At 71.2% G+C, this 56,240-nt stretch carries 55 protein-coding genes and 2 pseudogenes (2 of these 57 only partly in view); 28 read left to right on the forward strand and 29 right to left on the reverse strand.

Annotated elements, in window-relative coordinates; genetic code table 11:
- From N538_RS0100545 to N538_RS27775, 3 genes are all read left to right on the forward strand, one after another.
- On the forward strand, nt 1–1,012 hold the end of the coding sequence (locus N538_RS0100545; RefSeq protein ID WP_028635668.1) for an NADP-dependent isocitrate dehydrogenase. The gene continues 1,181 nt to the left of window position 1, outside the view; 1,012 of the gene's 2,193 nt are visible here — the last part of the coding sequence; the start codon falls outside the window, past its left edge; it ends in the stop codon at nt 1,010–1,012.
- The gene (locus N538_RS0100550) at nt 1,005–1,523 is read left to right on the forward strand and encodes a hypothetical protein (protein ID WP_028635669.1); all 519 of its coding nucleotides are present in this window, start codon (nt 1,005–1,007) and stop codon (nt 1,521–1,523) included. The genes N538_RS0100545 and N538_RS0100550 overlap by 8 nt, the downstream gene beginning before the upstream one ends.
- A gap of 84 nt (nt 1,524–1,607) precedes the next feature.
- On the forward strand, nt 1,608–2,813 hold the full coding sequence (locus N538_RS27775; protein ID WP_028635670.1) for an MFS transporter: 1,206 nt from the start codon (nt 1,608–1,610) through the stop codon (nt 2,811–2,813).
- On the opposite strand, the gene N538_RS23165 is transcribed toward N538_RS27775, so the two are convergent.
- Nucleotides 2,720–3,862, reverse strand: a complete 1,143-nt coding sequence (locus N538_RS23165; RefSeq protein WP_051548525.1) for a GNAT family N-acetyltransferase — start codon at nt 3,860–3,862, stop codon at nt 2,720–2,722. The genes N538_RS27775 and N538_RS23165 overlap by 94 nt on opposite strands.
- A gap of 66 nt (nt 3,863–3,928) precedes the next feature.
- Between N538_RS23165 and trpS the strand changes: the two genes are divergently transcribed.
- Genes trpS through N538_RS23170 form a run of 3 tightly spaced genes read left to right on the forward strand, consistent with a single transcriptional unit; the run spans nt 3,929 to nt 6,594 of the window.
- Nucleotides 3,929–4,987 (forward strand): tryptophan--tRNA ligase, encoded by a 1,059-nt coding sequence (gene trpS / locus N538_RS0100565; protein ID WP_028635671.1) that lies wholly within the window; start codon nt 3,929–3,931, stop codon nt 4,985–4,987.
- A 9-nt stretch (nt 4,988–4,996) separates the two neighbouring features.
- Nucleotides 4,997–5,521, forward strand: coding sequence for a 2'-5' RNA ligase family protein (locus N538_RS0100570; protein WP_028635672.1), 525 nt, complete (start codon nt 4,997–4,999; stop codon nt 5,519–5,521).
- Nucleotides 5,521–6,594 carry a YihY/virulence factor BrkB family protein gene (locus N538_RS23170; protein WP_051548527.1) on the forward strand — a complete coding sequence of 358 codons (1,074 nt, stop codon included), beginning with the start codon at nt 5,521–5,523 and terminating at the stop codon, nt 6,592–6,594. Before N538_RS0100570 ends, N538_RS23170 begins: the two co-directional genes overlap by 1 nt.
- Here the strand turns inward: N538_RS23170 and N538_RS0100580 are convergent.
- From N538_RS0100580 to N538_RS0100590, 3 genes are read right to left on the reverse strand one after another with little or no spacing between them, the layout of a single operon-like run.
- On the reverse strand, nt 6,554–7,297 hold the full coding sequence (locus N538_RS0100580) for a succinate dehydrogenase/fumarate reductase iron-sulfur subunit (protein ID WP_028635673.1): 744 nt from the start codon (nt 7,295–7,297) through the stop codon (nt 6,554–6,556). The genes N538_RS23170 and N538_RS0100580 overlap by 41 nt on opposite strands.
- The gene (locus N538_RS0100585) at nt 7,294–9,312 is read right to left on the reverse strand and encodes a fumarate reductase/succinate dehydrogenase flavoprotein subunit (protein ID WP_028635674.1); all 2,019 of its coding nucleotides are present in this window, start codon (nt 9,310–9,312) and stop codon (nt 7,294–7,296) included. Before N538_RS0100585 ends, N538_RS0100580 begins: the two co-directional genes overlap by 4 nt.
- Before the next feature lie 20 nt (nt 9,313–9,332).
- Nucleotides 9,333–10,034: a succinate dehydrogenase cytochrome b subunit gene (locus N538_RS0100590; RefSeq protein WP_028635675.1), complete on the reverse strand. Its 702-nt coding sequence runs from the start codon at nt 10,032–10,034 to the stop codon at nt 9,333–9,335.
- A 273-nt stretch (nt 10,035–10,307) separates the two neighbouring features.
- Between N538_RS0100590 and N538_RS0100595 the strand changes: the two genes are divergently transcribed.
- The 3 genes from N538_RS0100595 to N538_RS0100605 are packed head-to-tail and all read left to right on the forward strand — an operon-like array spanning nt 10,308 to nt 13,785.
- A complete protein-coding gene (locus tag N538_RS0100595) occupies nt 10,308–11,135 on the forward strand; it encodes a hypothetical protein (protein WP_028635676.1) in 828 nt (275 codons plus the stop codon).
- Nucleotides 11,135–12,982 (forward strand): fumarate reductase/succinate dehydrogenase flavoprotein subunit, encoded by a 1,848-nt coding sequence (locus N538_RS0100600; RefSeq protein WP_231496095.1) that lies wholly within the window; start codon nt 11,135–11,137, stop codon nt 12,980–12,982. Before N538_RS0100595 ends, N538_RS0100600 begins: the two co-directional genes overlap by 1 nt.
- Nucleotides 12,983–13,008: 26 nt before the next feature.
- Nucleotides 13,009–13,785 carry a succinate dehydrogenase/fumarate reductase iron-sulfur subunit gene (locus tag N538_RS0100605; RefSeq protein ID WP_028635678.1) on the forward strand — a complete coding sequence of 259 codons (777 nt, stop codon included), beginning with the start codon at nt 13,009–13,011 and terminating at the stop codon, nt 13,783–13,785.
- Here N538_RS0100605 and N538_RS28220 read toward each other — a convergent pair.
- The gene (locus N538_RS28220; protein ID WP_155991894.1) at nt 13,782–13,952 is read right to left on the reverse strand and encodes a hypothetical protein; all 171 of its coding nucleotides are present in this window, start codon (nt 13,950–13,952) and stop codon (nt 13,782–13,784) included. The two genes, N538_RS0100605 and N538_RS28220, sit on opposite strands and share 4 nt — an antisense overlap.
- 217 nt (nt 13,953–14,169) lie before the next feature.
- On the opposite strand from N538_RS28220, the gene N538_RS0100615 reads away from it, so the two are divergent.
- From N538_RS0100615 to scpA, 3 genes are all read left to right on the forward strand, one after another.
- Nucleotides 14,170–14,406 (forward strand): hypothetical protein, encoded by a 237-nt coding sequence (locus tag N538_RS0100615; protein WP_155991895.1) that lies wholly within the window; start codon nt 14,170–14,172, stop codon nt 14,404–14,406.
- A 102-nt stretch (nt 14,407–14,508) separates the two neighbouring features.
- Complete coding sequence (locus N538_RS0100620) at nt 14,509–16,206, forward strand: methylmalonyl-CoA mutase family protein (RefSeq protein ID WP_051548529.1); 1,698 nt, start codon at nt 14,509–14,511, stop codon at nt 16,204–16,206.
- Entirely contained in the window at nt 16,203–18,317 is a 2,115-nt protein-coding gene (gene scpA, locus N538_RS23175) for a methylmalonyl-CoA mutase (RefSeq protein ID WP_155991896.1), read from the forward strand. The genes N538_RS0100620 and scpA overlap by 4 nt, the downstream gene beginning before the upstream one ends.
- Here scpA and N538_RS0100630 read toward each other — a convergent pair.
- Complete coding sequence (locus N538_RS0100630) at nt 18,314–19,639, reverse strand: permease prefix domain 1-containing protein (RefSeq protein ID WP_028635681.1); 1,326 nt, start codon at nt 19,637–19,639, stop codon at nt 18,314–18,316. The two genes, scpA and N538_RS0100630, sit on opposite strands and share 4 nt — an antisense overlap.
- Nucleotides 19,636–20,004, reverse strand: coding sequence for a PadR family transcriptional regulator (locus N538_RS0100635; RefSeq protein ID WP_028635682.1), 369 nt, complete (start codon nt 20,002–20,004; stop codon nt 19,636–19,638). The genes N538_RS0100630 and N538_RS0100635 overlap by 4 nt, the downstream gene beginning before the upstream one ends.
- A gap of 84 nt (nt 20,005–20,088) precedes the next feature.
- Here N538_RS0100635 and meaB point away from each other — a divergent pair, with 84 nt between their 5' ends.
- The 3 genes from meaB to N538_RS0100650 all read left to right on the forward strand — a co-directional run bounded on the left by meaB (nt 20,089) and on the right by N538_RS0100650 (nt 23,578).
- Nucleotides 20,089–21,054, forward strand: coding sequence for a methylmalonyl Co-A mutase-associated GTPase MeaB (meaB, locus tag N538_RS0100640; protein ID WP_028635683.1), 966 nt, complete (start codon nt 20,089–20,091; stop codon nt 21,052–21,054).
- Between the two features lie 153 nt (nt 21,055–21,207).
- Nucleotides 21,208–22,287 (forward strand): ScyD/ScyE family protein, encoded by a 1,080-nt coding sequence (locus N538_RS27040; protein ID WP_051548531.1) that lies wholly within the window; start codon nt 21,208–21,210, stop codon nt 22,285–22,287.
- A gap of 91 nt (nt 22,288–22,378) precedes the next feature.
- A complete protein-coding gene (locus N538_RS0100650; protein WP_028635684.1) occupies nt 22,379–23,578 on the forward strand; it encodes an amidohydrolase in 1,200 nt (399 codons plus the stop codon).
- Here N538_RS0100650 and N538_RS0100655 read toward each other — a convergent pair.
- The 4 genes from N538_RS0100655 to N538_RS0100670 all read right to left on the reverse strand — a co-directional run bounded on the left by N538_RS0100655 (nt 23,575) and on the right by N538_RS0100670 (nt 28,909).
- Entirely contained in the window at nt 23,575–24,867 is a 1,293-nt protein-coding gene (locus tag N538_RS0100655) for an ABC transporter permease (protein ID WP_081790190.1), read from the reverse strand. The genes N538_RS0100650 and N538_RS0100655 overlap by 4 nt on opposite strands.
- Nucleotides 24,864–26,087, reverse strand: coding sequence for an ABC transporter permease (locus tag N538_RS23185; protein WP_231496096.1), 1,224 nt, complete (start codon nt 26,085–26,087; stop codon nt 24,864–24,866). Before N538_RS23185 ends, N538_RS0100655 begins: the two co-directional genes overlap by 4 nt.
- Before the next feature lie 67 nt (nt 26,088–26,154).
- The gene (locus N538_RS0100665; protein ID WP_028635686.1) at nt 26,155–27,669 is read right to left on the reverse strand and encodes an ABC transporter ATP-binding protein; all 1,515 of its coding nucleotides are present in this window, start codon (nt 27,667–27,669) and stop codon (nt 26,155–26,157) included.
- Between the two features lie 112 nt (nt 27,670–27,781).
- A complete protein-coding gene (locus tag N538_RS0100670) occupies nt 27,782–28,909 on the reverse strand; it encodes a BMP family lipoprotein (protein WP_231496097.1) in 1,128 nt (375 codons plus the stop codon).
- 118 nt (nt 28,910–29,027) lie between these two features.
- On the opposite strand from N538_RS0100670, the gene N538_RS0100675 reads away from it, so the two are divergent.
- Nucleotides 29,028–29,423, forward strand: a complete 396-nt coding sequence (locus tag N538_RS0100675) for a cytidine deaminase (protein WP_028635688.1) — start codon at nt 29,028–29,030, stop codon at nt 29,421–29,423.
- Nucleotides 29,424–29,433: 10 nt separating this feature from the next.
- Nucleotides 29,434–30,723: a thymidine phosphorylase gene (locus N538_RS0100680; RefSeq protein WP_028635689.1), complete on the forward strand. Its 1,290-nt coding sequence runs from the start codon at nt 29,434–29,436 to the stop codon at nt 30,721–30,723.
- 44 nt (nt 30,724–30,767) lie between these two features.
- Here the strand turns inward: N538_RS0100680 and N538_RS0100685 are convergent, their stop codons facing one another.
- Nucleotides 30,768–31,220: a MaoC family dehydratase gene (locus N538_RS0100685; protein ID WP_028635690.1), complete on the reverse strand. Its 453-nt coding sequence runs from the start codon at nt 31,218–31,220 to the stop codon at nt 30,768–30,770.
- 37 nt (nt 31,221–31,257) lie between these two features.
- Here N538_RS0100685 and N538_RS0100690 point away from each other — a divergent pair, with 37 nt between their 5' ends.
- From N538_RS0100690 to N538_RS0100705, 4 genes and pseudogenes are all read left to right on the forward strand, one after another.
- The gene (locus N538_RS0100690) at nt 31,258–32,364 is read left to right on the forward strand and encodes an adenosine deaminase (RefSeq protein ID WP_028635691.1); all 1,107 of its coding nucleotides are present in this window, start codon (nt 31,258–31,260) and stop codon (nt 32,362–32,364) included.
- Complete coding sequence (locus N538_RS28825; RefSeq protein WP_028635692.1) at nt 32,361–32,837, forward strand: DUF3592 domain-containing protein; 477 nt, start codon at nt 32,361–32,363, stop codon at nt 32,835–32,837. The genes N538_RS0100690 and N538_RS28825 overlap by 4 nt, the downstream gene beginning before the upstream one ends.
- Nucleotides 32,838–32,944: 107 nt before the next feature.
- Nucleotides 32,945–33,733: pseudogene (locus tag N538_RS27780) on the forward strand (cation:proton antiporter); the annotation flags it as partial.
- Nucleotides 33,734–33,926: 193 nt separating this feature from the next.
- Complete coding sequence (locus tag N538_RS0100705) at nt 33,927–34,322, forward strand: SHOCT domain-containing protein (RefSeq protein WP_028635694.1); 396 nt, start codon at nt 33,927–33,929, stop codon at nt 34,320–34,322.
- Here N538_RS0100705 and gvpJ read toward each other — a convergent pair.
- The gene (gvpJ, locus tag N538_RS23190) at nt 34,319–34,816 is read right to left on the reverse strand and encodes a gas vesicle protein GvpJ (RefSeq protein WP_081790191.1); all 498 of its coding nucleotides are present in this window, start codon (nt 34,814–34,816) and stop codon (nt 34,319–34,321) included. The two genes, N538_RS0100705 and gvpJ, sit on opposite strands and share 4 nt — an antisense overlap.
- 276 nt (nt 34,817–35,092) lie before the next feature.
- Here gvpJ and N538_RS0100715 point away from each other — a divergent pair, with 276 nt between their 5' ends.
- From N538_RS0100715 to N538_RS0100725, 3 genes are all read left to right on the forward strand, one after another.
- Nucleotides 35,093–35,725 carry a uridine kinase gene (locus N538_RS0100715; protein WP_197025193.1) on the forward strand — a complete coding sequence of 211 codons (633 nt, stop codon included), beginning with the start codon at nt 35,093–35,095 and terminating at the stop codon, nt 35,723–35,725.
- A gap of 34 nt (nt 35,726–35,759) precedes the next feature.
- Nucleotides 35,760–37,163 (forward strand): metallophosphoesterase, encoded by a 1,404-nt coding sequence (locus N538_RS0100720; protein WP_028635696.1) that lies wholly within the window; start codon nt 35,760–35,762, stop codon nt 37,161–37,163.
- A 554-nt stretch (nt 37,164–37,717) separates the two neighbouring features.
- Entirely contained in the window at nt 37,718–39,259 is a 1,542-nt protein-coding gene (locus N538_RS0100725) for an outer membrane protein assembly factor BamB family protein (RefSeq protein ID WP_051548537.1), read from the forward strand.
- Between the two features lie 319 nt (nt 39,260–39,578).
- Here N538_RS0100725 and N538_RS0100730 read toward each other — a convergent pair whose 3' ends face one another.
- The 8 genes and pseudogenes from N538_RS0100730 to deoC form a co-directional block, all read right to left on the reverse strand.
- The gene (locus tag N538_RS0100730) at nt 39,579–40,928 is read right to left on the reverse strand and encodes an Ig-like domain-containing protein (protein ID WP_028635698.1); all 1,350 of its coding nucleotides are present in this window, start codon (nt 40,926–40,928) and stop codon (nt 39,579–39,581) included.
- Between the two features lie 271 nt (nt 40,929–41,199).
- Nucleotides 41,200–41,670 (reverse strand): HNH endonuclease signature motif containing protein, encoded by a 471-nt coding sequence (locus N538_RS0100735; RefSeq protein ID WP_051548538.1) that lies wholly within the window; start codon nt 41,668–41,670, stop codon nt 41,200–41,202.
- Nucleotides 41,671–41,767: 97 nt separating this feature from the next.
- Nucleotides 41,768–42,382 (reverse strand): annotated as a pseudogene (locus N538_RS29635) (DUF222 domain-containing protein); the annotation flags it as partial.
- A gap of 268 nt (nt 42,383–42,650) precedes the next feature.
- Nucleotides 42,651–43,199 carry a hypothetical protein gene (locus tag N538_RS0100750; protein ID WP_028635701.1) on the reverse strand — a complete coding sequence of 183 codons (549 nt, stop codon included), beginning with the start codon at nt 43,197–43,199 and terminating at the stop codon, nt 42,651–42,653.
- A complete protein-coding gene (locus N538_RS0100755) occupies nt 43,196–43,807 on the reverse strand; it encodes an ATP-binding protein (RefSeq protein WP_028635702.1) in 612 nt (203 codons plus the stop codon). The genes N538_RS0100750 and N538_RS0100755 overlap by 4 nt, the downstream gene beginning before the upstream one ends.
- Nucleotides 43,808–43,814: 7 nt before the next feature.
- Nucleotides 43,815–44,687, reverse strand: coding sequence for an aldehyde dehydrogenase family protein (locus N538_RS0100760; RefSeq protein ID WP_028635703.1), 873 nt, complete (start codon nt 44,685–44,687; stop codon nt 43,815–43,817).
- Nucleotides 44,684–46,123, reverse strand: a complete 1,440-nt coding sequence (locus tag N538_RS0100765) for an aldehyde dehydrogenase family protein (protein ID WP_028635704.1) — start codon at nt 46,121–46,123, stop codon at nt 44,684–44,686. The genes N538_RS0100760 and N538_RS0100765 overlap by 4 nt, the downstream gene beginning before the upstream one ends.
- Before the next feature lie 7 nt (nt 46,124–46,130).
- Nucleotides 46,131–47,105: a deoxyribose-phosphate aldolase gene (gene deoC / locus N538_RS0100770; protein ID WP_028635705.1), complete on the reverse strand. Its 975-nt coding sequence runs from the start codon at nt 47,103–47,105 to the stop codon at nt 46,131–46,133.
- Nucleotides 47,106–47,158: 53 nt separating this feature from the next.
- On the opposite strand from deoC, the gene N538_RS0100775 reads away from it, so the two are divergent.
- Entirely contained in the window at nt 47,159–47,749 is a 591-nt protein-coding gene (locus tag N538_RS0100775; protein ID WP_028635706.1) for a hypothetical protein, read from the forward strand.
- Here the strand turns inward: N538_RS0100775 and N538_RS0100780 are convergent.
- A complete protein-coding gene (locus N538_RS0100780; protein ID WP_036568985.1) occupies nt 47,746–49,389 on the reverse strand; it encodes a phospho-sugar mutase in 1,644 nt (547 codons plus the stop codon). The genes N538_RS0100775 and N538_RS0100780 overlap by 4 nt on opposite strands.
- 18 nt (nt 49,390–49,407) lie before the next feature.
- On the opposite strand from N538_RS0100780, the gene N538_RS0100785 reads away from it, so the two are divergent.
- Nucleotides 49,408–49,854, forward strand: a complete 447-nt coding sequence (locus tag N538_RS0100785) for an SRPBCC family protein (RefSeq protein WP_028635758.1) — start codon at nt 49,408–49,410, stop codon at nt 49,852–49,854.
- Here N538_RS0100785 and N538_RS0100790 read toward each other — a convergent pair.
- Genes N538_RS0100790 through N538_RS0100815 form a run of 6 tightly spaced genes read right to left on the reverse strand, consistent with a single transcriptional unit; the run spans nt 49,824 to nt 54,172 of the window.
- Complete coding sequence (locus tag N538_RS0100790) at nt 49,824–50,828, reverse strand: aldo/keto reductase (RefSeq protein ID WP_028635708.1); 1,005 nt, start codon at nt 50,826–50,828, stop codon at nt 49,824–49,826. The genes N538_RS0100785 and N538_RS0100790 overlap by 31 nt on opposite strands.
- A 9-nt stretch (nt 50,829–50,837) precedes the next feature.
- Complete coding sequence (locus N538_RS28830; RefSeq protein WP_231496098.1) at nt 50,838–51,242, reverse strand: MerR family transcriptional regulator; 405 nt, start codon at nt 51,240–51,242, stop codon at nt 50,838–50,840.
- A 34-nt stretch (nt 51,243–51,276) separates the two neighbouring features.
- Nucleotides 51,277–52,074, reverse strand: a complete 798-nt coding sequence (locus tag N538_RS0100800) for an NAD-dependent epimerase/dehydratase family protein (RefSeq protein WP_028635710.1) — start codon at nt 52,072–52,074, stop codon at nt 51,277–51,279.
- Nucleotides 52,071–52,700, reverse strand: coding sequence for a biliverdin-producing heme oxygenase (locus tag N538_RS0100805; RefSeq protein WP_231496099.1), 630 nt, complete (start codon nt 52,698–52,700; stop codon nt 52,071–52,073). The genes N538_RS0100800 and N538_RS0100805 overlap by 4 nt, the downstream gene beginning before the upstream one ends.
- 54 nt (nt 52,701–52,754) lie before the next feature.
- Complete coding sequence (locus N538_RS0100810; RefSeq protein WP_036568988.1) at nt 52,755–53,375, reverse strand: TetR family transcriptional regulator; 621 nt, start codon at nt 53,373–53,375, stop codon at nt 52,755–52,757.
- Nucleotides 53,375–54,172, reverse strand: coding sequence for a purine-nucleoside phosphorylase (locus N538_RS0100815; RefSeq protein ID WP_028635713.1), 798 nt, complete (start codon nt 54,170–54,172; stop codon nt 53,375–53,377). Before N538_RS0100815 ends, N538_RS0100810 begins: the two co-directional genes overlap by 1 nt.
- A 58-nt stretch (nt 54,173–54,230) precedes the next feature.
- On the opposite strand from N538_RS0100815, the gene N538_RS0100820 reads away from it, so the two are divergent.
- Nucleotides 54,231–54,617, forward strand: coding sequence for a VOC family protein (locus N538_RS0100820; RefSeq protein ID WP_028635714.1), 387 nt, complete (start codon nt 54,231–54,233; stop codon nt 54,615–54,617).
- A 25-nt stretch (nt 54,618–54,642) separates the two neighbouring features.
- On the opposite strand, the gene N538_RS0100825 is transcribed toward N538_RS0100820, so the two are convergent.
- Nucleotides 54,643–55,095, reverse strand: a complete 453-nt coding sequence (locus tag N538_RS0100825; RefSeq protein WP_028635715.1) for a gamma-glutamylcyclotransferase — start codon at nt 55,093–55,095, stop codon at nt 54,643–54,645.
- A gap of 115 nt (nt 55,096–55,210) precedes the next feature.
- Between N538_RS0100825 and lpdA the strand changes: the two genes are divergently transcribed.
- Nucleotides 55,211–56,240: the 5' portion of a dihydrolipoyl dehydrogenase gene (gene lpdA / locus N538_RS0100830; RefSeq protein ID WP_036568990.1), read on the forward strand. It continues 362 nt past the right edge of the window; only the first 1,030 of its 1,392 coding nucleotides appear in the window; it begins with the start codon at nt 55,211–55,213; its stop codon lies beyond the right edge, outside the window.

Consider the following 56,240-nt stretch of genomic DNA (forward strand, 5'->3'; position numbering starts at 1 on the left):
CTCGGTGTCGAACGTCGGCCTGATGGCCCAGGCGGCCGAGGAGTACGGCTCCCACGACAAGACCTTCGAGGTCCCGGCGGCCGGCAAGGTCCAGGTCGTCGACGCAGCCGGCGAGGTGCTCATCGAGCACGACGTCCAGCCCGGCGACATCTGGCGCGCCTGCCAGACCAAGGACGCCCCGATCCGCGACTGGGTCAAGCTCGCGGTCACCCGCGCCCGCGCCTCCGGCACCCCGGCGGTGTTCTGGCTCGACGAGAACCGCGCCCACGACGCGCAGCTGATCGCGAAGGTGAAGGAGTACCTCCCCGAGCACGACACCGACGGGCTGACCATCGAGATCATGGCCCCGGCCGAGGCGACGGCGTACTCGCTGGAGCGGATCCGCCGCGGCGAGGACACCATCTCGGTCACCGGCAACGTGCTGCGCGACTACAACACCGACCTGTTCCCGATCCTCGAGCTCGGCACCTCGGCGAAGATGCTCTCCGTCGTCCCGCTGATGAACGGCGGCGGCCTGTTCGAGACCGGCGCCGGCGGCTCGGCCCCGAAGCACGTGCAGCAGCTGGTCAAGGAGAACTACCTGCGCTGGGACAGTCTCGGCGAGTTCTTCGCGCTGGTGCCGGCGTTCGAGCTGTACGCCGAGCAGGCGGGCAGGCCGGGCGCGAAGGTGCTGGCCGACACCCTCGACCGGGCGACCGGGACGCTCCTCAACGAGGACAAGTCGCCGACCCGACGCGTGGGCGGCATCGACAACCGCGGCTCGCACTTCTACCTGGCCCTCTACTGGGCGCAGGAGCTCGCGAACCAGTCCGACGACGCCGAGCTCGCCGCCGTGTTCAAGCCGCTCGCGGACACGCTCGCGGCAGCGGAGGACACCATCGTCGCCGAGCTGAACGGGGTGCAGGGCTCGCCGGTCGACATCGGTGGGTACTTCCGGCCCGACGACGAGAAGGCGTCGGCCGTGATGCGCCCGTCGAAGACCCTGAACGAGGCGATCGCGTCCCTTGGCTGACCACGAGCCCCGGGAGCAGCCGGCGTACGACCGCTGGTCCCGCCCGCAGGCACTGAGCAACCGGGGGTACGTCCTCGCGGTGGCGGTGCCCGTCCTCCTCGCAGCGGCCGCGTTCGGCGTCGTGTCGCTGGTCTCCGCCGGCGACGACGTGCGCTCCGGCGTCTCGGTGCACCTCCCGGTCTCGGGCTACGCGCCGGCCGGCGGTGCCGGCAGCGCGGTGATCGAAGGGGTGCTCTCGATCGACGCGGACCACTGCGCCTACCTGGCGCCGGTCCCCGGCTCCGACGGCCCCGCGAAGGTCTGGCCGGTCTGGCCGGCCGGCTACCACGCCACGCTCGACCACAACCGGCTGTCGTTGTACGACGACCACGACAAGTCGGTCGCCGTCGACGGTGACCACGTCCGGATGACCGGCGGCTCCGCCCCGGTCGGCAACTTCGCCTCCGAGCCGTGCCTCCCCGACACCGGCGACGTCCCCGTCGTGCAGTCCGACGTCGAGCTCGTGCAGTAGCTGCTTGTTCTCGTGGAATAGGTACGCAGCGGGTCCGGGTTGGAGACTGGGACGCCCGCGACCCGGAAAGAGCTGCCGCCACCCATGACGACGACCACGCCGAGTCCCACGACGGCGAGCACCCGCAGCCCCGCGGCGCACTTCACCCTCGCGGTGCTGGCGCTCGCGCTGGGCGGGTTCGCCATCGGGACGACGGAGTTCGTCACGATGGGGCTGCTGCCGCAGATCGCGGATGGCGTGGACATCACGATCCCGCAGGGCGGGCACCTGATCTCGGCGTACGCGCTCGGCGTGGTGATCGGCGCGCCCGTGATCGCGGTCTTCGGCGCCAAGCTGCCGCGGCGGGCGCTGCTCGTGGGCCTGATGGCGGCGTACGGCGCCTTCAACGTGCTGAGCGCGATGGCGTCGAGCTACCACGTGCTGTTCCTGGCCCGGTTCCTCGACGGGCTGCCGCACGGTGCCTACTTCGGCGTCGCCTCGCTGGTCGCGGCAAGCCTGGCCCCGCCTGGACGCGCGGGCCGCGCGGTGGCGAGCGTGATGCTCGGCCTGTCGGTGGCGAACGTCGTCGGCGTCCCCGCCGCGACCTGGCTGGGCCAGCAGGCCGGGTGGCGGGCGGCGTACCTCTCAACGGCCGTGCTCGCGGTCGCGACCATGGCGATGATCCTGGCGTTCGTGCCGAGCATCGCGGGCAACCCGCACGCGACCGGCCGCAGGGAGATGGCGTTCTTCCGCAACGGCCAGGCGATGCTGACCCTGCTCGCCGGCGCGGTCGGCTTCGGTGGGCTGTTCGCGGTGTACTCCTACATCGCCCCCACCGTGACCGAGGTGAGCGGGCTGCCGGAGTCCGCCGTGCCGGTGTTCACGGCGGCCTTCGGCATCGGGATGGTCGCGGGCACCTGGGTGGCCGGCCGGCTGGCTGAGTGGTCGGTGTTCCGCACCCTGATCCTGTCCGGGATCGCGTCGTTCTTCGTCATGCTCCTGGTCTGGGCGGTCGCGCCGTTCGGCTGGGCGCTGCTGCCGGCGGTCTTCCTCGTGACCGCGACCGGCTCGGTGCTGGTCGTGAACCTCCAGCTCCGGCTGATGGGCGTCTCCGGGGAGGCGCAGACGCTCGGCGCCGCCATGAACCACGCGTCGCTGAACATCGCCAACGCGCTGGGCGCGTGGCTCGGCGGCCTCGTCATCGCCGCGGGCTACGGCTACCGGTCGCCCGCGTTGGTCGGTGCGGCGCTGTCGGTCCTCGGCATCGGGGTGCTGTTCTGGTCCGCCCACTCGGCTGCCAAGAGGTCGTAGCCGACCAGGTCGACGGGAGTGCCGTCGCCGGTGTGCGCCGCCTGTCGTTGTACGCCGGTCCGTTGCATGCCGAGCTTCTCCAGCACCTTGAGCGACGCCGCGTTGCCTGCCGAGGCGTAGCCCGCGAGCCGGGACAGACCGAGCTCCTCGAAGGCGTGCCGTACGGCGAGCGCGGCGGCGCGCGTCGTGAGCCCGCGACCGCGCGCCTCCGGATGGGTCCAGTAGCCGATCTCGGGCTCGTCGCCGAACCGGTAGAGCCCGACCGCGCCGAGCAGCCGGTCGTCGTCCGTGGCGCTGAACGCCCACGTGATCGTGTGCTGGGTCGCGAGCCGCTCCTGCACCTGCTCGAGGTAGCGCCGGCCCTCGGCCTCGCCGGGGTCGCGCGGCATGAACGCCAGCCAGTACTGCGTGTCCGCATCACCGATGCCCTCGACCACGCGGGTCGCGTCCGCGTCGGTGAACGGGCGGAGCCGGACCCCGTCACCCTCGACGACCGGGTTGTCCAGCCAGGTGGTGCGCGGCTCCCGCGGGTCCTCGCGCAGGAGGGTGCCGACCCAGGAGGTGCGCAGCTCGCCACGCTGGGGCTGCCAGTCCCGTACCGTGCCCTCGAAGGTGAACCCGAGCCTCCAGGCCACCCGGCGCGACGCCCAGTTGCCGACGTGGGCCCACCAGATGACGGTGCGGACGTCCATCTCCTCGAAGCCCCACGCCAGCAGCAGCCGCAGCCAGCGCTCGACGTACCCCTTCCCGCGGGCGGCCGGGTGCGCGCCGTAGCCCAGCTCGGCCCGGCCCTCGCCGAGGTTCCGCAGCGAGACCGTGCCGGCGTACCGGCCCTCAGCCTCCAGGGCGAAGCCCCACTCGGTGTTCTCGGCCCAGCCGCGCGGCATCAGCTCGGTCACGAAGAACTCGGCGTCCGTGCGCTCGTACGGCACGGGGACGGTCGTCCAGCGCTGGGACTCGGCGTCCAGGGACTGCTCCATCGCGGCCACGACGTCCTCGGCCCGGTGGGCGCGCAGCGTGACGACTCCGTCGGTCAGCGTGGGGATCATGGCGCGACCCTAGACGGGTCACCCCGGATGCCCGAGCGACTTCCCGCATGGGTCAGAATGACGCCCATGTCCACCACGACCGCGCCCGAGGTCGCGACGTCCGCGGAGGGGACCGGGACCGCTCGTCCGCGGGTGCTCTCCGGCATCCAGCCGACCGCGGACTCGTTCCACTTCGGCAACTACCTGGGCGCGCTGCGGCAGTGGGTGGACCTCCAGCAGGACTACCAGCCGTTCTTCTTCATCGCCGACCTGCACGCGATCACGGTGGAGCAGGACCCCAAGGTCCTCCGCGAGCGCACGCTGCGCGCGGCCGCGCAGCTGATCGCGATGGGGATCGACCCGGACCGGTCGGCGATCTTCGTGCAGTCGCAGGTGCCCGAGCACGCCCAGCTCGGCTGGGTCCTCCAGTGCCTGACCGGCTTCGGCGAGGCGCGCCGGATGACCCAGTTCAAGGACAAGGCGGCCAAGGGTGGCGAGGGGGCCGCCAGCGTCGGGCTGTTCACCTACCCGATCCTCCAGGCGGCGGACATCCTGCTCTACCGCCCGCACTTCGTCCCCGTCGGCGAGGACCAGCGCCAGCACCTCGAGCTCACCCGCGACCTCGCGCAGCGGTTCAACAGCCGCTACAAGAAGACCTTCCGCCTCCCGGAGCCCTACATCCTCAAGTCCACGGCGAAGATCACCGACCTCCAGGACCCCAGCGCGAAGATGTCGAAGTCGGCGTCCTCGCCGTCCGGCATCATCGAGATGCTCGACGACCCGAAGGCGTCGGCCAAGAAGATCCGGTCGGCGGTCACCGACTCCGGGTCCGACATCCGGTTCGACACGGCCGAGAAGCCCGGCGTCAGCAACCTGCTCACGATCTACTCGGCCCTCTCCGGCCGCAGCATCGCCGACCTCGAGGAGTCGTACGGCGGCCGCGGGTACGGCGACCTCAAGAAGGACCTGGCCGAGGTGGTGGTGGACTTCGTGACGCCCTTCCGGGAGCGCACCCTGGAGCTGCTCGACGACCAGACCTACCTGACCGAGGTGCTCCGCCGCGGCACGGAGCAGGCTGGTGCGGTGGCCAGGGCGACTCTCGGTGACGTCTACCAGAGGGTCGGCTTCGTGGCGGCGAGTCAGTAGGGTCGACGAGTGCCGACCATCGGTGTAGCAGTCGCGATCCCGGAGCCCTGGGCGACAGAGCTCCAGGACTACCGGACCGCGGTCGGGGACACCACTGCTGCCATGATCCCCACCCACATCACGCTCGTCCCGCCGACCGAGATCGACGACGTCCACCTCGCCGAGGTCGAGAAGCACCTCGAGGAGACGGCCGCCGAGTTCGGGGGCTTCCGCGTGCACCTGCGAGGCACCGGGACGTTCCGGCCCGTCTCGCCGGTGGTGTTCGTGACCCTGGTGGAGGGCATCTCGCGCTGCGAGCAGCTGGCCAAGTCGCTGCGCCGGGGTCCGCTGGACGTGGAGCTGCAGTATCCGTACCACCCCCACGTGACCGTCGCCCACCACCTCGGCGAGGAGCAGCTGGACCGGGCCTTCGCGGATCTCGCCGACTTCGAGTGCGAGTTCGACGTCTCGGCGTTCCACCTCTACGTCCACGACGCCGAGACCGGCTGGAGACCCACGCGGAACTTCCCGCTCCAGGCGGCCACGGCGCGCTGATGGCAGCCCTGGTCGAGCGGGTCCGGGCGCGCATCGACGACGTACGCCGACGGCGTCCACTCCTCGACCACCTGGTGCGGATGCAGGAGCACTACGGGAAGGTCAAGGCCAGTCAGCAGGCGGGCGCGGTCACCTACTTCGGGTTCCTCTCCTTCTTCCCGATCGTGGCCCTGTCGTTCTTCGTGGTCGGCTGGATCTCGCGGGTCTACTCCGGCGCACGCGCCGACCTCAGGGACGCGCTCAACGGCGTCATGCCCGGGCTGATCGGCAGCGAGCAGGGCCAGGCGACCCTCGGCCAGATCGAGAAGGCCGCGAGCACCCTCGGGATCATCGGTGCGGTGCTGCTGCTGTACTCCGGCCTCGGCTGGCTGTCGGCGATGCGCGCCGCACTGGTGACGGTGTTCGAGACGCCCGCGAAGGAGCAGCCCGGCTTCGTGAGCGCCAAGCTGCGGGACCTCCTCGCGCTGGTCCTGATCGGCACGGTGCTGTTCCTGTCGGTCGTCGTGGCCGGCCTGGTCGGCGGCTTCTCGAGCGCGCTGCTGGACCGGATGGGCGTCTCCGTCGACCTCGGCCGGCTGCTCACGCTCCTCACGGTCGTGCTCGGCTTCGCCGCCAGCCTGCTGCTGTTCTTCCTCCTGTTCCGGCTCCTCGGCGAGCCGCAGGCGCCGCGCAGCGCGCTCGCCCAGGGCGCCGTGCTCGGCGCGCTGGCCTTCGAGGTGCTCAAGCAGCTCTCGAACCTGCTGCTGCGGGTCACCCAGGGCAGCCCGGCCTTCCAGGCCTTCGGCATCGCGCTGATCGTCCTGGTCTGGATCAACTACTTCTCACGCGTGGTGCTCTACGCGGCTGCGTTCGCCCAGACCGCGCCGGCGACCCGTGCGCTGCACGGGCCGGAGCCGGCCGCGCCCGTCCAGGGTCCGCCGTCGCCGGCGGTCGCGGCCGTGCCGGCGGGGGAGGCACCGGCCTGGGTGACGCCGTACGTCGCCGGCGCGGTGAGCACCCTCGGCCTGGTCGCCCTGGTGCGGAGGCTCCGGCCTAGTGACCGTGGCGCAGCGCGGCGTGCAGGTCCCAGTTGAGCCGGGAGATCACGTCGAGCGGGATCTCCTTGGGGCAGGCCGCGGTGCACTCGCCGATGTTCGTGCAGCCGCCGAAGCCCTCGGCGTCGTGCTGGGCGACCATGCCGACCACCCGCGAGTCGCGCTCGGGCTGACCCTGCGGCAGCTCGCCGAGGTGGGTGATCTTGGCGCCCATGAAGAGCGAGGCCGAGCCGTTGGGGCAGGCCGCCACGCAGGCGCCGCAGCCGATGCAGGTGGCCACGTTGAAGGCGCGGATCGCGTCGTCGCGGGGGACTGGGACCGAGTGCGCCTCGGGCGCGGAGCCGGTGTTGACCGAGATGTAGCCGCCGGCCTGGATGATCCGGTCGAAGGCGCCGCGGTCGACCACGAGGTCCTTGACCACCGGGAACGCGTCCGCCCGCCAGGGCTCGACGACGATCTCGTCGCCGTCCTTGAACGACCGCATGTGCAGCTGGCAGGTCGTGGTGACCTCCGGGCCGTGGGCCTGGCCGTTGATCATCAGCCCGCAGGCGCCGCAGATGCCCTCGCGGCAGTCGGAGTCGAACGCGACCGGGTCCTCGCCCTTCGCGATCAGGTCCTCGTTGAGCACGTCGAGCATCTCGAGGAACGACATGTCGTCGGAGACGCCGTCGATCTCGTAGGTGTGCATCGCGCCCTGGGTCTCGGCGTTCGGCTGACGCCAGATCTTGAGGGTGAGTCTCACTTGTAGCTCCGCTGCTTCATCTCGATGGCCGTGTAGACGAGGTCTTCCTTGTGCAGGACCGGGAGCTCCTCGTCGCCCGCGAACTCCCAGGCGGCGACGTAGGCGAACTGGTCGTCGTGGCGCAGTGCCTCGCCGTCCTCGGTCTGCGACTCGCTCCGGAAGTGACCGCCGCAGGACTCGCGGCGGTTCAGCGCGTCGATGCACATCAGCTCACCGAGCTCGAAGAAGTCCGCCACCCGTCCGGCCTTCTCCAGGGACTGGTTGAGCGACTCGGCGGTGCCGAGGACCTTCACGTTCCGCCAGAAGTCGTCCTTGAGGCTGCGGATCAGGTCGATCGCCTTCTTCAGGCCGTCCTCGCTCCGCTCCATGCCGCAGTACTCCCACATGATGTTGCCGAGCTCGCGGTGGTAGGAGTCGACGCTGCGGGTGCCGTTGGTGGACAGGAAGTGCCGGACCCGGTCCTCGACGGACTTCCGAGCCTCGACGACCGCGGGGTGGTCCTCGTCGATCTTCTCGAACGGCCCGTCCGCGAGGTAGTCGCGGATCGTGTGCGGGAGCACGAAGTAGCCGTCCGCGAGGCCCTGCATGAGCGCGGAGGCCCCGAGGCGGTTGGCGCCGTGGTCGGAGAAGTTCGCCTCACCGGTCACGAACAGGCCCGGGATCGTCGACTGCAGGTCGTAGTCGACCCACAGGCCGCCCATCACGTAGTGCACGGCGGGGTAGATCCGCATCGGCGTCTCGTACGGGTTCTCGCCGGTGATCCGGGCGTACATGTCGAAGAGGTTGTCGTACTTCTCCTCGATCCCCTCACGGCCCAGCCGCTCGATCGCGGAGCTGAAGTCGAGGTACACGCCACGGCGTACGCCGTCGACGGCCGGGCCCACGCCGCGGCCCTCGTCGCACACGTTCTTGGCGGCGCGGGAGGCGATGTCGCGGGGGACCAGGTTGCCGAACGACGGGTAGATCCGCTCGAGGTAGTAGTCGCGGGCCTCCTCCGGGATCTCCCGCGGGTCCTTCTCGCAGTCCGCCTTGTTCTTCGGAACCCAGATCCGGCCGTCGTTGCGCAGCGACTCCGACATCAGCGTCAGCTTCGACTGGTGGGTGCCGGTCACCGGGATGCAGGTCGGGTGGATCTGCGTGTAGCAGGGGTTCGCCATGTAGGCGCCCTTGCGATGCGCGCGCCACGACGCGGTGACGTTGGAGCCCATCGCGTTGGTGGACAGGAAGAAGACGTTGCCGTAGCCGCCGGTCGCGAGGACCACGACGTCGGCCAGGTGGGTCTCGATCTCGCCGGTGACCAGGTCGCGGGCGATGATGCCGCGCGCCTTGCCGTCGACCACGATCAGCTCGAGCATCTCGTGGCGGGTGAACTGCTCGACGGTGCCGGCCGCGACCTGGCGCTCCATGGCCTGGTAGGCCCCGATCAGCAGCTGCTGGCCGGTCTGGCCGCGGGCGTAGAAGGTGCGGGACACCTGGACGCCGCCGAAGGAGCGGTTGTCGAGGAGGCCGCCGTACTCACGGGCGAAGGGCACGCCCTGCGCGACGCACTGGTCGATGATGTTCGTGCTGACCTCGGCCAGCCGGTAGACGTTGGACTCGCGGGAGCGGTAGTCGCCGCCCTTGACCGTGTCGTAGAAGAGCCGGTGGACGGAGTCGCCGTCCTCCTTGTAGTTCTTCGCCGCGTTGATCCCGCCCTGCGCGGCGATGGAGTGGGCACGCCGCGGCGAGTCCTGGTAGCAGAACGACTTGACGTTGTAGCCGGCCTCGCCGAGCGTGGCGGCCGCCGAGCCGCCGGCCAGGCCGGTGCCGACGATGATGATGTCGAGCTTGCGACGGTTGGCCGGGTTGACCAGTCGCGCCTCGAACTTGCGGGTCTGCCAGCGCTGGTCGATCGGGCCGTCGGGCGCCTTGGTGTCGAGCAGCGGGCTGCCCGGCGTGTAGTAGCCCGCGGCGTCGTCGCCGTGCTGGCCCGGCGCGTCGTGGGAGGGGTCCCCGGTGAGGGTGGTGTCAGGCATGTCGGTCATGGCGAGACCCCTTACTTGGTGATGACGCCGGCGAGGACGAAGATCGGGACGAGGGAGAAGCCGCCGGCGATCACGACCGCCAGGATCCAGCCGAGGGCCTTGGCGTTGCGGCGGGCGCGGACGGTGTTCGTGAGGCCGAGGGTCTGCGACGCGCTCCACGTGCCGTGGTGCAGGTGCATGCCCAGCGCGAGCATCGCCAGCAGGTAGATGATCGTCATCCACCAGGTGTCGAAGGTGTCGACCAGCAGGTTGTAGGGGTCGTTGGTGGCGCCACCGCTGACGTTCACCTTGCCGATCGAGAAGTTCAGGAGGTGCCAGACCAGGAACAGCAGGATGGCCACTCCGCCCCACCGCATCCAGCGCGACGAGAACGACGAGGCGAGGTTCTTCTTCACGACGTACCGCTGGGTGCGAGCGCGCTTCGCCCGGCGCCACAGGGCGGCCGCGGCGTACACGTGCACGACGAGCGCGATGATCAGGCCCGCGCGCAGGATCCAGAGGAACCCGGAGGCCGGCAGCAACGGCTCGCCCAGCGTGCGGAGGTGCGCGGCGTACTCGTTGTAGGCGTCGTGGCCCGAGAAGGCCTTCAGGTTCCCGTACATGTGCGCGAGCACGAACAGGATGAAGGCGATGCCGCTCACGGCCATCAGGAGCTTGAGGGTGATCGTCGAGCGCGACGCCCGCGCTCCGGTCACCAAGGTCGTCGTTGCCACGAAGGGCCACGCTACCTCGCGGGTCGGGCCCCGCTGGTGCCGGGACGGTGTGACTTACGTCCGGTTACCCGCGGGTCGCCAGCGGCCCCGGCGATCGGCATGCTCCACCGTCGACCGGAAGAGGTTGCCGGCCGGCCGCACCCAGGTCGACGCCCGGTGAACCGTCGGGCGCCACCGCTCATGGAACACGTTCTCGGAAACTCGGTGTGGACCCTTTCGGATCGGGCCGCGAGTGTGCAGACTGCACAGGCACCCGACCCAGCGGAGGTGGCGATGGCGTCGACGGACGCGCGAGAGACGGCAGCAGGTTCGACAGGTGTCGACGGGCCCACCCGGGCCCGGATCGGGGCGAAGACGCTCCGCACGGACACCTGGTGGCTCTACCCGGCAGCGACGTTCGTGGTCTTCGCGGCGTTCGTCGTCTACGCCACCTGGCGGGCCTTCGACGGCGACAACTACTTCTCGGAGCCGTACCTGTCGCCGTTCTACTCGCCCTGCCTGACGGACTCCTGCACGGCGGGATCCTCGGACTTCGGCAACCCGATCACCTGGTGGAGCCTCTCGCCAGCGCTGATCATCCTGATCTTCCCGCTCGGCTTCCGGCTCACCTGCTACTACTACCGCAAGGCGTACTACCGGGCGTTCTGGCTGTCGCCGCCGGCCTGCGCGGTCGCCGAGCCGCACGGCAAGTACACCGGCGAGACGCGGTTCCCGCTGATCCTCCAGAACATCCACCGCTGGTTCTGGTACGCCGCGGTCGTGGTCGCGCTGATCCTCACCTACGACGCGATCCTCGCGTTCGGCCCCGCCCCGGGTGAGTCGGACGGCATCCACATGGGCCTCGGCACCGTGCTGATGTGGGTCAACGTCGCGCTGATCTGGCTGTACACGCTTTCCTGCCACTCCTGCCGGCACATCACCGGTGGCCGGCTGCGGCACTTCTCCAAGCACCCGGTCCGCTACCGGATGTGGACCTTCGTATCGAAGCTCAACGCCGACCACGCGCGGTACGCCTGGTACTCCCTGTTCTCCGTGGCGCTCGTCGACCTCTACATCTACCTGCTGGCGACCGGCACGTTCGACGACCCGAGGTTCTTCTAGTGACTGACCGACACCCGATGACCGGCAACGAGATGTCCGGCGCCAGCGAGGGCGGCATGGAGCGGCACCAGTACGACGTCGTCGTCGTGGGCGCCGGCGGGGCGGGACTGCGGGCCGCGATCGCCGCGCACGAGGCCGGTGCGCGGACGGCGGTGGTCTGCAAGTCGCTGCTGGGCAAGGCGCACACGGTGATGGCCGAGGGCGGCATCGCGGCGGCGATGGGCAACCGCTGGCCCGAGGACAACTGGGAGGTGCACTTCCGGGACACCATGCGCGGCGGGAAGATGCTCAACAACTGGCGGATGGCGCAGCTGCACGCCCAGGAGGCTCCCGAGCGGGTCCAGGAGCTCGAGGACTGGGGTGCGCTGTTCGACCGCACCGAGGACGGGCTGATCTCGCAGCGCGACTTCGGCGGCCACAAGTACGCCCGGCTCGCCCACGTCGGCGACCGCACCGGCCTGGAGATGATCCGCACCCTCCAGCAGCGCACGGTCCAGCTCGGCATCGACGTGTTCATGGAGTGCACGGTCACCGAGCTCCTCAAGGACGGCGAGCGCATCAGCGGCGCCTTCGGCTACTGGCGCGAGACCGGCCGCTTCATCACCTTCGACGCCCCCACGGTGATCCTCGCGACCGGCGGCATCGGCAAGTCCTTCAAGGTCACGTCGAACTCGTGGGAGTACACCGGCGACGGCCACGCCCTGGCGCTCCGGGCGGGCGCCGCGCTGATCAACATGGAGTTCGTGCAGTTCCACCCGACCGGCATGGTCTGGCCGCCGTCGGTGAAGGGGCTGCTGGTCACCGAGTCGGTGCGCGGCGACGGCGGCATCCTGCGCAACTCCGAGGGCAAGCGGTTCATGTTCGACTACATCCCGGAGTTCTTCCGGTCCGAGACGGCCGACACCGAGGAGGAGGCCGACCGCTGGTACGACGACAAGAAGAACAACCGACGGCCTCCGGAGCTCCTCCCGCGTGACGAGGTCGCGCGGGCGATCAACTCCGAGATCAAGGCCGGCCGGGGCACGCCGCACGGCGGCATCTACCTCGACATCGCGTCGCGCCGTACGCCGGAGTTCATCCGCAAGCGGCTGCCGTCGATGTACCACCAGTTCAAGGAGCTGGCCGACGTCGACATCACCCAGGAGCCCATGGAGATCGGCCCGACCTGCCACTACGTGATGGGAGGCGTCGAGGTCGACGCGGACACCCAGGAGAGCGCGGTCACGGGCCTGTACGCCGTGGGCGAGTGCTCGGGCGGCATGCATGGATCGAACCGGCTCGGCGGCAACTCACTCGGCGACCTGCTCGTGTTCGGCAAGCGGGCCGGCGAGGCGGCCTCGGCGTACGCGGCAGGGCTCGGGGCCGCCCGGCCGGCGATCCGCGACGAGGACCTGAAGGCCGCGCAGGCGAGCGCGCTGGCCCCCTTCGAGGTCGAGGGCGGGGAGAACCCGTACACGATCCAGCAGGACCTCCAGCAGTCGATGAACGACCTGGTCGGGATCATCCGCACCGGCGCCGAGCTCGAGGAGTCGCTGCGCGAGATCGAGGCGTTCAAGGAGCGGGCCAGGACGATGGTCGTGGAGGGTCACCGGCAGTACAACCCGGGCTGGCACCTCTCCATCGACCTGCGCAACATGCTGCTGGTCTCGGAGGCGATCGCGAAGGCGGCGCTCGCCCGCGAGGAGTCCCGTGGCGGTCACACCCGCGACGACTTCCCGAAGACCGACAACGAGGTGTGGGGGACCAAGAACCTCGTGGTGACGCTGGACGCCGGCGGGACCGGCGTCGACCTGCACGAGAAGCCGCTCCCGGTGATGCCGGACGAGCTCAAGAAGTACTTCGACTGAGTGTGAGCAAGGGGAGAGGCTAGGACATGGGCTACGACCTCAAGATGCGCGTCTGGCGCGGCGACACCGACGGCGGCGAGCTCGTCGACTACACGGTCGAGGTCTCCGAGGGGGAGGTCGTCCTCGACGCGCTGCACCGGCTGCAGGCCACCCAGTCCGGTGACCTCGCGATCCGCTGGAACTGCAAGGCCGGCAAGTGCGGCTCCTGCTCCGCCGAGATCAACGGCCGGCCGAAGCTGCTGTGCATGACCCGGCTCTCGGACTTCGAGCCGACCGAGACGATCACCGTCACCCCGATGCGGACCTTCCCGGTGATCCGCGACCTGGTCACGGACGTGTCGTACAACTACGAGAAGGCCAAGGAGCTGCCGTACGCCCAGCTCCCGCCGCGGGACGCGGACGGCAAGCGGCGGATGGCCCAGATCGACGTCGAGCGTGGCCAGGAGTTCCGCAAGTGCATCGAGTGCTTCCTGTGCCAGAACACCTGCCACGTCGTCCGCGACCACGAGGACAACAAGCCGGCGTTCGCGGGTCCGCGGTTCTTCCTGCGGTACGCCGAGCTCGACATGCACCCCCTCGACACCCACGACCGGCGGGCGCTCGCCCAGGGTGCCGCCGGCATCGGGATGTGCAACATCACCAAGTGCTGCACGGAGGTCTGCCCCGAGGGCATCAAGATCACCGACAACGCGATCATCCCGATGAAGGAGCGGGTCGTGGACCGCAAGTACGACCCGCTGGTGTGGCTCGGCAACAAGATCGGCATCCGCAACAAGGACAACGACGGCCGGACCGAGGTCTAGCCCGAGGCGGCGCCGTTCAGCACGGCCACGAGGAGCTTGGCGAACACGAACGTCACGAGCCCGGCCGCGCCCGCGATCATCGCGGTGACCAGCACCAAGGTGAGCAGTGCGCTGAGGATCGTCCCCGTGCGCGTAGGGGTGTCGCGATGGTGGAGCAGTAGTGCCATGGCCCGTCCCTCCCGAGTGACCGAGCTGTGGGTCCCCAGCCTGCGCCCGGTCGGCACGCGTCGGTATCGCCCGCTTCGGGTGATACCGGTGAGACGCCGGCGAGGCGCGGTCTCGTTGCCGGTCGGCGGGTTGCGATCGGGTCACGAAACGATCGAAAACGGGATCAGTCCGGTGTCGGTGGACGGTGCTTGGCTCGGCGCCATGGCGGATCGGGGCGTGGCGGTCAGGATCGACGAGGCGGGGCTGCACATCACCGGGGACGGTCCGGGGCTGGAGCGGTTCGTCGCGCTGCTGCGCGAGGAGGCCGCGAAGCTCGCCGCGCTCGGCGACCGCAGCCCGCTCGAGGTGCGGATGGCGCGGGCCCTCGGCGTGGTCGCGGACCGGCAGTCGGCGCTCGACCTGTCGGCCGGCTCGCAGGTCACCTGGTGCGGCTGGACCCGCACGGACGCCTAGCTCGGGGTCCGCACCTTCCAGGACCCGCTGGCCAGGCGGCGGGGGAGCGGAAAACGTCACACTGAGTGGCTGTGGCGCGGAAGCACTCCTATCGTTCGCACCATGACCGAACCAGGGACCGTCGAGGGCGGGCTGGACGAGCCCGCCGACCTCGAGCCTGCGCAGGGCTCGCTCGAGCTCGCGTCCCCCGAGGACCGGTGGACGGTGGCCGACTGGGAGCGCGAGGCCGCGGCCGTGCTCCGCAAGTCGCGCCGGGTGACCGACGAGGATCCGAACGAGGTCGTCTGGGACCGGCTCACCCGCACCACGCTCGACGGGATCGCCGTCACGCCGCTGGGCACAGCCGCCCTCGTGGCTGACGTGGAGGTCCACGGACGGCCGACCCGGCAGGGCGACTGGGACATCCGGGCCCACGTCGACGGCCGCGACGCCGAGCTCGCCCACGACGAGGCGCTGGTCGACCTCGACGGCGGCGTGACCAGCCTCTGGATCACCGGCGGAGGCGACCTGGCGACGCTCCTGGAGGGAGTGCTCCTCGACCTCGCGCCGGTCGTCCTCGACGGTGCGGACCCGCAGGCCTTCCTGGCGTACGCCGAGGGACGGGAGCTGCACCCCGCGACGAACCTCGGCGTCCCGGTCGCCGACGCCACCGCGGACCTGGCGCGCCTCGCGCTCGAGCGCGGGATCCGGTGCTTCGTCGTCGACGCGACCGCGATCCACGACCGCGGCGCCTCGGACGCCCAGGAGCTCGGGTGGTCGATGGCCGCGGCGACGGCATACCTCCGCACCCTCGCCGAGGCCGGCGCCTCCGTCGACGAGGCGGCGGCGCTCGTGGAGTTCCGCTACGCCGCCACGGACGAGCAGTTCCCGACCATCGCCAAGCTGCGCGCCGCTCGCCGGCTCTGGGCGCGGGTGCTGGAGATGAGCGGGGCTCGGCACCGCGAGATGCACCAGCACGCCGTCACCAGCCGGCCGATGATGAGCAAGTTCGACCCCTGGGTGAACATGCTCCGGACGACCGTCGCGGCCTTCGCCGCCGGCGTCGGGGGCGCGGACGCCGTCACCGTGCTGCCGTTCGACAGCCCGCTCGGCCGCCCCGACGCGTTCGGCCGCCGGATCGCGCGCAACACCTCGCACCTGCTGATCGACGAGTCGCACGTCGCCCACGTCGCGGACCCCGCGGGGGGCGCGTACGCCGTCGAGAAGCTGACCGACGACCTCGCCTCCGTCGCGTGGGGGATCTTCGGCAGGCTGGACGACGGCGCGGACCTGGCCGACGAGATCGCGGCCACCGTCGCCGAGCGCGAGCGGCAGGTCGCCACCCGCCAGCGTCCGATCACCGGCCTCACCGAGTTCCCGAACCTCGCCGAGGTGCTCCCGCAGCGCGCGGGGGAGCCCGACCCGGTGCGGCGCTACGGGGCCAGCTTCGAGGCGCTCCGCGACGAGCCCGCTGGCAGGCCGGTCTTCCTGGCCACCCTCGGCACCGTGGCGCAGCACACGGCCCGAGCGACCTTCGCCAGCAACCTGCTGGCGGCGGGCGGCATCGCCGTCGACCTGGCCGGCCCCACCGCGGGCGTCGACGAGCTCCTGGCGGCGTACGCCGGTCAGCCCGTGGTGTGCCTGGCCGGTGCCGACCCGACCTATCGGGAGTGGGGCGAGGCCGCCGCGCAGGCCCTGCGCGCGGCCGGAGCCACGCGCGTCGTGGTCGCCGGCAAGCCGGTCGACTGGGCCGACGACTCCTGCGCGATGGGCGTGGACGCCCTCGACTTCCTGACCCGGACCCGGGAGGTGCTCGGATGAGCGTCCCGAAGAGCTTCAGCGGCGAGCCCTGGCTGTCGCCCGAGGGCATCGAGATCAAGCCGATCTACGGCCCACGGGACCTCGAGGGCCTCGACGCGCTCGACACGCTGCCCGGCCTGAGCCCGTTCCTGCGCGGCCCCTACCCGACCATGTACACGACGCAGCCGTGGACGATCCGGCAGTACGCCGGGTTCTCGACCGCGGAGGAGTCGAACGCCTTCTACCGCCGCAACCTGGCGGCCGGGCAGAAGGGCCTCTCCGTCGCGTTCGACCTGGCCACCCACCGGGGCTACGACTCCGACCACCCGCGGGTGCGCGGTGACGTCGGCATGGCGGGTGTCGCGATCGACTCGATCTACGACGCGCGCACGCTGTTCGACGGCATCCCGCTCGACGAGATGTCGGTGTCGATGACCATGAACGGCGCCGTGCTCCCGATCATGGCGCTCTACATCGCGGCGGCCGAGGAGCAGGGGGTGAAGCCGGAGCAGCTCGCGGGGACCATCCAGAACGACATCCTCAAGGAGTTCATGGTCCGCAACACCTACATCTACCCGCCGGCGCCGAGCATGCGGATCATCAGCGACATCTTCCAGTACACCGCCGAGCGGATGCCGCGGTTCAACTCGATCTCGATCTCCGGCTACCACATCCAGGAGGCCGGTGCTACCGCCGACCTGGAGCTGGCGTACACGCTGGCCGACGGTGTCGAGTACATCCGCGCTGGTCTGGCCGCGGGCCTGGACATCGACCGCTTCGCGCCACGGCTGTCGTTCTTCTGGGCGATCGGCATGAACTTCTTCATGGAGATCGCCAAGATGCGCGCGGCCCGCGCGCTCTGGGCCCGACTGGTGCGCGAGTTCGACCCGAAGAGCCCGAAGTCGCTCAGCCTGCGCACGCACAGCCAGACCTCCGGCTGGTCGCTGACCGCACAGGACGTCTTCAACAACGTGCAGCGCACCTGCATCGAGGCGATGGCCTCCACCCAGGGACACACCCAGTCGCTGCACACCAACGCGCTGGACGAGGCGATCGCGCTGCCGACCGACTTCTCGGCGCGGATCGCCCGCAACACCCAGCTGCTGCTGCAGCAGGAGAGCGGCACGACCGGGACCATCGACCCCTGGGGCGGCAGCTACTACGTCGAGCGGCTGACCCACGACCTCGCCGAGCGGGCGTGGGCGCACATCCTCGAGGCCGAGGCGGCCGGCGGCATGGCGGCCGCGATCGAGCAGGGCATCCCGAAGATGCGCATCGAGGAGGCCGCCGCGCGCACCCAGGCCCGGATCGACTCGGGCGCGCAGAAGGTGATCGGCGTGAACACCTTCCGGCTCGCGGCCGAGGACAAGCTGGACGTCCTCAAGGTCGACAACGACGACGTCTACCGGCAGCAGGTCGCGAAGCTGGAGCGGCTCCGGGCCGAGCGGGACGACGAGGACGTCCGGCGCACGCTCGAGGCGCTCACCAACGCCGCCGAGCGTGGCGATGCCCGGTCCGGGGGAGGCAACCTGCTCGAGCTGGCGGTCGACGCGGCCCGGGCGAAGGCCACCGTGGGCGAGATCTCGGCGGCGCTGGAGAAGGTCTACGGGCGCCACCAGGCCGTGATCCGTACGATCAGCGGCGTGTTCAGGGACACCTCGTCCGAGTCGGGCGACACGCTGGTGCAGCAGGTGCTCGACGCGACCGCGGAGTTCGAGGAGTCCGAGGGTCGCCGCCCGCGCATCCTGGTCGCCAAGATGGGCCAGGACGGCCACGACCGCGGCCAGAAGGTCGTCGTGAGCGCCTTCGCGGACATGGGCTTCGACGTCGACGTGGGGCCGCTGTTCTCCACGCCGGAGGAGGTGGCCCAGCAGGCCGTCGACGCGGACGTGCACATCGTCGGGGTCTCGTCGCTGGCGGCCGGCCACCTGACCCTGCTGCCGGCGCTGAAGCAGGCGCTGGCCGAGCAGGGCCGCCCCGACATCATGGTCGTCATCGGCGGCGTCATCCCGCCCGACGACGTGCCCACGCTCACCGAGATGGGCGCGGCCGCGGTGTTCCTGCCCGGCACTGTGATCGCCGAGTCGGCGCTCGACCTGCTCGCGCGGCTGCGCGAGCAGCTCGGCCACTAGCCGAAGCCGAACACCGGCGGCACCACGACGGTCACGGCGACCGCCCACGCGGCGTACACCGGCAGGTACGACGTCTGCCACCGCTCGAGCCGTCCCAGGCCGTGCCGGTGGCGCAGGAAGCCCCAGCTCAGCCACGCCGACCAGACCAGGTTGACCAGGAGCACCACGTTCAGCCCGAGGGCGGTGACCCGGTTCGCCGACCACCCCCACTCCGCGACCCGGCTCACCATGGCGACGGCGACGAGCGCGTCGACGAGCAGCGCGACCACGACCAGGCCGAGCTGGAGCGCGTCGAAGATCCCCGGCGGCTCGTCCCGCTCGCGCGCGGAGAGTGCGTAGAGCACCAAGCCGACCACGAGGACCAGGATCAGGTCCATGACCAGCAGCAGGCTCCGGTCGACCGCGAGGACGCCCGGGCTGGCGATGAACGCGCCACCGACCGCGACCAGCATCACGACCGTCAGCGGCGTGAACACCTTGGTGAGCACCGGGGCGATGTTCTCGATGACGCCCTGCTTCGCCTCGACCAGCCAGGCCGCGACCACCACGGCGCCTGCGGCGCCGCAGGGCAGCACGGTCTGCGCCAGCCAGTCGTCGATGGTGACCCCCGCGGCCTCGAACGCGCCGGCGCAGAGTCCGACGAGGACGCCGCCGCCCAGCGCGAGCAGCGCGTAGTAGACAACGATCTCGCCGGCGAACCGGATGAAGTCCATCCGTCGCCGGTCCGAGCGCCAGCGCCCCCCGGCGTACGCGATCCCGACTCCGAGCAGCCACAGCGCGACCGCGGCGTGGATCGCGGCGATCGGGGCCGTGGTGCCGTCGACGTCGAAGGGGTAGACGTTGAGCAGGACCGCGGTCGCGGCGTACGCCGCGACCGCTGCGCCCACGGTCACGGCCGCGGCCCGGCGCTTGTGCAGGAAGTAGGCGGTGACGAACGGCAGGACCAGCAGCGCGGCGTTGAGGGCCGCCCGCTCGGGGTTGAGTACGGCCACCGCGAGCCGGACCGCGACCGCCGCGCCGATGGCGAGCGCGATCGTGAGCCAGAGGTCAGCGCTGGGACGGTACGCCGGCTCCTCGCTCGTGACGAGCTGCTTCCAGAGCCGCTCGGTGTGCTCCTGGGCGAACTCCTGCGAGACCGCGTCCAGGTTCCCGATCCGCTTCACGGCCACCAGGAACGCCTCGTCGTCCTCCAGTCCGACGGCGACCAGGTCGTTGACCTGGTCGCGCAGGTGGGCCTCCATCTCGTCCACGTCGCGCGCCGAGATCGCCCGGTGCCGCTCGACGTGGCCGCGCCAGCGACCGATCTCCTGGTCCAGGCTCATCGGGCACCTCCCAGCGAGACCGCGCGTGCGGGCGCCGGGCCGTCGCGCCAGAGCCGGTCCAGGGTCTCGGTGACCGCGGTCCACTGCCGCTGCTGCTCGCCGAGCGCGTCCCGGCCGGGTCCCGTGATCGCGTAGTGCTTGCGGCGCCGGCCCTGCTCGGAGACCTGCCAGGCGGCGTCGACGTACCCGAGCCGCTCGAGCCGGTGGAGCAGCGGGTAGAGCATGCCGTCGGTCCAGGCCAGCCGACCCTGCGAGAGCTCGTGGACGCGCTTGCCGATGGCGTAGCCGTAGGACTCGCCCTCGACCAGGATGCCGAGCACGAGCGGGGTGGCCGAGGCGGCCACCAGGTCCTTGTCGATGCGCACGGGTGCCTCCTGGTACCTAGAAGTACGAGGTACGCATACCTTGCACCTCTAGGGGTCGCGATCGCAAGCCCTAGACTCGCGGCCGTGGCGGACGTGAGCGCGCTCCTCGAGGGCATCCGTGCGGGTCGGCGGGCCGCGGTCTCCCAGGCGATCACGCTGGTGGAGTCGACCAGGCCCCGGCACCGCGAGCAGGCCCGGGAGCTGCTGGCCGGGATCGAGCAGCGCGAGGCGGTCCGGGTCGGGATCAGCGGCGTGCCCGGGGTCGGGAAGTCCACGTTCATCGAGGCGCTCGGCACCCGCCTGACCGCCGCCGGCCACCGGGTCGGCGTGCTCGCTGTCGACCCGTCCAGCGTGCGCACGGGCGGGTCGGTGCTCGGCGACAAGACCCGGATGGCCCGGCTGGCCACCGATCCGGCCGCCTTCGTCCGGCCCTCGCCGAGCGCCGGCACGCTCGGTGGCGTGGCGCGGGCGACCGTGCAGGCGATGGCCGTGCTGGAGGCGTCGGCGTACGACGTCGTGCTGGTCGAGACCGTGGGCGTCGGCCAGTCCGAGGTGACCGTGGCGGGGATGGTCGACACCTTCCTCTTCCTGACCCTCGCGCGCACCGGGGACCAGCTCCAGGGGATCAAGAAGGGCATCCTGGAGATCTCCGACGTCATCGCGGTGAACAAGGCCGACGGCGACCGCCTCCAGGAGGCCCGGGTGGCCGCCCGGGACCTGGCCGGGGCGTTGCGGATGGTCCGCGGCAGGGGGGAGTGGGCGCCGCCGGTGGTGACCTGCTCCGCCCTGGAGGACGACGGCGTCGACGACGTGTGGGACCGGGTGCTCGAGCACCGCCACCACCTCGGAGCCGAGGGCCTGGCCCGCAAGCGTGCGGCGCAGCAGCTCGACTTCACCTGGGCGCTGGTCCGCGACGAGCTCGAGCAGCGGCTCCGGCACTCGTCCGCCGTCCGCGCGATCCGCACCGAGCTGAGCGAGGCCGTGCTGTCCGGCGAGCTGCCCGCGACCGTCGCCGCCGACCGGATCCTCCAGGCCTACGACGCCGGCTGACCGGGCCGATCGGTCTGGACCACTCCGGCCGATTTCCGGCTTCCGACGGACCCGTCCGCATATCCCGCGTATCAGGGACCCATGCCCCGTGCTCTTGGGACACCGGGCCGCCAAGACTGGCGACCTCATCGTGAACACCTACGGAGGAAGCACATGCGTCGAACCCCCCTGATCCCGCTGGCGGCAGCAGCGTTCTCGCTCGTGGCCACCGCGTTCGCCCCCGCGGCGAACGCTGCCGACCCGGACACCCTCGCCGACGGCCTCGTCTCGCCGCTCACGCTCGCCGTCGCGGCCGACGGCACCGTGTACGTGACGGAGAACAACAAGTCCGTCCTCGACAAGATCACCCCTGGCGGCGAGGCGACCCCGATCTACGCCGACGAGGCCCAGCGCGAGGTCGGCGGCGTGTCGGTGTCCGGCGACGTGGTCACGTTCACCACGACCGGTTTCCACGACTCACGCGTGTACACCCTGACGCCGAACGGCGACGGGTACGACCAGGCCGAGATCGCGAACACGTGGGCCTACGAGAAGGCCCACAACCCCGACGGCAACCGGACCTACGGCATCAGCGGACTCTCGAGGTCCTGCAAGCACCGCATCCCGAAGGACGTGCGTCCCTTCGTGGTCAGGTACCACGGCATCAAGGACTCCCACCCGTACGCGACGGCCGTGGTCGGTGCGACGACCTACGTCGCCGACGCCGCCGGCAACGCCATCCTCGCGGTCGACGCGACCGGCATCAGGACCGTCGCGGTGCTCCCCGCGGTCAAGGTCACGGTCAACAAGAAGCTGCGCAAGGGGCTGGGGCTGCCGAAGTGCACGCACGGCAGGACCTTCAAGGGCGAGCCGGTCCCGACCGACGTCGAGCTCGGGCCTGACGGCAAGCTCTACGTGACCACCCTGGGCGGCGGCCTCGGCGAGTTCCTGCCGGTCGGCGCCGTCTACCAGGTCGACCCGGCCACCGGGGCGGTCGCGTCGCAGGGCAGTGGGCTCTTCGGGCCTGTCGGCCTGGCGATCAGTCCCACCGGTACGGCGTACATCTCGCAGCTGTTCGCCGGCAACGTCCTGGCGAAGCCGCTCGGCGGGGACCCGTCGGTGTTCACCGAGGTCTCCGGTGGTCCCGGCGGCGTGGAGCTGAACGGCACGGACCTGTACGCGACCGACACCGACCTGCGCGGCAACCCGGACGACCCGCACGGCAAGGTCCTGAAGTTCTCGACGGTCGGCTGACCGCCGGCTGACGCCAGTCGGAACGCGGTGCGGGCCCGAGTCGATGGACGGGGCCCGCACCGCCACTCCCGGGTGAACTAGGCTCGACCCGATGCCTGAGGTCCCCGATGCCGGTGCGGTGGTCGACGCCGCCGTGGAGGAGTGCGCCGGCGAGCTGATCGCGCTGCGCCGCGACCTGCACGCCCACCCCGAGCTGTCATGGCGGGAGATCCGCACCACGGCGCTCGTGGAGTCCTGGCTCGGCCGGCACGGCTGGCGGGTGACGCAGCTGCCGCGCACCGGCCTGGTCGCCGAGATCGGCGAGACCGGCCCCGTCGTCGCGCTGCGCGCCGACCTGGACGCGCTGCCCGTGCCCGACCTCACCGACGACCCGTGGTCGAGCACCGTCGAGGGCGTCACGCACGCTTGCGGCCACGACGTGCACACCGCGGCGCTGGTCGGCGCCGCCGTCGCGCTCGGCTCCGTCCACGACCGGGGCCTGCTGCCCGGCCGGGTCCGGCTGCTGTTCCAGCCGGCCGAGGAGGTGATGCCCGGCGGGGCGTTGTCCCTCATCGAGCAGGGCGCCCTCGCCGACGTGGAGCGGATCTTCGGACTGCACTGCGACCCGAGCCTGGACGTCGGCAAGGTCGGGCTGAGGGAGGGCCCGATGACCGGCGCCGCGGACCACCTCGAGGTCACCCTGAGCGGTTCGGGCGGGCACACGTCGCGTCCGCACCTGACCGAGGACCTCACCTACGCCCTCGCCAAGGTCGTCACCGAGCTGCCCGCGATCCTGTCCCGTCGGCTGGACCCGCGGGCCGGCGTCAGCGTGGTGTGGGGCATCGTCGAGGCGGGCTCCGCCCACAACGTGATCCCGGCGACCGGGCGCATCGGCGGCACCGTGCGGATGCTCGACGCGGTGGCCTGGTCGGAGGCGGAGAAGCTGGTGCCGGTGCTGGTCGAGCAGATCGTGGCGCCGTACGGCGTCGTCGCGCAGGTCGACTACCAGCGCGGTGTGCCCCCGGTGGTGAACGACGTGGAGTCGATCGTGCTGCTCGGCCACGCGGTCGAGCGGGTGGTCGGCACGCGTGGGCACGTCCCCACCCAGCAGAGCCTCGGGGGCGAGGACTTCGGCTGGTACCTCGACCGCGTGGCGGGAGCGATGGGGCGCCTCGGCACCCGCACGCCCGGCGGCCCGGTCTACGACCTCCACCAGGGCAACCTGCAGGTCGACGAGCGCGCCGTCGCGATCGGCGCGAAGGTGCTCGCGCACGCCGGGGTCGCCGCGCTGGCCCGACCGGCAGACCGCTAGCCCTTGCGGTAGGGGATGCCGTCCGCCGCCGGCGGCCGGGAGCGTCCGACCAGTCCGGCGACCGCGAAGATCGTCACGACGTACGGCAGCATCAGCATGAACTGGCTGGGCACCGGCGACCCGATCACGGACAGCACGCCCTGCAGGTTCGACGCGAAGCCGAACAGCAGCGCGGCCAGCGTGGCTCGGATCGGGTCCCACTTGCCGAAGATGACCGCGGCGAGCGCGATGTACCCGGCGCCTCCGGTCATCTCCCGGTTGAACTGGGGGACGGAGACCAGGGTGTAGAACGCGCCGCCCACGCCGGCGACCGCGCCGGCGATCAGGATCGTGCGGTAGCGGGTCCGGTTGACCTTGATGCCGACGGTGTCGGCGGCCTTGGGGTGCTCGCCGACGGCGCGCACGCGCAGGCCCCACTTGCTGCGGTACAGCGACCAGGTCACCAGGGCGACGGCCACGTAGAGCAGGTAGACGATCACCGTCTGGCGGAAGAAGATCGGGCCGACCAACGGGATGTCGCCGAGCACCGGGATCGGGATCGCCTTGAAGTGCGGTGGGGCGTTCAGCGAGGCTGCGTTCGGCGCGAGCACCTGCGTGAACATGAAGCTCGTGAGGCCGAGCACGAGCACGTTGAGGACGACGCCGACGATAACCTGGTCGACGAAGTAGGTGATCGCGAACAGGCCGAGGATCAGCGCCACCAGCACGCCGGCCGCGCTGGCGGCCACGAGACCGGCCCAGGCGGAGTCGAGGACCGACGCGACCATCGCGGCGGCGAACGCGCCGGCCAGGAGCTGGCCCTCGATGGCGATGTTGACGACGCCGGAGCGCTCACCGAGGACACCACCGAGAGCGCCGAACACCAGGGGTACGGCGAGCGCCAGCGACCCGGAGAGGAGGCCGACGAGAGGGATCGTCCCGCCCGTGGCGGCCCAGGTGAGGAACCCGAACACCCAGGCCACCGAGTAGACGACGACCAGCCACAGCGGCGTGGCCCGGTGACGGCGGTACAGCACGACCGACCAGGCGGCGCAGAGGCCGCAGACGACCACGACGATCCAGGCGGTCAGGGTCGAGGGGACCGTCACGGTCGGCAGCTGCGCGAAGTCGCTCGGGACGGCCAGCCGGTAGGTGGTGTCGCCCGACTTCGGCCAGATCGCCACGATCGCCAGCAGGAGCAGGGCGAGGGTGCTCAGGAGCACCGGTGTCTTCTTCTCGATCACAGTGGTGACGCCCGCCAGCGGAGTCTCGTGGATCGGGATGCTGGCCTCACCGGTGGTGGTGCTCACTTCGCCTCCTTGGCGGGCAGGCGGAACAGGGTCCGGATCAGGGGTGGCGCCGCCAGGAACAGCACGATCAGCGACTGGACCACGAGGACGATGTCGACGGGGATGTTCTGGGACGCCTGCATGGCGAAGCCGCCCGCCTTGAGGGCGCCGAAGAGGATGCCTGCGGCGAGGATGCCCAGCGGCCGCGAGCGGCCGAGCAGCGCCACGGTGATCGCGTCGAAGCCGATGCCCGCGTCGAGGTCGACGGTGACACCGCCCGTGACCGTGCCGAGGACCTGGTTGGCGCCGGCCAGACCGATCAGGGCGCCGGCGATCAGCATGACCACGACGTACGTGCGGCCGACGTCGATGCCGTTCGCCCGGGCCGCCTCGGGATTGATGCCGACCGCGCGGATGCGGAAGCCGAGCGCAGACCGGTCCAGCAGCCACCAGGCGAACGCGACGGCGACCAGGGCGATGATGAAGCCGAGGTGCAGGTTGTACTGGTCACCGAGCAGCTTCGGCAGGACGGCGGAGTCCTTCATCGGCAGCGACTTCGGATTGAAGGAGTTCGGGGCCTGCAGCAGGCTCTGCTTCGAGAGCGCGAAGAAGACCAGGTAGAACCCCACGTAGTTGAGCATGATCGTCACGATCACCTCGTGGGCGCCGGTGCGCGCCTTCAGGAAGCCGGCGATGCCGGCCCACAGGGCCCCGCCGACCATGGCCGCGACGAGGGCCAGGGTCAGGTGCAGGACCGCCGGGAGGTCGAACTGGTAGCCGACCCAGCCCGCCGCCGCGCCGGCGATCAGCATCTGGCCGCGGCCGCCGATGTTGAACAGGCCCGCGCGGAACGCGACGCCGACGCCGAGTCCGGAGACGATCAGCGGCGCCGCGAACTTGGCGGTCTCGGTCAGCGGCTTGACGCCCAGCTGGAAGTTCTCGGCGTCGGTGTTGTAGACCGACCCGCGGAACAGCGCCGTGTAGGCGCCCCAGATGGCGTCCCAGGTCGCGTTGAAGAAGTCCCCGGGCCGCGCCCCGATGTAGCCGGCCGCCGACCGCACGTTCTCGTCGGTGACGGCGATGAGCACCGAGCCGACGAGGACCGCCAGGAGGACGGCGAGAAAGCCGTTGAACATGCTCCCGGAGGCGATCTCACGCAGGGCGGTGCCCCAGCGGTCCTGCTGCGGGGGCTGCTCCGGCTCGGTGGGCGGCTGCTGCTCGGCCTCGACGGCGCTGCTCACGCGGGGTCCCCTCGGAAGTGTGGGCTGGAGGAGCGAAGCGGGGGAAGCCCGCAGTTTCGTGGGGTGTTCATGCGATCGCCCCTTCCGGACGCTCTCCGGTCATCATCAGTCCGAGCACCTCTCTGGGTGTGTCGCCGGGGACGATGCCGACCACCCGACCCCGGTAGAGCACCATGATCCGGTCGGCCAGGGCCGCCACCTCGTCCAGCTCGGTGGAGACCACCAGGACGGCGACGCCGGCGTCGCGGCCGGCCACGATCTGCTTGTGGATGAACTCGATCGAGCCGACGTCGACGCCGCGCGTCGGTTGGGCCGCGACGAGGAGCTTGATGTCCCGGGAGAGCTCGCGGGCCACCACGACCTTCTGCTGGTTGCCGCCGGACAGCTCCTCGGCGAGCGAGGTCACCCCGGCGGCGCGCACGTCGTACTCGCGCACCTTCTCCTCGGCGAACTTCTCCAGCTCGTCCAGCACGAGCGACCCCCGGCGGACGAACGGCCCGCTGTGGCTGCGGTTCAGCATGAGGTTCTCGGCGATGGTGAACTCACCGACCAGGCCCTCGACCTGCCGGTCCTCGGGGATGAAGCCGACGCCGGAGTCGAGCACGTGGCGGACCGAGCGGCCGACCAGCTCCTCGCCGTCGAGGCGGATGGACCCCTGGACGTGGTCCTGGAGCCCCATCAGGGCCTCGGTGAGCTCGGTCTGGCCGTTGCCCTGGACGCCGGCGACCGCGAGGATCTCGCCGGTCCGGATCGAGAAGCTGACGTCGTCGACGTGGACGCGTCCCGCGTCGTCGAAGACCCGGAGGCGGTCGACGACGAGCAGCTCGTCGCCCGGCGTGGCCGGGTCCTTGTGGACCGTCAGCTCGACCGGACGGCCGACCATCAGCGAGGCGAGCTCGGCGTTGCTCGCGGTGGGCTCGGCCTGGCCCACGACCTTGCCGAGCCGGATCACCGTGATCTTGTCGGCGACCGCCCGCACCTCGCGCAGCTTGTGGGTGATGAAGACGATGGCCTTCCCGGCCTCCTTGAGCTCACGCATGATCTGCATCAGCTCGTCGGTCTCCTGCGGCGTCAGCACGGCGGTGGGCTCGTCGAGCACCAGCACCTGGGCGTCGCGCGACAGGGCCTTGATGATCTCGACGCGCTGTTGGACGCCGACGGGGAGGTCCTCGACGAGCGCGTCGGGGTTCACGTCGAACCCGAACTGGTCGGAGATCTCCTTGACCCGGCGGCGGGCCGCGTCGAGGTCGAGGGAGCCCGCGAAGCCGGTCGACTCGTTGCCGAGCATGACGTTCTCGGCGACGGTGAAGACCGGGATCAGCATGAAGTGCTGGTGGACCATGCCGATGCCGGCGGCGATCGCGTCGCCGGGACCCGAGAAGTGCTGGACGGCGCCGTCGAGCTCGATCTCACCCTCGTCGGCCTGGTAGAGGCCGTAGAGGACGTTCATCAGCGTGGACTTGCCCGCGCCGTTCTCGCCGAGGAGGGCGTGGATCTCGCCGGGTTCGACGGTGAGGGAGATGGCGTCGTTGGCGACCAGCGTGCCGAACCGCTTCGTGATGCCGCGGAGGACGAGCTTCATGGGACGGGATCCTAGTGGCGTGGGGGCGTAGGAGTGCGAGAAGGGGAAGGTCGGCGTGAGCCGACCTTCCCCTCTCGGTGGGACTGTTCGTACTACCGGGTCAGAGCCGGGATCAGGACGGGTTCAGGTAGGAGTTCACCGGGATGGAGCCGTCGATGATCCCCTTCTTAATGTCGTCCAGCTTGCCCTGCAGGCCCGGGTCGACCTTGCTGTCGAAGTTGTGGAACGGCGCGATGCCGACGCCGTCGTTCTCGAGCGTGCCGACGTACGGGCTGAAGTCGAAGTTGTCGGGGTCCTTCTGCGCGGACATGATCGCCTCGTAGGTCGAGACCTTCATGTTCTTCATGATCGACGTCAGCACGACGTCCTGCGTGGTCGGGTCGGTCTCGAACAGGTCGGCGTCGACGCCGATCATCGCGATGTCCTTGCCGGAGTCGCCGATGGCGGTGACGGCGCCCTGGTAGATCGGGCCACCGACCGGCAGGATCACGTCGGCGTCCTGGTCGATGATCTGCTTGGCGGTGTTCGTCGCCTTCTCGTTGGCCTCGAAGCCACCGGTGAAGGAGCCGTTCTTGCCGTCCCAGCCGACGACCTTGACGTCCTTGCCGTTCTCCTGGCTGTAGTAGTCGGCGCCCTGCTTGAAGCCGTCCATGAAGATGGTGACGGTCGGGTACGGCTGGCCGCCGTAGGTGCCGACGACGCCGGTCTTGCTGTAGTCAGCCGCGGCGTAGCCCGCGAGGAACGCGGCCTGTGCGGTGTCGTAGAGCAGCGGCTTGATGTTCGGCTCGTCGGCCTTGCCGTCGAACGTCTGGCCGTCGTCGCCACCGTCGGCGGCGTCGTCGATGAGGACGAACTTGATGTCCGGGTTGGCCTTGGCGGCGTCCTTGGTCGCGGCCGCGAGGTTGAAGCCGACGGTCACGATGACGTCGCAGTTCTGGGAGACCAGGTTGTCGATGTTCGGCGCGTAGTCCGCGTCGCTGTTGGACTCGACGGCCTTGAAGTCGGTGCCGAGCTCGTCCGCGGCCTGCTTCACGCCCTCGTAGCTCAGCTGGTTGAACGACTTGTCGTCGAAGCCGCCCGCATCGGAGACGATGCAGGGCAGGAAGTCCGACGCCGCGCTGGTGCTGCCGCCGTCGCTGCCGCCACTGGACTCGTCCGGTGCGCTGCCACATGCCGCCAGCATGGTCGCGGCCACCAGGGCGGCAACGCCGCCGCCTGCGGCCTTCCTCAACTTGTTCACTATTGCCTCCAGAATCTTCGCCCGTCGGATACGGCGCGACAGTCGGTCACCGTACCGTCCATCGTCGTGTCAGCCAGCCGTTACGCGGGAAAGATTGTGTAACGGTTAGGGTGGGCTCGTGGGGGCTACCGAGGCCGATTGGGCCGAGCTGCGTGCGGTCGCCGACGAGGCGGCCACGCACGCCTACGCGCCGTACTCGAAGTATCGCGTCGGCGCCGCCGCGCGGGTCTCGGACGGGCGGGTCGTCGCCGGCTGCAACGTCGAGAACGCGGCGTACGGCGTGACCCTGTGCGCCGAGTGCGGGCTGGTCAGCGACCTGCACCTGGGCGGTGGCGGACGGCTGACCCACTTCGTCTGCGTGAACGGCGACGGCGACGTGATCATGCCCTGCGGCCGCTGCCGGCAGCTGCTCTTCGAGAACGGCGGGCCGGAGCTCCTGGTCTGGACCGTGTCCGGTATCAGGACGATGGCCGAGGTGCTCCCGGATGCCTTCGGGCCAGAGGACCTCGCCTAGGGTTCCGGGCATGCCGACCCGACACGACGCCGTCGAGGTGATCCTCGCCAAGAGGGACCGCCACGAGCTCACCGACAGCCAGATCGACTGGGTGATCGACGCCTACACCCGCGGCGACGTCGCCGACGAGCAGATGGCGGCGCTGGCGATGGCGGTCCTGCTCAACGGCATGAACCGTCGCGAGATCTCCCGCTGGACCGGCGCGATGATCGCGTCGGGGGAGCGGATGGACTTCTCCAGCCTCTCGCGCCCGACCGCCGACAAGCACTCCACCGGGGGCGTCGGCGACAAGATCACGCTGCCGCTGGCCCCGCTGGTGGCCGCGTGCGGCGTCGCCGTCCCCCAGCTCTCGGGGCGCGGCCTGGGCCACACCGGAGGCACGCTCGACAAGCTGGAGTCGATCCCGGGCTGGCGGGCCGCGCTGTCGAACGAGGAGATGCTGGCCCAGCTGGAGTCGGTCGGCGCGGTGATCTGCGCGGCCGGCGACGGCCTGGCCCCGGCGGACAAGAAGCTCTACGCCCTGCGCGACGTCACCGGCACCGTCGAGGCGATCCCGCTGATCGCCTCCTCGATCATGTCCAAGAAGATCGCGGAAGGCACCGGCGCGCTCGTCCTGGACGTGAAGGTCGGCACCGGCGCGTTCATGAAGTCGCTCGACTCCGCGCGCGAGCTGGCCGAGACGATGGTGGCGCTCGGCCAGGATGCCGGGGTGCACACGGTCGCGCTGCTGACCGACATGTCGACGCCCCTCGGGCTGACCGCCGGCAACGCGGTCGAGGTGCAGGAGTCGGTCGACGTGCTGGCCGGCGGCGGACCCGCCGACGTGGTCGAGCTGACGCTGGCACTGGCGCGCGAGATGCTCGCCGGCGCCGGGCGTACCGACGTCGACCCGGCCGAGGTGCTGGCCTCGGGCCGGGCCATGGACGCCTGGAAGGCGATGATCCGGGCGCAGGACGGCGACCCCGACGCCGCGCTCCCGCAGGCGCGCGAGTCCCACGTCGTGACCGCGCCCTCGTCCGGCGTGCTCACCCGCCTGGACGCGATGGCAGTCGGCCTGGCCGCGTGGCGCCTCGGTGCCGGCCGGGCCCGCAAGGAGGACCCGGTGCAGGCGGGCGCCGGCGTCGTCTGGCACGCCCGTCCGGGCGACCCGGTGACCGCGGGACAGCCGTTGTTCACGCTGCTCACCGACGAGGCCGAGCGCTTCGACCGGGCGCTCGCGTCGCTCGAGGGCGGCTACGACGTCGCGCCCGAGGGCACGCCGTTCACGCCCGGTCCGATCGTCATCGACCGGGTGAGCTGACGCCGAGTCGGCGCAGTCTCAGCTGAGACTGCGCCGACTCGGCGTCAGACCAGCAGCAGGACCACGGTCTCGGCGACGCAGGCCGGCTTGGCCTCGCCGTCGATCTCGATGGTGTGGCGCAGGGTGACCTGCTTGCCCGAGGGGAGGTCCGCCACGTCACCGACGGTGACGGTGGAGCGGATCCGCTGGCCGACCTTGACCGGGTGGGGGAAGCGCACCTTGTTGGCGCCGTAGTTGAGCTTGGCGCCGGGGGTGTCGAACCCGAAGACCTGGCTGCCGAGGAACGGGATCAGCGACAACGTCAGGTAGCCGTGCGCGATGGTGCCGCCGAACGGCCCGTCCTTCGCGCGCTCCACGTCCACGTGGATCCACTGGTGGTCCCCGGTGGCCTCGGCGAACAGGTCCACCCGGTCCTGGTCGATGGTGAGCCAGTCGGAGGTCCCGAGCTCGTCGCCGCTCGCGGCAGCGACCTCGTCGAGGGACGTGAAGACGCGCATGCCCGAGAAAATAGCGAACTCTGGAAGGATCGCGGGCATGACCCCGTCCCTCGAACAGATCCGCCGGGCACCGAAGGTCCTGCTGCACGACCACCTCGACGGCGGACTGCGTCCCCAGACGATCATCGACCTGGCCGCCGAGGTCGGCCACGCGCTGCCCGCCGTCGAGGGGCCGATGACCGCGGAGTCGCTGGGACAGTGGTTCGCTGAGGCGAGCGACTCCGGCTCGCTGGAGCGCTACCTCGAGACCTTCGACCACACGGTCGCGGTCATGCAGACCGCTCCGGCGCTGGCCCGGGTCGCCCGGGAGTGCGTGGAGGACCTCGCGGCCGACGGGGTCGTGTACGCCGAGGTGCGGTACGCCCCCGAGCAGCACGTCGGCCAAGGGCTGACCCTCGACGAGGTGGTCGCGGCCGTGCAGGAGGGCTTCGACCAGGGCGTCGCCGCGGCGGGCGGCCGGATCGTCGTACGCCAGCTGCTGACCGCGATGCGCCACCAGGCCCGCTCGATGGAGATCGCGGAGCTCGCGATCGCGTGGCGGGACCGCGGCGTGGCGGGCTTCGACATCGCGGGCGCCGAGGCGGGCTACCCGCCGACCCGGCACCTCGACGCGTTCGAGTACCTCCAGCGCGAGAACGCGCACTTCACGATCCACGCGGGCGAGGGCTTCGGCCTCCCGTCGATCTGGCAGGCGATCCAGTGGTGCGGGGCGGACCGGCTGGGCCACGGCGTGCGCATCATCGACGACATCACCGTGCACGACGACGGCAGCGTGGAGCTCGGCCTGCTGGCGGCGTACGTCCGGGACAAGCGGATCCCGCTGGAGATGTGCCCGTGGTCGAACGTGCAGACGGGTGCCGCGCCGTCGATCGCCGAGCACCCGATCGGGCTGCTGAAGAAGCTCCGCTTCCGGGTCACGGTCAACACCGACAACCGCCTGATGAGCCGCACCTCGATGAGCCACGAGATGGCGTCGCTGGTGGAGGCCTTCGGCTACGGCATCGACGACCTGCGCTGGTTCACGATCAATGCCATGAAGTCGGCGTTCCTGCCGTTCGACGAACGGCTCGCGATCATCGAGGACATCGTCAAGCCGGAGTACGCCGCGCTGGCGGCCGAAGGCGGGCCCGAGGCCGGGACGTGAAGATCCACTACGTCCCCACGGTGCTGCTGCTCGGGTCGGCGGTCCTCGTCATCGTGGTGGCGGGCGTGCTGCTGCTCAAGGGCCGGTCGGTCCGGCGCACCGCCGCGACGTTCCGTGGGCGGGCGGTCACGGCCACGGCCACGGTGACCGCGCTCGAGGCCAAGGACCTCAGCTTCGGTGCTGAGCCGGACACCCGGTACTTCCCGAGGGTGAGCTTCACGCCCGACGGCGCCTCGGAGCCGGTGGAGGTGCTGACGCTGACCGACGTCCCCGCGCCGCCGCCCCGCGTCGGCGCGGAGATCGAGGTGGCGTACGACCCGCAGCGGCCGGACCGGGTCGACGTCGCGGCGACCGGGGGCCACGTCGAGGGGGCGGGCCGGACCTGGTTCGTGCTCAGCTCCCGCGTGGCGCTGGTCGGCCTCGGCATCGCCGCTGCCTGGCTGGTGCTGGTCCTCGTCGTCTGGACGAGCTAGGCGATCCGGTGCCGGGCGCGGGCGAGTCGCTGTTCTGGATCGCCCTGTGTGCCGTGCTCGCTCCGCTGCTCGTCGGCCTGGTGCTGCGGAACAAGGTGCCGGAGGTGGTGCTGCTCCTCATGCTCGGCGTCCTGATCGGCCCGAACGTGCTCGAGCTCGCCGTCGCAGGCGAGGGCGTCACGATGCTGCGCGAGCTGGGGCTCGGCATGCTGTTCCTGCTCGCGGGCTACGAGGTCGAGCCGGCCGAGCTCGTCGGCCGCGGCGGGCGCCGCGCGCTCGTCACGTGGGTCGCCTGCCTGCTCGTCGCGCTCGGCATCGTGCTGCTGCTCGACCGCACCGGCCAGATCGACGGTGAGATCGCGGTCGCGATCGCGCTGACCTCCACCTCGCTGGGCACCCTCCTGCCGATCCTCAAGGACACCCGCCTGCTGGGCACCGGGTTCGGACGCGTCGTCATGAACCACGGTGCGTACGGCGAGCTCGGGCCGATCCTCGCCATGGCGGTGCTGCTCGGCGCCCGCGGCCCGCTGGAGTCCCTTCTCGTGCTGGCCGGATTCGGCCTGCTGGCCCTCGTCCTGCACCGGTTCTCCGCGCGGTTCAGCCCGGAGGGCTCGGTCCTGGCGGTGATCCGTCGTGGCGCCGAGACGTCCGGTCAGACGCAGGTGCGGCTCGTCGTGCTGCTGCTGGTGACGCTGACGGTGGCCGCCGCGGCGTTCGACCTCGACGCCGTTCTCGGTGCGTTCGCCGCGGGATTCGTGCTGCGCCAGCTGGTTCCGGAGGGCCACGAGAGCCTGGAGCACAAGCTCGAGGGGCTGGCGTTCGGTCTCCTCATCCCGGTCTTCTTCATCACCTCCGGCATGGCGATCGACCCGCACGCCGTCGTCGAGGAGCCGGTCGCGCTGGTGGCCTTCGTGGCGCTGATCCTGCTGGTCCGCGGCGGTCTGGTCTTCCTCGCCATCGTCACCGAGGGTGGCCTCGGCCCGCGCCCTCACCGTGCTGGTGTGCCCGCTGCTGGGCCAGCGGCTGCTGTCGCCCGGTCACCCGGATCGGGTGAGCCTCCGGACGAGACCACCTGTCTAGGGTCGCCGCGTGGACAGCTTCTGGGACTTCTTCTGGTTCATCATCTCCTTCTTCCTGCTCATGGCGTACCTCATGGTGCTGTTCCAGATCCTCACGGATCTGTTCCGCGACAAGGGCGTCAGCGGCGGGATGAAGGCGGTCTGGGTCTTCTGCCTGATCTTCTTCCCGATCGTCACCTCGCTGGTGTACCTGATCGTCCGCGGGCAGGGCATGGCCGAGCGCAACGCCGCGGTGATGCGCGCCGCGCAAGCGGACACCGAGGCCTACATCAAGACCGTGGCCGCCGAGACGGGTGGCGGCGGGGGTTCTGCCGCCGACCAGATCGCGCAGGCCAAGGGACTCCTCGACTCCGGGGCGATCAACCAGGCGGAGTACGACCAGCTCAAGGCGAAGGCGCTCAGCTAGTCCTCCGAGTCGTCGTGGGAATCGCCCGGGGTGACGGCGTCGACGACGCGCCCAGCGACGTCCGCCACCCGGTCGCGAACCTCGGAGACGCCGTCCGCCACCTGTTCTGCGGCCCCCTCGACTGAGTCCTCGACCGTGTCGATCACGCCCTCGACGGCGTCGCCGACAGCGCCGACACTGCCGGACAGCTTGTCCTCGACGACGTTCGCGGCCACGTCCCTTGTGAGTCGCTCGGCGCCTTCGGAGAGCGCGTCCGGCAAGGTCGCCCCTCCCTGGTCCCACAGGTCGAGCCGGTTGGTGGCTTCGGCGAACCGCAGGTACGTGTCAGCGCTGGCCACGATCACTCGCGCGTCGATCGTCAAGAGCTCGATGCCCACGACCGATACGCGCGCGTAGGCGTCGATGACGATCCCGCGGTCGAGGATGATGTCGACGACGTCCGCCAGTCCGCTCGGCGCGGGCCGGCTCAGGTATCCGCCGCTGGTCTCAGGCATGGCCCTCCCGCCGTGCCGTCCGAGTGGCCGGGAGGCCACCCCTCGAGGTCGGGCGGTACCCGGCCGATGCGCATCCAGTCGCCAAGGACGAGGATTTCACGTTCGTCGTCCTTCCGCCGAAGCTGCTGGGCGAAGGTGCGGTCGACTTCCGGCCCCGGTCATGAACTGTCGAGACGTCGCTACTCTCGGCGGGTGGATGGGTTGGACTCTGTCTCGACGTGGCGTCAGCCGATGCCGCCGGCCGCCTCCTCGTCTCGGTCCACCCTGGTGACGCGGATGGCAGCGGAGATCCTGGCGCGTTCAGATCGACGGATCCGGGTCGCCGTCGACGGCCGGACCGCGGCCGGCAAGACCTCCTTCGGACACGAGCTCGCGGCGGCTGTCCGCGGGTTCGACCGACCGACCTTGCGGGCCTCCCTCGACGATTTCAAGCACGCGTGGCCGCACGCTGACGAGCACGGATACGACCGGCTCTCAGGCGAGGGCTACTACCGCAACGCCCACGACCACGACTCGGTGCGACGACTCCTGCTCGATCCCGCCGGACCGACCGGATCGGGCCAGGTCGTCCTGTGCGCGCATGACCCCCTGACCGGCATCGACCACCGCGACGTCGTCGTCGAGGCCCGTCCCGACGCGGTCCTGATCGTGGACACGGTCTTCGCGTTCCGCCCCGAGTGGGACGACCTGTGGGACTACAGGATCTGGCTCGAGGTCGCTGCGGCCGAGTCGCTGGCACGCGGCGTCGCCCGCGATGGTTCCAGGGACGGCGCGGACGAGGCGGCTCGGGTGCACCAGGACCGGTACGCGGTTGCCGAGGCCCTCTACATCGCCGAGGTGGACCCCGTCTCCCGCGCCGACGTCGTCATCGACAACCACGACTGGGCGGCCCCGCGCGTCGTTGGGTGACCGGCGGCGTGAGGTCGGCGCCTAGGGTGTCCGGATGGGAGCCGAGAACGACGACGTCCATCGCGAGGAGTTCGTCCACCTCGTCGATCTCTCGCATGACCGGGTCCTGATCGGGTGGGGAGCCTTCTGGTTCCGCCACGACCAGACGGCCGACCGGTGGAACATCCTCGATGACTCCGAGCTGCAGGGCGCCGTGGGCCGGCGTACCTCGATCGGGCATGGCGCGGAGCCGTTCGGTGACGCCCGCGTCGAGGTCCTGGACTCCGGTGGCGAGGTCGTCGCCGAGGTGGGCACCGAGGATCGGACCTGGGTCTGGGTCGAGGGCCTGGAGCCGGACACGGAGTACCGCTACCGGATCCACGTCGACGGCCGCGAGTGGGCGTCGGGCGTGCGCTGGGACTGGGAGCCCACCGCGTCAGGCGGGTACGACCTCGGGCCCGGCAGGGCCTACGACCTCCGGTTCCGCACCTTCCCGGCCCCGGACACCGCGACCCCGGTCGTGCGGTTCGTCGCCGTGGGCGACTACGGCGTCGGGATCAGGTCGGACAGTGAGTCCAGCCGCCGGCAGCGCCGGATCGCGGAGGTGCTCGACGAGCTCGTGCGGCACCACGACGTCCGGTTCGTGCTGTCGTTGGGCGACAACATCTACCAGGGCGAGCTGGGTCAGGTGGACGACGAGAGCGGCGGGGAGGACGACGACTGGTACTCCAGCTTCTTCCAGCCGTATCGCTACGTCATCGCCCGGGTCCCGGTGTTCCCCGCCATCGGCAACCACGACACCACCGACACCGAGGGCAGCGACGACCGGGCGCAGATGGAGGACAACTTCCACGTCCGCGAGCGGTTCCGCGCTCAGCAGGACCGCGCCTCGGTCGGCCCGGGGCTGTTCTACCGCTTCGGCTACGGCCAGGACCTCGAGCTGATCTGCATCGACACCTCCCAGGACAGCGCAGATCCCGAGTACCACCGCTTCTTCGAGGTGCCGGACCACCAGCGATGGCTGGCGGACGCGCTGGCCGTGGCCGATCCCGGCTGGCGGATCCCCTTCTCCCACCACCCGCTGCTCTGCGCCGGACCGGAGCACGGGAACGACCAGGAGATGCTGGAGACCCTGCTGCCGCTCTTCGAGCGGGGCGGCGTGCGGCTCGTGCTCGCCGGCCACGAGCACAACTTCCAGGTCTCGGAGCTGGACGGCCGCACGTACGTCGTCTCCGGGGCGGGAGGCCAGCTTCGGGAGGAGGTCCCCACCGGGTTCGACGACGCCCACACCACCGCCTGGGCGGCTCAGGCGCACCTCCTGATGGTCGAGATCGACGGTGACGAAGCCCGCCTCGCACCCATCTCGGGTCTGCTGCCCGACGGGTCGCTGCACCTGATGACGGCGCTCACGAAGGACAACGAGGTCGTGCGCCCGCCGTTCCTCGTGCGCCGGCCATGACGGGAGGCACCGGGCAACCGGCGGGCTCGGTCTGCTGGGCGACCGCACATCGGAAGGACGCGTGCTGCCCCGCAAGGCGCGTACCGGTTCGGTGTGGGCTTGTCATGCCCGAATTCGATGATTCGGCCGCCTTCACGACCGCGCTAGGTTCCATGTTTAGCCGGGAGCGGACGCACGCCACATGTGCGGGGGCCGCTCGCCGGGACGTGGCAGGAGACGGGCCATGCACCACGATCACCGAGCTCAACCACCGCCCTCGGACGTGGGGCTCCGCCGTGGAGTCACGAGAGCCGGCGCCTAGCGCCTGCTAGTGCTGTGCACACGTCCCGCCCGGCGTTCCTTGCCGGCGGGGACGTCTCGTTCGCTGCCCGGGTGACCGGGTCTCGGACGCATCGTGCGTTCGCGCGCCCGCGTGCGGACGTATTCGGGGTCCACACCCCCTCGCGGCGGCTGTGCGGCCGATCGGACGGAGACCTACCTTGAGACACGCACGCACTACTCGTGGATGGCGGCCCTGGCTCGCCGTCTTCGCACTAGCAACGGCGACCAGCGCCATGGTCGTCACCCCCACCGCCGGGGCGCACGCGGCCGGCGGCTCCGGGCCGCCGCAGTGGCCGATGTTCGGGCAGAATCTCAACAACACGGCGAACGCGCCCGCCACCAAGATCGGCACCGGCAACGTGGGCGCCCTCAAACCGAAGTGGGCCTTCACAACGGGCGGTGACATCTCGGCACGCGCCGCGGTCGTCGACGGCGTCGCCTACTTCCCCGACTGGTCCGGCCACCTCTACGCGATCAAGTCGAGCTCCGGGAAGCTCGTGTGGTCGAAGACCATCCTGGCCGATTACCTGTCCGACGCGTTCTCGCCGGCACCGGCCAAGGTCGTCTCGCGCACGAGCCCGGCTCTCGACACAGCCACGAACACGCTCTACGTCGGTACGCAGAAGGGCGCCTATCTGCTCGCGATCAACGCGACCACCGGCGCGCTGAAGTGGCGGACGCAGCTCGACTCGCACCCGCTCGCCATCGACACCGCCTCCCCGGCCGTGTTCAACGGCGTCGTCTACGTAGGCGTGGCATCTCTCGAAGAGGGGGCAGCCGTCGACTCGACCTATCCCTGCTGCTCCTTCCGCGGCAGCGTGATGGCGGTGAACGCCACGACCGGTGCGGTGCTGTGGAAGACCTACACCGTGCCCACCGGTTACAACGGCGGTGCCGTGTGGGGCAGCACGATCGTTCCCGACCCGGCGCGGGGCTTCGTCTACGCCACGACCGGCAACAACTACTTCACCCCGACCGACCCGGACTACACATCCTGCATCGACGCAGGTCGGACGCAGGAGCAGTGCAACTCGCCCGATGACCACGTCGACTCCGTCATGGCGTTGCGGATCGCCGACGGCACGATCGCGTGGAGCGACCGGTTCGCGACCTCCGACGACTGGACCGTCGCGTGCTTCTTCAGCGGAACGAACTGCCCGGTGAACTCTGGGCCCGACTTCGACTTCGGCTCCGGGGTGCAGCTGTTCACCGCCCAGACCGCGACCGGCCCGAAAACGCTGATCGGAGCCGGCCAGAAGAGCGGCGTGTACACCGCCATCGACCCGAGCACCGGAACGGTCGTCTGGGCCACCCAGGTCGGTCCCGGCTCCTCCCTCGGTGGGATGGAGTGGGGCTCGGCCACTGACGGCAAGCGGATCTACGTCCAGATCGCCAACTTCTACGGGATCCCGGACCAGGTCGGCAATGGCACCACGACCCAAGGTGGGGAGTGGGCGGCCCTCGACGCGGCCACCGGCAGAATCATCTGGAAGGTCGCCGACCCGAACGGCGCCGTCGACCTCGGCCCGATGACCGTGGCCAACGGCGTGGTGTACGCGGCGTCGATGGCTGGCGGAGCGACGAACAAGACGATGTTCGGCCTCGACGCTGCAACCGGCAAGACCCTCTGGAGCTACGCCGCAGGGTCTTCGGTCAACGCCGGAGCATCCATCGCCAACGACACCGTGTTCTGGGGCTCGGGATACTCGAACCTGGGGATTCCCGGCTTCACCGGCAACAACAAGCTGTACGCCTTCAGCATCGGCGGACAGTAGGAGTCGACGTTCGGCCGGGCGCGCTCGGGCGCCCCGGCCGGCGTCGACCCACCGCCCACGACCGACCCAGACCAACGGCCGGCCGAGATCGACCTAGCCCAACCCCGCCCGCGTCCCGACGAGGTCGCTGTCTCGCGTCGCCGCCAGGACGATGCCCCGCCGGTCCCACGCGGGTCCTCCTGGCGCCTCTTGAGAAGCCAGACAATCCCGGAGGTCCACGAGACCACCACGCCGCCCACCGCGATGCCGAACCCGAGAAACGCTCCCAGGACGAAGACCGCCGGGACGGCTGGGCTCGTGGGGTAGCTGGCCGCCCTGATCAGGGACGGAGGTTGAGGTGGAGGTGGCCGTAGCCGGCGAACCCTCGGGGGTGGCCGATCTGCGCGTACCACCGCAGGTAGGTCCACTCGACCTGCACATGTCGGACGCTGTGAGCCGCGACCCCAACGGTGCGCTGGGCGCCCGCGATCTCGGGGTCGTCGATCCGGACACGGACGCTGTCGCCGTTCCGGTTAGCGATCCGCAGGTCGCCGCCGTGGGCTGTGACCCCCACCGGCCTGGCGCGGCGCAGGTGGACGGTGACGGTGCCGGGGGCGAGGCGCGCAACGTTGCAGGCGTAGTAGGTGATGCTGAAGGTCCCGTTGCTGTCCTGATCCGTCGAGACCTGGAAGCCGGTGTTCGACAGCTGGGTGAAGGCGGAGACAGCGCGGCCGCTCGAGTCGATGCGGCAGACATCGAGGTGCTGCCCCTGTGGGTCGAAGTCGTTCGCGAGGACATGCACCCGGGCCTGGGCGCCGGCCCACCAACTCACCCCGTCGAACTGGGTGACCGGTGGCGCGACCGTGGTCGGGTCGATCCCATCGCCAGTACGGCGTGCCCCCGGCGCCGCGTTCGAGCGGCGCGGTAGGGCCGCCCTGCCGTCAGCCCGCGTGTTGTCCAGCGCGTCGGCCAGCGGGTCAGCCAGCGCCCCAGCCAGCGCGGAGTGGACGCGGACGCGACCGACCGCCCTGGTGGGGCGGGGGTTGCCGGATGGTTTCAGGCCGCGCACGGTGCCGTAGCCGGTGTAGACCCCGACCTCGCCTTCGGCGAAGCCGGCCGCCCAGTCAACCCGGGAGGTGCCTGCCCGGACCAGCCGCGAGCCACCTGAGGCGATCCGCACGATGCCGAGGAAATCGTCGGCGCTCGGCGGCCCCCACAAGAAGAAGACGCGGTGCTGGTCCGGGTTCGTCACCCGCAGCAGGCGCGGGCGTCGCGGTACCTTCTCGACCGTCGTCACGCCCACGGGCTGCACGTCCAGCGTCAGCGTGGCCGGGACGAGGTAGGAGCGATCGCAGACCTGGTAGTCGTAGGTGTAGACACCGGTCGCGCTCGGATCGAGGCTGACCTCGACCCGGCCGTTGCGCTCGCCGTCCTCGGGCTCGACGTCTAGGCGCCAGTCGGGCTGCGCCTCACCGAACCGGCAGACCTGCAGCTTCTCGCCATCTGGGTCGGAGTCGTTCGCGAGAAGCTTGACCACGGCCCCGGAGGTGCCGGCCCACAGCGTCACGGTCTCGCCTTGGGTCACCGGCACCTGGTCGACCTGATCGGCCGAAGCCGAGGACACTCCGAGCGCGACCCAGCCCACGGTTGCCAGGGCGAGGACGGCGCGGAGAGGACGGCGGCGGTGCATGCGGCACACCGTAGGCGACGGCATCGTCGCTCGGACCGATTCCGGGCAACACACGATCGCCGGCCTTGGACGCACCGAGACCAACTCGACGGCGACCACGTCGAGGGCAAGACGTGGGTCCATGCCGTGGCATCAGCGCTCAGCGCCTTGGAACTCGTCTCGACAGCGTCCGGATCTGGCCGCATTCCACGCGGGTCGCGGCGCTGGGGTTTGTCAGGCAGGACCGCGCCCATCGGCCGGTCTGTGGTGGAGGGTTGTCGGACCGGTCGGTCTACGTCCGTCGGTGGTAGCGGGTGTGGTGCTGGGGGCAGAGCAGCCTGCCGTGATCTACATCGGTGGGTCCGCCTCGGCTGAACGGCGGCTCGTGATGGGTGTGGCACATCTCCGGCGGCCAATCGCAGCCGGGCTCGGTGCAGCCCTTGTCCCGGAGGGCGATCGCGATCCGCTGGGCCTTGGTGTGGAACCGGCGGGCGCGGCCGAGGTCGAGCACCGCGGAGCTGCCGCTCAGCACGGCGGGGATGATCCCCGCCTCGCAGGCCAGCCGGCGGGCCACCCCGGGCGAGATCCTCTCCCCGGTGTCCAGCAGCGCCGCCTGCTCGAGCTTCCCGAGCAGGCTGTCCAGCGTCATCGTGACCACCACGGTCGCGGACACCCCGCCGGTCTGGGGGAGCCGGTGGGCGGGGTAGCGCTCGATCAGCTCGCAGAACGCCCGCCCCAGCCGTTCCCGGCCCGGCCGGGGCACGGGCACCGGCGCCGGGGGCGGCGGGGCCGTCGGTGGCGGTGCGGTGCTTGGGCGCGGCGATCGCGAGCAGCATCTTCTTCAGCGCCGCACCGTGGAAGGACGGCACCGTGAACCGGCCGTGGCACTTGCCGTGCCCGTCATCGACCATCGTGAACGTGGTGGCCAGCAGCGCGTCGGCCTCCTCGCGGGCGAGCTGCTTCGCTTCGTAGGTGTCGGCCAGGTCGGGGGCGACCACGTCCATCAGCCGCTTGCCCAGGATCCGCAGGGTCGGGGCGGTGTGCTCGCGTCCGGCGGCCACCAGGTGCCGCTCCGCCTTCTCCACCAAGGCCGGGTCGAGGTCGCCGGGGAGCTGGTCCAGCGCGGTGACGATCACCCGGGCCTGCTCGACCACCAGGTCACCGGCCGCCAGCGCGTCCCGGACATGGCCGCGGGTCACCAGCGCCTGGCCGAGCTTCACCTGGCCGAGCACTACGGGCTTGGTCTGCCGGGTCCGGTGCGCCCACGCGTCCACGGTCTCGTCGTCGGCGTGCTCGGCCACCCGGGCCTCGAGCTCGGCGACCTTCGCCTTGAGCTTGCTGATCTCCACGAGCGTCGCGGTGGTCTCCGCGGCGTCCATGGACCACACCGAGGCGTCCGCGACCGCATCGATCTCGGTGTGGGCGTGGGCGACGGCCACCGAGACCCGGTGCCTGGGTGTGGCCATCGCTGTCATGGTGCTACTCAAGCACCGAGCACCGACACCGAGAGGCCCAGAACCCCTTGTTCCACGGGGTTCTGGGTAACGAACAGGTCACGATTCCGAGCCGCTTTCCACAGGCCCAGGGATACGGCGGGCCCGCAAGCCGGGGATCGGCGCCGACCACCCGCCCACCGTTCCGTTTGCTGCCTTTCGGTCGCCACCACCCACTGCCGGGAGGTCGCGGACATCACCCCGCCACCGCCCGGTCGCCACCACTCACGAACCGGCCCAGCGCGTGCAGCTAGTCCGGCAGGACCGCCCACCAGGCCCGGTCCCACCCGGCCAGGCCGATGCGGGACCGGCGGAACTCCTCGCGACCGACGTCCATCAGTCGTCCGGCGGCGGGTTCGAAGAACCGCAGCCGGCTGCCCTCCTCACCGAGCGCGAGCACGACGTGGCGCGGCAGCCAGCGGCTGCCGACGTACACCGGCACCGGCCGGAGGTCCCGGGTGGCTGCGACGATCGCGTCGTACCCGGCCGCGGGGGAGGTCCGGATCCAGCGCACGTCGCGGTCACCCAGCTGGCGCGCGACAGCCCACGGCGGCGTGCCGAGCGCACGCGGCCAGGGCAGCTGGAGCCGGCCGTCGTTGACCAGCCCGGTGACGTGCTGGTGCATCATCAGCACCTCCGCGCGGAACCGGTCCGGGACCGACGGCGCGGAGCCGACGTACTCGCCGTACGCGTGGTCAGTGATCATCCGGGCCACGACCAGGCAGGTCGCACCGCAGCTCACCCGGTCCGGCTGGGCCAGCCGCTCCCGGAAGACCCGCTCGGGCCAGTCCTCGGTCACGCCTGCGACCCCTGGCCGAGGAGGGCGCGGATCGCGGCGAACGCCTGGTCCGAACTGACCGGCAGGCAGCCGCGCTCGACGGCGTGCGCCACGACGCGCTGCTGGTCGCGCATCAGGGCCAGGCCGCGCCGGACCAGCACCAGGGGCGGCTTGCGGTGCTCGCGCAGGTCGCGGGTGAGTCGCCGCCAGAACGTCACCATCGGGTGCTGCCGCACGCAGTACGCCGCCGCGAGCAGGCCCGCCTCCCGGCAGTGCGACACCACCTCCTGGGCGAAGATGCCCTCGGCCACGAAGAGGTCGTGCCCGCCGAGGTCCAGCGTCTGCCAGCCGCACCGGCCGTTCTGCGCGATCTCGTAGACCGGCACCTCGGCCCGCCCGGTCCGGCACAGCTCGTCGAGCGCGGCCATCGCGTCCTCGAGCAGCCACGACTCGGGATCGTCCCAGTCGACGATGCCGGCGTTCGCGCCCTCGGTGATGAGGGGGAGCGTGGGGTCACCGGCGCTCTTGTAGAAGTCGTCGAGCCGCAGCACCGGCAGGCCGATGCGCTCGGCGAGGCGGGACTTGCCAGCCCCCGAAGGGCCGGCCAGGACGATCACACGTGCGCGCACCGGCGGGTCAGACGCCGATGGGGTGCCAGACCGTCTTGGTCTCGAGGAAGGCCGTCATCGGGTCGAGCCCGGGCGCGGCAGCCCAGTCCGGCTCGGCGGCCGGCGCGCGGCGTACCCGCTTCAGGTTGTCGGCCGCGGCGACCTCGAGCTCGGTCGCGAGTGACGCGTCGCCGGCGATGCCGGTGAGGTCGATCGCGTTCACGTCCATGTGCGCCGCCAGCCACGGTCCGATCGTCGCTGCCGAGCCGGTCAGGATGTTGACCACGCCGCCCGGGACGTCGGACGTCGCGAGCACCTCGGCGAACGTCACCGCCGGCAACGGCCGCTCGTACGACGAGACCACGACGGCCGTGTTGCCCGTCACGACCACGGGCGCGACGGCGCTGACCAGGCCGAGCAGGCTCGACTGCTGCGGCGCGAGCACCGCGACGACGCCGGTCGGCTCCGGGGTGGACAGGTTGAAGAACGGACCTGCCACCGGGTTCGCGTTGCCGACCACCTGGGTGATCTTGTCCGCCCAGCCGGCGTACCAGACCAGCCGGTCGATGGCCTCGTCGAGCGCCTTGTCCGCCCTGGCGGCGGAGAGGCCCTCGGACTGGGTGATCGCCTGCACGAACTGCGGACGGCGGTCCTCCATGACCTCGGCGACCCGGTAGAGGATCTGCGCCCGGTTGTACGCGGAGCGTGTCGACCAGCCGCCGAACGCCTTGCGGGCGGCGACGACGGCGTCGCGCGCGTCCTTGCGGGACGCGAGGGCGGCGTTCGCCACGAACTTCCCCTTGCTGTCGGTCACCTCGTAGGAGTGGCCGGACTCGGACCGGGGGAACGCGCCCCCGATGTAGAGCTTGTAGGTCTTCCGGACGTCGATGCGGGCGCTCATCGCAGGTAGGCCTCCAGACCGTGCCGGCCGCCCTCGCGGCCGTAGCCCGACTCCTGGTAGCCGCCGAACGGGCTGGTCGGGTCGAACTTGTTGAACGTGTTGGCCCACACCACGCCGGCGCGCAGCTGGTTCGCCATGTGCAGGATCCGGGAGCCCTTGTCGGTCCAGACACCGGCGGAGAGGCCGTACGGCGTGTTGTTCGCCTTCTCGACCGCCTCGGACGGCGTGCGGAACGTGAGCACCGACAACACCGGGCCGAAGATCTCCTCGCGCGCGATCCGGTGCGCCTGCGAGACGCCGGTGAACAGCGTCGGCGGGAACCAGAAGCCCTTCGTCGGCAGGTCGCACGCGACCTCCCAGCGCTCCGCGCCCTCGGCGTCGCCGAGCTCGGACAGCTCGCGGATCCGCTTGAGCTGCTCGCCGGAGTTGATCGCGCCGATGTCGGTGTTCTTGTCCAGCGGGTCGCCCATGCGGAGCGTCGACATCCGCCGCTTCAGGCGCTCGAGCAGCTCCTCGGAGATGCTCTCCTGCACGAGCAGGCGGGAGCCGGCGCAGCAGACGTGGCCCTGGTTGAAGAAGATCCCGTTGACGATGCCCTCGACCGCCTGGTCGATGGGGGCGTCGTCGAAGACGATGTTCGCGGCCTTGCCGCCGAGCTCGAGCGTCACCTTCTTCTCGGTGCCGGCGACGGAGCGGGCGATCGCCTTGCCGACCTCGGTCGAGCCGGTGAACGCGACCTTGTCGATGTCCGGGTGGCCGACGAGTGCCTGACCGGTGCCGCCGGCGCCCGTGACGATGTTGACCACGCCGGGCGGGAGGTCCGCCTGCTGGCAGATCTCCGCGAACAGCAGCGCGGTCAGCGGGGTCGTCTCCGCCGGCTTGAGCACCACCGTGTTGCCGCAGGCGAGCGCCGGGGCGATCTTCCAGGCCAGCATCAGCAGCGGGAAGTTCCACGGGATGATCTGGCCCGCGACGCCGAGCGGCTGCGGGTCGCTGCCGCGACCGGCGTACTCCAGCTTGTCGGCCCAGCCGGCGTAGTAGAAGAAGTGCGCGGCCACGGTCGGGACGTCGACGTCGCGCGACTCCTTGATCGGCTTGCCGTTGTCGAGCGACTCCAGGACGGCGAGCTCGCGGCTGCGCTCCTGGATGATCCGGGCGATCCGGTAGAGGTACTTGGCGCGCTCGCGGCCCGGCATCCGCGACCAGACCTTGTCGTAGGCCCGCCGGGCGGCCTTCACCGCGGCGTCCACGTCGGCCTGGTCGGCCTCGGCGACCTCGGCGAGGACCTCCTCGGTGGCCGGGCTGATCGTCTTGAACGGCGTGCCGTGGCCGTCGGTGAACTCGCCGTTGACGAAGAGGCCGTAGGACGGCTTGATGTCGACGATGCTCCGCGACTCGGGGGCCGGGGCGTACTCGAACGGGTTGGTGTCTGCCATCAGGAGATCAGTCCAGCGTGAAGTAGTCGGGACCGGAGTAGCGGCCGGTCTTCATCTTGGTGCGCTGCATCAGCAGGTCGTTGAGCAGCGTGGAGGCGCCGAAGCGGAACCAGGCCGGGTCCAGCCAGTCCGGGCCCGCGACCTCGTTGACCATCACGAGGTACTTGATGGCGTCCTTGGCGGTGCGGATGCCGCCTGCCGGCTTCACGCCGACCATGGTGCCGGTCTGCTCGCGGAAGTCGCGGACCGCCTCGAGCATCACCAGCGTGACCGGCAGGGTCGCCGCCGGCTGCACCTTGCCGGTGGAGGTCTTGATGAAGTCGGCGCCGGCCATCATCGCCAGCCAGCCCGCCCGGCGGACGTTGTCATAGGTCTGCAGCTCGCCGGTCTCCAGGATCACCTTCAGGTGGGCGCTCTCGCCGTCGGCCCGGGCGCACGCCTGCTTGACCGCCACGATCTCCTCGAACGCGTGCAGGTAGCGACCGGCGAGGAACGCGCCCCGGTCGAGGACCATGTCGATCTCGTCGGCCCCGGCCTCGACCGCGTCGCGGGTGTCGGCGAGCTTGATGTCGAGGGCGGCACGGCCGCTCGGGAACGCCGTGGCGACGGCGGCCACGTGCACGCCGCTGGTGCCCAGCACCTCGCGGGCCGTGGCGACCATGTCGGGGTACACGCAGACCGCTGCGACCTGCGGCGTGGTCGGGTCCGCGGGGTCGGGCCGCATCGCCTTGGCGGACAGGGCGCGGACCTTGCCGGGGGTGTCCTGGCCCTCCAGGGTCGTCAGGTCGACCATCCGGATGGCGAGGTCGAGCGCGTACGCCTTCGCGGTGGTCTTGATGGAACGGGTGCCGAGCCCGGCCGCGCGCGCCTCCGCGCCGACCTGGTCGACGCCGGGCAGCCCGTGCAGGAACCGCCGCAGTGCGGCCTCGGACCTGGTGACGTCGTCGAACGCCGGGTCGAGGAGGGTGGAGGTGCTGGTCACCGACCCAGCATAGGGTTGTGGTCGCGAAGCACCACAAACCAGGAGATGCCCCCATGACCGACCGGCCCGCCGAGCCCGCCGAGCCCGCCGTCGAGCGGTTCCACGCCACGAACGGGCGGATCAGCGGGTACGTCGGGCTCGGCTGCACCGCCGTGGTCCTGGTCCTCGCGATCGCCGGCTGGAGCACCGGCCGGGCGCTCGGCGTGGCGATCGTCGCGGTCCTCGGCGCGCTGCTCGTGTGGGTGGTGATGCTCCGCCCCGGCATGTGGGTCGAGGACCGCGACCTGGTGATGCGGAGCATGTACCACACCGACACGATCCCGCTGGCCGCCATCGACCGGGTCGCGGTCGGGCAGGTCACCGCTGTCAGCGTGGGCGAGAAGCGCTACCTGTCGCCGGTCGTCGGCTACACGGCCCGGCAGACCGTCCGGCAGCGCTCCGCGGCGAAGAAGACCGGGTCGGCCGCGAGCCCCCTCGACACCTACCAGGTCTTCGTCGAGGAGCGGCTCACCCACCTCGCCACGGAGGCGCGGGAGAGGTACGGCGCCGTGACCGACGGCGTCCGCCGCGCCTACGCCTGGCCCGAGCTGGCGGGCACCGTCGCGCTGATCGTCGCGTTCCTGGTCTGGCTCCTGGTGTTCTAGCCCAGGATCCCGGCCGCGGTCCTGATCCCGTCGCGCAGCGCGTCGAGCCGCCCGACCGCCGCGATCCGGGCTGCGTCAACGTCGTCCTCGGAGCGCACCGGCACCACGACCTCGAGGTAGCACTTGAGCTTCGGCTCGGTGCCGCTCGGCCGCACGACGACCCGGGCGCCGTCGGCGAGCCGGTAGCGCAGTCCCTCGGTCGGCGGCAGGTCCGCGCTGCCGACCGCGAGGTCGTCGACCCGCTCGACCGCGAGCCCGCCCAGCTCGGCGGGAGGCGCGGCGCGCAGCCGCTCCATCGCGGCGGCGATCTCCGCGAGGTCGGTGACCCGCACGGAGAGCTGGTCGGTCGCGTGCAACCCGTGCTCGCGGGCCAGGTCGTCGAGCACGTCGACGAGGGTCCGGCCCGCGGCCTTGGTCTCGGCCGCGAGCTCGCAGAGGAGCAGGAGCGCGGAGACGCCGTCCTTGTCCTTCACGTGCTCGGGGTCGACGCAGTAGCCGAGCGCCTCCTCGTAGCCGAAGGCCAGCCCGTCGACCCGGCCGATCCACTTGAAGCCGGTCAGCGTCTCGGCGTACGGCTGGCCGGCGGCGGCGGCCATCTTCCCGAGCAGGCTGGAGGACACGATGCTGCACGCGTAGGTGCCCCGGGTGCCGCGGCTCAGGAGTGCGTGCGCCAGCAGGGCGCCGACCTCGTCGCCGCGCAGCATCCGCCAGCCGTGCGGGCCGGGCACGGCGGCCGCACAGCGGTCCGCGTCCGGGTCGTTGGCGACCACGAGGTCCGCGCGGCGGCGCTCCGCGAGCGCGACCGCGAGGTCCATCGCCCCCGGCTCCTCGGGGTTCGGGAACGCGACGGTCGGGAACTCGGGGTCGGGCTGCTCCTGCTCGGTGACGACCGCCGGCTCGTCGAAACCGGCCGCCTCGAGGACGCGGAGGACGGTCGTGCCGCCCACGCCGTGCAGCGGGGTGTAGACGAGACTCAGATCCCGCGGCCCGTCGACCGCGAGCCCGGCGACGGTGTCGAGGTAGCGGTCCACGATCTCCTCGTCGAGGACCGTGCCGCCGCTTCCGCGCGGCACCTCCGCGACCGCGCCGACCGCCTCGATCCGGGCCGCGATCTCCGCGTCGGCCGGTGGCACGATCTGGCTGCCGTCGCCGAGGTAGACCTTGTAGCCGTTGTCCTGCGGCGGGTTGTGGCTGGCGGTCACCATCACGCCGGCCGCGCAGCCGAGCTCGCGGATCGCGAAGGCGAGCAGCGGCGTGGGCAGTGGGCGGGGGAGGACGTACGCCGTGAAGCCGGCGCCGGTCATCACCTCCGCGGTGTCCCGGGCGAAGACGTCGGAGTTGTGGCGGGCGTCGTACCCGATCACGACCGAGACGCGGGTGTGGCCCGTGTCGCGCAGGTAGGCGGCGAGCCCGGCCGCGGCCCGGGTGACCACGACCCGGTTCATCCGGTTCGGCCCGGCCCCCAGCGCGCCCCGCAGCCCGGCGGTGCCGAACTCGAGCGGTCCCGCGAACCGGTCAGCCAGGTCGGCGTCGCCGCCGCCGGCCTCGACCTGGGCGATGACCCGCTCGAGCTCGGCGCGGGTCTGCGGGTCGGGGTCGTCGGCGGCCCAGGCGCGCGCAGCCGTGAGGAGTTCGCTCATGGGGGGCACGATACGAGGGTGCGCGCGTCCTTCACCTTCTCCGGTACCTGGGAGATCCCTGCGCCCGTCGCCGCGGTGCACGCGCTGCTCATCGATCTCGAGCGCTACCCCGACTGGTGGCCCCAGGTCGTCGCGGTGGCGTCGCTGGGCCCGAACGACGCGCGGGTGCTGTGCCGCTCGGCGCTGCCGTACACGCTCGACCTGGTCCTGCACGCCGTCGACCGCTCGCCCGACCGCCTCGAGGTCGCCGTGTCCGGCGACCTCGAGGGCTCGGTGCGCTTCGTGCTGACGGCCACCCCGGGCGGCACCGGCCTCGACCTCAGCCAGGACGTCGCCGTCACCGGGCTCCTCGCGCTGGGGTCGTACGCCGCGCGGCCGCTGCTGCGCTGGAACCACCAGCGGATGATGGCCGGCTGCGTGGCCGGGCTGCGGCGTCAGCTGTCGATCGTGGACATGTCCCCGTAGCGCTCGCCGACCACGGCGTCGCGCGGGACCGCCGCCTCGAGCGCCGCCAGGTCGTCGGCGGAGAGCACGACGTCGGCGGCCGCGGCGTTCTCCTCGAGGTACTTCACGCGCTTGGTGCCGGGGATCGGGACGACTCCCAGCCCGGCGTCGCCCTGGGAGAGGACCCAGGCGAGCGCGAGCTGACCGGGCGTGCAGCCCTTCTGCTCCGCCAGGGAGCGTACGGCGTCGACGAGCCTGAGGTTGGCGCGCAGGCCCTCGCCGTTGAGCCGGGGGAAGTACGCCGAGCGCCGCGAGTCGTCGGGGTCGAGGGAGTCCTCCGAGGTGATCGCGCCGGTGAGGATGCCGCGGCCGAGCGGGGAGTAGGGCACCAGGCCGATGCCGAGCTCGCGGATCGTGGGCAGGATCTCGTCCTCGAGGTCGCGCGTGAACAGCGAGTACTCCGTCTGCAGCGCGGTGATCGGGTGGACGGCGTGGCCGCGGCGGATCGTCTCCGGTGACGCCTCGGAGAGCCCGAGGTGGCGCACCTTGCCGGCCTCGACGAGCTCCTTCATGGCGCCGACGGTCTCCTCGATCGGCACGGTCCGGTCGACGCGGTGCTGGTAGTAGAGGTCGATGTGGTCGACGCCGAGGCGCTGGAGCGAGGCGTCGCACGCGGTCCGCACGTACTCGGGCCGGCCGTTGATGCCGACGCGGGTGCCGTCGGGACGCCGCTCGTTGCCGAACTTGGTGGCGAGCTGGACCTCGTCGCGACGGCCCGCGATCGCCTTGCCGACGAGCTGCTCGTTCGTGAACGGCCCGTACATGTCGGCGGTGTCGAGGAAGGTGACGCCGAGGTCGAGGGCGCGGTGGATGGTCGCGACCGCCTCGCCCTCGTCGCCGCGGCCGTAGAACTCCGACATGCCCATGCAGCCGAGGCCGAGGGCGGAGACGGTGAGGGACGAGGTGGTTCCGAGAGTGCGCTGGTGAAGGGTCATGCCGTCCACTCAAGCGGTTCGAGCGCGCTCCAGGTCAAGGTCCCGGCTCAGGAGCTTGTCCTCGTAGATCCCGATCTTCGCGTCGATGGCGCCCAGGTGCTCCTGGACCTCGGCGAGCTGGGCGAGCACGAGCTGGCGGTGCGCGCGCAGGAGCGCCAGCCGCTCCTCCTCGTTCCCGTCGCCGGTCCGCACCAGCTCGGCGTATCGGCGGACGTCGCGGATCGGCATGCCGGTCCCGCGCAGCCGGGTCAGCAGCTCGATCCAGCGCAGGTCGGCCTCGGTGTAGCGGCGGTGCCCGGAGGAGGTGCGCCCGACGGGCCGCAGCATCAGCCCGTCGTGCTCGTAGTACCGCAGCGTGTCCGGGGTCAGGCCGGTGCGCTCGGCGGCCGCGGCGATGCTCAGTCCGGTGCTCACGCCCCCCAGTGTCACTCCTGGAGCGCACTCCAGGTCAAGACCGGTCGAGCGCGGGGCGTTCCTGCGCGGGCGACGCGTAGTCACCACCGACGTACGCGCCGTCCGCCGTGTCGTCCGGACCGGGCGCGATGGACGCCGCGAACTCCTCCGCGTCGTCGAGCGGCTCGTACCCCAGCGCCCGGCCGGGCTCGAGGTCCCACCAGCCGCGGGTGTTGGCCGAGATGCCGTACAGCACCGCGAAGCCCGGGGCGGGGGCGGTGAGCGCGGCGTCGACCATCCGCACGCAGTCGTCGTGCGACAGCCAGGTCGAGAGGTGGCGGACGGTCTCCGGACGCTCGAGGTAGGACCCGATCCGGCACGCCACGGCGTCGATGCCGTAGCGGTCGGCGTACAGGCTCATCACGGCCTCGGCCGCGACCTTGCCGACGCCGTAGAACGTGTCGGGCCGGGGCCTGGTGTCGATGCCGACCAGGTCCCTGCGGGGCGTCCGGCCCACGGCGTGGTTCGAGGAGGCGTAGACGAAGCGCCGCACGCCGTGCTCGACCATCGCGTCCAGCAGCGCGGCGGTGGTGATCACGTGGGAGGACAGCGAGTCGGGCAGGTTCGCCTCGTGGGGCCGGCCGGCCAGGTGCAGGACGCCGTCGAACGCCTCCTCGTCGAACACCGCGGCGACCGCGTCGGGGTCGGTGCAGTCGACGGTGAACCAGGGCCGGTCCTCGCCGGTGGGCTCGGGCACCCGGTCCAGGCCGACCACGGTGTGGCCACGGTCCGCGAGGCCGACCATCACGACGCGTCCGATGCTGCCGGCTGCGCCGGTGACGAGAACCTTCACGCGGGAAGGCTAGCCGCGAGCTCGGTGAACAACGCCTGGTTGAGCCGGAACGCGACCCTCACCTCGTCCACGACCCGGGCGATCGCACGGGACGAGAGGCCGAGTGCGTCGAGCCGGGCCCGGTAGCCGTCCTTGTAGGCCTTCGGCCGCCCGACGGCCGGGAAGTCGTAGAACGCGAGGCCTCGGCCGGCCAGCCCGAACCCGCGGTCCAGGATCCGGCCGATCGCCTGCCCGCCGGAGAGGTCGCCGAGGTAGCGCGTGTAGTGGTGCGCGGCGAGCAGGCCGCCGCTGGTGGCGGCGGCCGTCAGCCGGTCGCGGTACGCCGCGGCGGCAGGGGAGTCCACCGTGCGCGGCCCGCCCGGCAGCCAGTGGTCGAGGTCGGCGTCGATCGCCGGGAGGCGTTCCAGTCCCGGATCGAAGACCGCGGCGACCGCGGGGTCGTCGGTGTTCTCGCGCACGACCGCCTCCATCGTGGCGTAGACGGTGCGCAGCCGGAGCAGGTAGTCGGCGTAGCCCCGCTCGTCCACCCGTCCCGCGAGGAGCTCGGACATGAACGCGGCGTCCTCGGCCTGCGCGTGCTCGGTCCGGGAGCCGTCGCGCATCGCCGCTGAGAGTGAGGAGGGCACGGACCGAGACGCTATCTCGCGGGGCGCTCGGCCTCCACCCGGCACGTGGGCGCTTCAGACGTCGACGGGCGGGGCGGTGGCCATGCCGGCGGCCATCGCGACCAGGTTGCGGACGAACCGCTCGGTGGGCAGCTGGGCGCGGCCGGGGCTGTCGACCTGTCGGGCCCGGTCCGCGACCGAGCGCAGGATGAACCCGGTCACCAACGCCAGCCGCTCGTTGCGCAGCGCGTCGTCGAGCGGCGGCATCCGGTCCTCGAGCAGCGCATACACGTCGTACCCGCCGGTGTGGCGGAGCGCCTCCGCCACGTCGGGGTGGACCCGGTCGTACTCCTCGACGAGCTCGCCGACGATGACCAGGTAGCGGCGGCCCGACGGGCCGGTCTCGGCGAGCTCGACCGCGGGCCGCACGATCGCCTCGAGGACGGAGCCGAGGTCGTCGTCGGGCGTCGTGCGGGCGTGCTCGAGGAGCTCGCCCTCACGCTGGGCGAGGAACGCCGCGTGCTGCTCCAGCACCGCCGCGAGCAGACCCTCGCGGGAGCCGAAGTGGTAGTGCACGGCGCCCCGGTTGCGTTGGCCCGCACGGCGGGTCACCTCGACCAGGGACGCCGCGAAGACGCCGTGCTCCGCGAACACCTCGGTGGCCGCCTCGACGAGCGCGCGACGGGTGTCGGCCATCAGATCCGCGGGACGATCCGCCCGAGCAGGTCGCCCATCCGCGTGGCGGCCGCCCTGCCCGCCTCGAGGACCTCCTCGTGGTTGAGGGGCTGGTCGCTGATGCCCGCGGCGAGGTTGGTGACCAGGCTGATGCCGAGCACCTCCATGCCCGCCTCGCGGGCGGCGATCGCCTCGAGCGTGGTGCTCATGCCGACCAGGGAGCCGCCGATGATGCCGGCCATCCGGACCTCGGCCGGGGTCTCGTAGTGCGGGCCCGGGAACTGGACGTAGACGCCCTCGTCGAGGCTCGGGTCGATCTCGCGGCACAGCGTGCGGAGCCGCGGGCTGTACAGGTCGGTGAGGTCCACGAAGTTCGCGCCGACGATCGGGCTGGCGCCGGTCAGGTTGATGTGGTCGCTGATGAGCACCGGCGTGCCCGGCGTCCACGTCTGCTTGAGGCCGCCGCACCCGTTGGTGAGCACGATGGTGCGACAGCCGGCCCGGCCCGCCGTCCGGACCCCGTGGACGACGGCGGCGACGCCCCTGCCCTCGTAGTAGTGGGTGCGGCTGAGGAAGACCAGCAGCTGCCGGTCGCCGGCCCGGATCGAGCGGATCCGGCCGGAGTGGCCCGCGACCGCCGCCTTGCTGAAGCCCGGCAGGTCGGTCGTGTCGATCTCGGCCGTCGCCTCGCCCAGTGCATCGACCGCGGGCAGCCAGCCCGAGCCGAGGACCAGCGCGACGTCGTGCCGCTCCACCCCCGTGAGCTCGGCGAGCCTGTCGGCGGCCTCCTGGGCGAGTTGGTCAGGGGTCTGGTCCATCACCCTGCGGACTCTAGTGCGGACTTCCCGCGGGGGCGATTTCGTGCAGGGTAGGGGCATGATCGACCACCTGGGCATCAACTGCTCCGACCTCCAGCACTCCGCGGACTTCTACGACGCCGTCCTCGGCGTCCTCGGCCACCGCCGCCTGACGGACCACGGTGTGGCGATCGGCTACGGCACGTCGCACCCGGCGTTCTGGATCGGCCGCCAGCCGGAGGAGGGCCCCGCTTCCGGGCCGAACCGGGAGATCCATGTCGCCTTCGGCGCCGCCTCGGCCGAGGACGTCCGGGCCTTCTTCGACGCCGCCGTCGCGTTCGGCGCCGAGGTGCTGCACGAGCCGCGCCACTTCCCCGAGTACCACGACCACTACTACGGCGCCTTTGTGCGCGACCCCGACGGCAACAACGTCGAGGCGGTCTGCCACACGGTCTCGCCCGGATGAGTCACCGGCCGGGGGCCGGCCGGCCCTACAGTCCCGTGGATCGGCAGGGGCGGCGTCGGAGGGCGGCGACGTAGTCGGCCGGGGCGTCGGCGGCCTCGGCGGCGTCGGCGAGGATGCCGAGGTACGACGCGCTGGGCAGGCCGCCCTCGTAGGCGTCGAGGACGTAGGTCCACACCACCATCGAACCGGTCATGGTCGCGACCCGGACGCGGGTCTTGCGGTAGAGGCCGAGGTCGGCGCCCTCCCAGCCGTCCAGGGCCGCCTCGTCCTCGCGGGTGACGTCGTACACCGCCACGAAGACCTGCTCGATCGGGTCCTCGACGATCGTCGACAGGGCGCCGTCCCAGCCGTGCTCCTCCCCGCCGAACGTGAGCCGCCAGCCCTGCAGCCACCCGGTGGTGGACATCGGGGAGTGCGGGCACCGTTCGCTCATCCGGACGGGATCGAGGTTCGTCCCGTAGGCCGCGTAGAGCGTCATCGGGATCCCCGCGGCGATGCGAGCGCAGCGAGCAGCGTCGAGGGGTGAAGCGTCACGCCCGAAGACTAAACGACCGATGCGGAGTGGGCTGCCTCACGTCAGTACGCTGACTGCTGTGACCACGCACTTCAACGTCCTCGTCCTCGGCGCCGGCCCCGGAGGCTACGTCGCCGCGATCCGCGCCGCCCAGCTCGGCCAGACCGTCGCGGTCGTCGAGGACAAGTACTGGGGCGGTGTCTGCCTCAACGTCGGCTGCATCCCGTCGAAGGCACTGCTCCGGAACGCCGAGATCGCGCACATCATCACGAAGGAGAGGGACACCTTCGGGATCAGCGGCGACGCGGTCATGGACTTCGAGATCACCCACAAGCGCAGCCGGGGCGTCGCGGACGCCAGCGCCAAGGGTGTGCACTACCTGATGAAGAAGAACAAGATCCAGGAGATCGACGGCTGGGGCACGCTCAGGTCGGCCACGGAGATCGAGGTCGAGAAGGACGGTCAGAGGACCACCTACACCTTCGACAACCTGATCATCGGCACCGGTGCGAAGGTCCGGATGCTGCCGGGCATGAGCCCGAGCGAGAACGTCGTGACGTACGAGGAGCAGATCCTCGACGCCGGGCTGCCGAGGAGCATCATCATCGGCGGCTCCGGCGCGATCGGCGTCGAGTTCGCCTATGTGCTCGCCAACTTCGGTGTCGACGTGACCATCGTGGAGTTCCTCGACCGGATGGTCCCGACCGAGGACGCCGACGTGTCGAAGGAGCTGCTCAAGCAGTACAAGAAGCTCGGCGTGAAGGTCCTCCTCTCGACCAAGGTCGAGGACGTCGAGGACACCGGCAGCGGCGTCAGGGTGACGGTGAGCAAGGACGGCAACAGCGAGGTCCTCGAGGCCGACCGGATGCTGGCGGCGTTCGGCTTCGCGCCTCGCGTGGACGGCTACGGCCTCGAGAACACCGGCGTCAAGGTCTCGGACCGCGGCGCGATCGAGGTCGACGCACGCGGCCGCACGAACGTCGAGAACGTCTACGCGATCGGCGACGTGACCGGGAAGCTGATGCTGGCCCACACCGCGGAGGCGATGGGTGTCGTCGCCGCGGAGACGATCGCCGGCGCCGAGACCGTCGAGATCAACTTCGACATGA

Source organism: Nocardioides sp. URHA0032, assembly GCF_000620645.1.
In the GTDB taxonomy this organism is placed as follows: domain Bacteria; phylum Actinomycetota; class Actinomycetes; order Propionibacteriales; family Nocardioidaceae; genus Nocardioides.

Coding starts and splice junctions, on each gene's coding strand:
- N538_RS27775 (WP_028635670.1), top strand. CDS start 1,608: ATGACGACGACCACGCCGAGTCCCACGACGGCGAGCACCCGCAGCCCC.
- N538_RS23165 (WP_051548525.1), bottom strand. CDS start 3,862: ATGATCCCCACGCTGACCGACGGAGTCGTCACGCTGCGCGCCCACCGG.
- trpS (WP_028635671.1), top strand. CDS start 3,929: ATGTCCACCACGACCGCGCCCGAGGTCGCGACGTCCGCGGAGGGGACC.
- N538_RS23170 (WP_051548527.1), top strand. CDS start 5,521: ATGGCAGCCCTGGTCGAGCGGGTCCGGGCGCGCATCGACGACGTACGC.
- N538_RS0100585 (WP_028635674.1), bottom strand. CDS start 9,312: ATGCCTGACACCACCCTCACCGGGGACCCCTCCCACGACGCGCCGGGC.
- N538_RS0100595 (WP_028635676.1), top strand. CDS start 10,308: ATGGCGTCGACGGACGCGCGAGAGACGGCAGCAGGTTCGACAGGTGTC.
- N538_RS0100605 (WP_028635678.1), top strand. CDS start 13,009: ATGGGCTACGACCTCAAGATGCGCGTCTGGCGCGGCGACACCGACGGC.
- N538_RS28220 (WP_155991894.1), bottom strand. CDS start 13,952: ATGGCACTACTGCTCCACCATCGCGACACCCCTACGCGCACGGGGACG.
- N538_RS0100620 (WP_051548529.1), top strand. CDS start 14,509: ATGACCGAACCAGGGACCGTCGAGGGCGGGCTGGACGAGCCCGCCGAC.
- scpA (WP_155991896.1), top strand. CDS start 16,203: ATGAGCGTCCCGAAGAGCTTCAGCGGCGAGCCCTGGCTGTCGCCCGAG.
- N538_RS0100630 (WP_028635681.1), bottom strand. CDS start 19,639: ATGAGCCTGGACCAGGAGATCGGTCGCTGGCGCGGCCACGTCGAGCGG.
- N538_RS27040 (WP_051548531.1), top strand. CDS start 21,208: ATGCGTCGAACCCCCCTGATCCCGCTGGCGGCAGCAGCGTTCTCGCTC.
- N538_RS0100650 (WP_028635684.1), top strand. CDS start 22,379: ATGCCTGAGGTCCCCGATGCCGGTGCGGTGGTCGACGCCGCCGTGGAG.
- N538_RS0100665 (WP_028635686.1), bottom strand. CDS start 27,669: ATGAAGCTCGTCCTCCGCGGCATCACGAAGCGGTTCGGCACGCTGGTC.
- N538_RS0100680 (WP_028635689.1), top strand. CDS start 29,434: ATGCCGACCCGACACGACGCCGTCGAGGTGATCCTCGCCAAGAGGGAC.
- N538_RS0100685 (WP_028635690.1), bottom strand. CDS start 31,220: ATGCGCGTCTTCACGTCCCTCGACGAGGTCGCTGCCGCGAGCGGCGAC.
- N538_RS0100690 (WP_028635691.1), top strand. CDS start 31,258: ATGACCCCGTCCCTCGAACAGATCCGCCGGGCACCGAAGGTCCTGCTG.
- gvpJ (WP_081790191.1), bottom strand. CDS start 34,816: ATGCCTGAGACCAGCGGCGGATACCTGAGCCGGCCCGCGCCGAGCGGA.
- N538_RS0100715 (WP_197025193.1), top strand. CDS start 35,093: ATGGCAGCGGAGATCCTGGCGCGTTCAGATCGACGGATCCGGGTCGCC.
- N538_RS0100720 (WP_028635696.1), top strand. CDS start 35,760: ATGGGAGCCGAGAACGACGACGTCCATCGCGAGGAGTTCGTCCACCTC.
- N538_RS0100725 (WP_051548537.1), top strand. CDS start 37,718: ATGGTCGTCACCCCCACCGCCGGGGCGCACGCGGCCGGCGGCTCCGGG.
- N538_RS0100730 (WP_028635698.1), bottom strand. CDS start 40,928: ATGCACCGCCGCCGTCCTCTCCGCGCCGTCCTCGCCCTGGCAACCGTG.
- N538_RS0100760 (WP_028635703.1), bottom strand. CDS start 44,687: ATGAGCGCCCGCATCGACGTCCGGAAGACCTACAAGCTCTACATCGGG.
- N538_RS0100765 (WP_028635704.1), bottom strand. CDS start 46,123: ATGGCAGACACCAACCCGTTCGAGTACGCCCCGGCCCCCGAGTCGCGG.
- N538_RS0100775 (WP_028635706.1), top strand. CDS start 47,159: ATGACCGACCGGCCCGCCGAGCCCGCCGAGCCCGCCGTCGAGCGGTTC.
- N538_RS0100780 (WP_036568985.1), bottom strand. CDS start 49,389: ATGAGCGAACTCCTCACGGCTGCGCGCGCCTGGGCCGCCGACGACCCC.
- N538_RS0100790 (WP_028635708.1), bottom strand. CDS start 50,828: ATGACCCTTCACCAGCGCACTCTCGGAACCACCTCGTCCCTCACCGTC.
- N538_RS0100810 (WP_036568988.1), bottom strand. CDS start 53,375: ATGGCCGACACCCGTCGCGCGCTCGTCGAGGCGGCCACCGAGGTGTTC.
- N538_RS0100815 (WP_028635713.1), bottom strand. CDS start 54,172: ATGGACCAGACCCCTGACCAACTCGCCCAGGAGGCCGCCGACAGGCTC.
- N538_RS0100820 (WP_028635714.1), top strand. CDS start 54,231: ATGATCGACCACCTGGGCATCAACTGCTCCGACCTCCAGCACTCCGCG.
- N538_RS0100825 (WP_028635715.1), bottom strand. CDS start 55,095: ATGACGCTCTACGCGGCCTACGGGACGAACCTCGATCCCGTCCGGATG.